Here is a 50,495-nt window from a genome sequence, read left to right on the forward strand (position 1 = left end):
CCGGCTGTTCGCGCATTGGGCGCTGCGGTACTGACCGAAGGACCGGACGGCACGAGCCGGATGAATCGAGAGGTTCACGTCCGGATCTGTGGGGGCGGGCAGGTGAGATCCCTGCCCGCTACCCGGCAACGCCGCCTCGCTGTAGGGGTTGTCGTTGCTGACCTTCGGCCGGGAGTGGGACTTGATGATGTCCAGGGTGGCCAGCAGATCGGTTACCGGCTTGGAGGTCATCGAGGTGCCGTTGTCGGAGTGGATCGTCTGGGGTGCGATCCCGCCGTTGGCGAGCAGGCTGTTCTCCATGAACTGCCGGGCCAGTTCACCCGATTCGCGCAGGTGGATCTCCCAGTGCACGACGTACCGGGAGAAGATGTCGATCATCACGTACAGGTCGTAGAACTGCCGCTCTGCCGGGCCGGGCAGCTTGGTGATGTCCCACGACCAGATCTCGTTCGGGGCGCGGGCGGCCAGATAAGGCTTCTTACGGGCCTCGTGGCGGGCCTGGGCACGGCGCTCGCGGACCTGATCGCGCTCGCGCAGCAGCCTGTACATGGTCGACACCGACGCCAGGTAGATGCCCTCGTCCAGCAGGGCAGCCCACACCTGGCGGGGAGCCTTGTCGACGAAGCGCGGGCTGTTCAAGACCGCGACCAACTCCTCACGCTCGGCCGCGGTCAGCTTGTTCGGCGGCGCCGGACGTGGCGTCGGCGCGCGCTCGGGCCGCTGACGCAGGCTGCGGTAGTAGGAGCCCCGGGGAATCCCGGTCAGCGCACAGCAGACTGCGATCGGCAGGCAGGCGGCCAGCAACAGGTCCAGCGTCTCGCGCCGGACCGTGGTCACGACGGCTCGTTCTCCGCGCTCTCGGAGATCATTTCCAAGAGCGCGAAACCTTTTCCCATGATGTCCAGGGCGGCCTCGGTCTGCGCCAGCTTCTTCTCCGCCCGCGCCTTGTCCCGCGTCAACGCCGCGTTCTCCTTACGCAGCCGCTCCAACTCCAGCTGCTCGGGCGTCTTGCGGGCCCGGGGTGCATTGACCGGGTTGGACGCGGAGGCCAGCTCGCCGTTGTCACGCTGGCGCCGCCACAGCGAGATGCTGGACTCATACAGCCCTTCTCGGCGCAGGATCGAGCCCTTGGTGCCGTCCGGCGCCGCCTCGTACTCCTCGACGATCTGCAGCTTGTAGGCGGCGGTGAAGGTCCGCCGCTTGGGCCGGTCGGCACGCGGCCCGGTGCCGCGCTGGAGGTCATGGCTGGTCATGGTCACCGCGGTGGATACCCGTTCTCGCCCTACTCATGTCAGTTAAGGAACTTTAGTCCCATCTGTCTCACTTGAGCTTGGCACAGAGGGTCCGGGCGGGGCCGGAGCGGGGGGCAAGCCGGTTACCAAACTTGGTCTCGCTCGTGGGTTAGCCAGTGGTGGTGGACGAGAGGGCATGGTCCACGTGACACATCGAGCGCATCGCCCGGCTGGGGCCGCAGGCGCGAGCCCTCGGCTCACGAAGGTCACTCGGACTCTCTGCCCGGTTCCTTCGGCGTCTTCGAGCTCAGCGAGTTCCAGCGCCTCGTGGTTCCCGCTCGCCTTGAATGGACGAGTAGCCGGAGCTATGGCCGATATTCAAGCTAGCGAGATACCATCGTCGTATGGAGCTCATTCCCATCAGTGAAGCGAAGGACCGGCTGACCGAGCTGGCCGATCGGGCTGCCCGGGAGCACGATCACTTCACTCTCACCCGCAACGGGCGACCCCACGCCGTCATTGTTTCCATGGCCGAGTGGGAGTCCCTGCAGGAGACCCTGGAGATCCTCGCCGACCCGGAGACACGCGCCGACCTGGTCGAGGCCGCCGCCGCCGAGGAGAGCGGCGACGTGACCACAGAGGAGGAGATGGCCGCCATCATGGCGGCGCGCCTTGGTAAGGCGAGCGCGTGAGTGACCGCTACACGATCCTCCTAGCCCCGCCCGCTCGGCGCGCGCTCACCTCGGGCTTGCCCGAGACTGTGGCGGCCGCGGCCTGGGAGTTGATCAGCGGCGCGATCGCGCGTGAGCCGTGGCGCGTCGGCAAACCCCTGCAAGAGCCGTACGAAGGACTACACGTCGCCCGGCGTGGGACTTATCGGGTCGTCTACCGCATCGACGAGGATAAGCACACTGTCACGATTCAGACGATCAAACATCGTCGAGACGCCTACCGCCCGTAACGAGCGGGAAGGCCGGTCGTCGACGGGAGTGGAGCCGAGAACGCGGACGTAGAAGTCTGCGAAGGCGTCGAGGTCTTCGGCGAACACTTCCGTCCGGGGCGCTGCTGGCAAGGGCCCACACCGCCCAAGGCGATCCAGATCAAACGCCGCCACATCGACCACAAGACCGGCAAGACCGCCATCGTCACGATCTACGCCGTCGCCGGCCTCTCACCCGGACGGGTCATCCGCCCAGATCGCCGCACTGATCCGCGGCCACTGGAACACAGATCCCGGCGGCCTTCAGCTACTCGGTCTTACTACGTGAGATCGCTTCGGCCCTGACCTCTGCTCTGATCGGGGAAAGACTCTCCAGGAGCCGATCGCCATCGACGCCGAACTGAGTCACCTTGGCCGTGGTCGCGCGGACTGCATATTGGAGAGCCGTAACAGCGTCTACCGCAGCCAGATGTAGCGCCAGAAACACGCCGGCCAGGATCTCACCGGCGTGAGTAGTGTCGACCGCGGTCACCCGGCATGTGGCAACAGGACAAACCTGGCCGTCCTCAACGTACGAGGCTCCCCGGGGCCCATGCTTGACAACGATCGGAACGTCGGGAATTCGTACAGGCTCTAGATCCGGTCACGCCTTCGGGTCGAGATACCAGATCTGCGTGCCGGCGTTCGAGCACGGAGTGACCCGTGCCTCGGCGCCGTCCGCCGTGGAGCCGTTGGCGACGTCCAGGCACAGTGCCTGGTTGTTGCGGGGTTTGAGCACATAAGCGGATCTGCCGACCGCGACCGGAAGCCATTGCTGCGCGCCGGTGCCGTTGCACGTCCACAGGTGCGCCTTGTCGCCGGGATCCACCGAGATGTTGCCGTTGGGCACGTCCAGGCACTTGCCCGATTTCGGGTTGACGAAGGAGAACACGCCGGCGGCCCGGCGCACCGGGCGCCACTGCTGGGCGAGCGCACCGTTGCAGGTCCACTGCTGGATGCGGGTGCCGTTCTCCGTCGCTCCCGCGTCGACGTCCAGGCAGCGGCGGCTGGCCAGGTTGACGGCGCGGTAGACGGCCGAGGTGGACACGCCGGTGGCGTCGCCGGTGCCGTGCGCCGGGCCGGTGGCGACGTACGCCTTGCAGGTGTCGTCGGTCACGTCGGTGGCGATCTCCAGGACCTGGGTGCCGTCCTGGGAGGGCAGCAGCGGTGAGCTGTAGTTTTGGCAAGGCAGGTACAGGTTGGGGTTCGGCGGGGTGAGGTCGACGTCGACCTTGACCGGGGCGTCGATCTCGTACCAGGCGCCCATGCCGCCCGCGGTGTTGACGAGGATGATCCGGCCGCTCTCCGGGAGGACGGTGGCGTCTCCGCGGTCGCCGCCGGTGCGCACCAGCTTGGCGACCACCAGGATCCGCCCATCGGGGCCGCCGCCGGGGGCCCAGGCCAGGGTGGGCGCGTGGGCGAGGTGCTTGCCATCCGCCGTGCGGATGATGGTGCCGCGGTCCTCGGGGTCGCCCCAGTTCCAGCCGTCCGGTGAGGTACGCAGGTACACCCGGCAGCCGTGCCCGTTCGTGACCGGCCGGATGTTGCAGTACTCGTACACCATGAGGTAGCTCCCGTTCGGGAGCCGCCTGACCACCGGCATGCCGGGGCTGTCCTCGGCGTTCACGTCGGCGGCGGCGTCCACGGCGACCGTGTTGACCTTGGCGCTCCACGTCCGGCCGCCGTCGGCGGAACGCACGCGCGCCAGCGTCTGGCCGTAGCGGGGCTGCTGGGTCTTGTCCGAGAAATGCATGACGAGCTGTCCCGACGCCTCGGAGAACTCGGGCTCCCAGAGACCGTGGCCCGTGGAGCCGGTCACGATGGGGCCGGGGAGTGGCGTCCAGGTGTATCCATGGTCGGTGCTCGTCCAACCGACGATCCGCGCGTTCGGATCAGGTTGATCCTCGCCGCCGCCGACGGCGTTGATCGACGTGGCCCAGATGAGGGTGCCCGCCGCGCCGGCGCCGAGCTGACGAGGGAACTCGAACAGCGCCGAGCAGCACGCGAACTCGCCGGCGGCGAGGTCGGGGCGGATCTCGCTGATGGGACGGAAGGTCAGCCCTCCGTCGGTGCTCTCGCGGATCGTCCCGCCGGCGCCGGTGTTGGTGGAGGCGAGAACGCGGCCGTTGTGGGTGGTGTCCGCGTGCTGCAGCCGGATGACCCGCGGATACCAGGCCTGCCCGGGGCTGAGCAACGGCGTACCCTGCTCCACGCTCGCCTCGGCGGGGGCGGCGACGCCTATCCCCGTCCCCAGCAGCAGTGCGAGCAGAACCCGTCTGAGGCGAGTCACTCCGGCCGAACGCATCGAACCTCCACCCGTGAACTGTTGCGTCGATGGCAGCCAGGACGTGTGATGTGTCTCTCCCCGCGGCGCACGGCCTCTGCCAGGTGGCCGATGCTAAGAGGGGCCGCAGGCGGAGGCGTCAGCCTGCCGCCGTATTCGCCGTCAACTTTCGCGGTAGCACGCGCTCCTCGCGAGCATGCCCTGGCCACTGTCCCGTCGCGGCAAGGATCACCCGGGGCAAGGATCACTCGGGGGCCGCTGGTGACGGGGACCCCGATGCCGGGTTTACCACGGCTGGTTGACATCAGACGTGCGCTACTGCGGCTGGTGGAAGCGATAGTCCACTCAGCGGTTGACGACCGCCAAGTGGCTGACGGATACCTTCGCGTCTGGGCCGAAGATCGGCCTCCCAGGGCGGAAGGGGCTGTCGAGATGGTCTCCTGGCGGAGGCGGGTCAGGGCTGCGGCTCGGTCGGTCGGGGTTGTGGTGGCAGGCGTGTTGCTGGCGTCGGCCCTGTCGGTTCCGACCGCTGTAGCGGAACCGCGGGACGGGGCGACGTCGCCGTTCACGCCGCTGCCGGGTTCGGAGGCTGCGGCGGCGGTTGAGGCCCGCAAGAGTGGTGAGCCGGTTGAGGCGAGTGCGTTGCGGACGGAGACGTCGACGACGTGGGTGAAGCCCGATGGGACGTCCCGGCTTGAGATAACGGCGTTGCCGCAGCGGGTGCGGAAGCCGGACGGTTCGTGGACGGACATCGACCTGGACCTGGTGAAGCGTGCCGACGGCAAGCTGGCGCCGAAGGCGGGTCCGGCGAACGTGGCGTTTTCCGGAGGTGGAGACACCGCTCTGGCGGCCTACGTCTCCAAGGACACGCGCAGCACGCTGCGCCTGGGTTGGCAGGACAAGCTGCCGACGCCCATGGTCAGCGGTGACACTGCCACCTATCCGTCGGTGTTCCCCGGCGTGGATTTGCAGGTCACTGCCGAGTTGTTCGGTTTCAGCGAGGTGCTGGTCGTCAAGACGGCCGAGGCCGCGAAGAATCCGGCGTTGTCGAAGATCAAATTCACCACGCGCACCGAGGGTGTGACGTTGCGCTCAGACGGCCAGAACGGTGCCGACGCGCTCGACGCGGCGGGGCGGACGGTCTTCCGGGCGAACTCGCCGAAGATGTGGGACTCCAGCGGGAGCCGAGACGAGCAGCCCGTCACTGCTTCGGGTCGCGCGCCGGCTGCGGCCCAGGAGGAGCCGCTCCGGCAGGTGGAGATGCCTATGGAGGTCGGCTCGGGCATACTGACGATCACTCCCGATCAGACGATTCTGCAGGACCCGGCGACGCGGTTTCCTGTCTTCATCGATCCGACGATCACCGATGGCCGTACGCACTGGGGCTACATCGACCAAGCCCATCCCAGCCAGGCGTGCTGGGACAACTCCTGCAAGGACGGCGACGGAGACCCTTATCCGCCGCGTGCGGGACGGTACGGCGGCGCAGGCGCGATCCGGTCGATGTTCGCCATGGACACCAGTCAACTGCCGAAGGGTTCCTACGTCGGCGCCGCCCAGTTCAGTATCACCGGCACCTGGACGCCCAATTGGTCGTGCAGCGTGAAGGTGGGCGTGGAGTTGAGGCTCACCTCCGGCATCAATGGCAATGAGACCTGGAACAACTTCAGCGGCAGTGGCCACTGGTCCACGGTTCAGGACACTCAGTCGGCGTCCCTGGGCCATGACGGCTGTGGGGCCAGGTCGCTTGAGTTCAACGTGCTCGACGGCGCGCGGAAGGCCGCTGCGGCGGGGTGGCGGTCTGCGACGTTCGGCCTGAAGGCACTGTCGGGACACGAAGGTGACTCCGACTGGTGGATGCGCTTCAAGCTCGACCCGAAGTGGACCATCGACTACAACCAGCGGCCGCGCCAGCCTTCGCAGCTGAAGGTCGGCGGTAAGACCTGTTCTACGACCACCTGGCCGTTGATCGGCAAGATGTCGGGTCGGCAGGCCCCCGTGGTGTCGGCGATGGCAACTGATCCCGATGCCAACAAGGGGCAGAAGATCACCGGTGTCGAGTTCGAGTGGGGCACCTACGATCCGGTGACCAAGACGATGACGCCCAAGGGGAACCCCAGGGACACGCACGACGATGCCTCCGGCAGGACCTGGCAGACCGAGATCCCCCAGAACACCGCCGCCTCGCTGGCCGACGGCACGTACTACGTGAAGGCCCGTGCTTATGACACGTGGAAGGTCAACGAACAAGGCGTCAGCTACTGGAGCAACCCTTGTTACTTCAAGGTCGACGCCACGGTGCCGGACGAGAAGCTCACGATCACTCCGGTGGCGGGTGAGGGGGAGTCGGCGCCGGTCTATTCACCCGACGTCTGGGGCGGTGGGCTCAACAAGGCCGGAACATTCGAGATCAAGGCCCCTACGGTCGGTGCCAGCAACGACATCGCCTTCTACCGCTGGTCGTTCGGCACCAGCGCGCCGACCAACCAGGTGACGGCGGGAACCGACCCCGATCGAACCGCACGTATCGCGGCGACGCCTTCGCAGTTCGGTCCGGCCGTGCTCTACGTCCGGGGGTTCGATGCCGCTGGTAACACCGACAGCAAACATTCCTTGTTCTCCATCACCATCCTGGTGAACCCGCCCGACTGCGGCGACGGCGCCTACCGCCCGTGTCCGGCGATGAGTGCCGGATTCTGGACCATGGGCGAAGGCAGCGGGTCGGTGAGCCAGGACCTGTCCGGCAAGAACCGCACGTTGATGTTCGGCCAGCCGGCGTATTGGGCAGATGGGCGACCCGGGCTGGGGAAGGCGATCGGCTTCGACGGCGTCAAGGCGTGCGGGAACACCAGCACCACGGTGACAGCCTGCCCGGACAACCCAGGCGCCAAGGTGCCGATCATCCGCACCGACCAGAGCTTCACGGTCTCGGCTTGGGTCAAGCTGCGGAGCTTGCCGAACCGCAACATGGCGGTCGTTACCCAGTCCGGCACCCACGTCGCCGGGTTCTCCCTCTACTACAAGACCGTCAGCGACACCGAGAAGCGGTGGACGTTCCTGATGACCCAAAACGACGTCGCCACATCGGCTCCCAACTACATTGCGCGTCGGTCGATCTCGACGAGTGACTATCCGGCCGAGTTGGACGTGTGGACGCATCTCGTCGGAGTTTACGACTCGGTGAATGGGACGCTCAGCCTCTATGTGAACGGCAACGACGTCGGCGAGACCGACGTGGTCGACACCAACGGGTTCCGTCCCGCCTTCAACTCCACCGGCAGCTTGCAGGTGGGCCGAGCCTGGTTCAACGACAAGTACCTCGATTACCTGGACGGCTCCGTCCAGGACGTGCACATCTACCCGGGCGCGATCGACAAGCAGATGATCCTCGGCGAGTCCAATCCCTATATTCGGCTGCCGGGACCGGCTGCTCCCTGATTCTTCGCAAGCCGCTGATGGTGCGGGCTGTCTGGACGCGCAGCCCACACCGTGGCCGACTGCGTCCTCATCACGTTCTTTGGCGCGAGGGTCCGGTTCGGAGGAAGCGTGCGCGGCTGGTTGAATAACGCCCGGTGGTCGGGCCGGCGGGTGCTGTGGATCGTGGTGCCCCTGGCGCTCACATTGATAGCGCAGTTGCTCGCGCCGACCCCGGCGTCGACCCTTGCCAAGCCGCGTGGCGCGGATCGTCCCACGACGCAGCGGCAGCCGTCGGTGAAGACCAGCAAGGTGGCCTTCAGGCCGGGTCACATGAAGGCTCCGGCCGGTGCGCAGCCGAAGCTGGAGGGCAGTTGGCCTGAGCCCGGTGTCGCCGTCGCGGACGTGGGCACGGCCACCGGACAGGTCGCCCGGGGCTCTGCGCCAGCGGCCCAGGCGGGGACGCTGCCGGTGTCGGTCAGAGCGGCGAGCGCAGGCACCGGCGCACCCGCGGACAAGCCGAGTGAGCAGCGGGTTCCCGGCAAGGTCAGGGTGGAACTCCTTGACCAGAAGGCTTCTGCCCAGGCGGGCGTGTACGGCGTCCTGCTCAAGGTAGGTGCGGCGGAGGTGGTTTCGACACCTGGTGCCGTTGCGCCGGCCGCCGGTGGTAAGGCATCGGTGACCTTGGACTATTCGGCGTTCCGCGGCATGGGCGGCGCGGGATGGGCTCAGCGGCTCCGGCTGGTCAGGTTACCGGACTGTGCGCTGACCCGGCCCGGCAGTCCTGACTGCCAGCCGCAGTCTCTCGCCACAAGCCGCAACGACGCGTCGGCCCACACGCTCAGCGCGGACGTCGACCTTCCTCCTGCCGGTGCTCCGCTCATGCTGGCTGCGGTGGCGGGGGCGTCCGGCCCCGCGGGCGATTTCGCGGCGACCTCGCTGTCGCCGTCGGCGACGTGGCAGGTGTCCAACCAGTCGGGCGCGTTCTCCTGGAGCTATCCCGTTCGGACGCCGCCTGCGGTTTCGGGACCGTCGCCGAAGATCGGGCTGTCGTACTCCTCGGGGAGTGTGGACGGGCGCACGTCGTCCACCAACAACCAGACTTCCTGGCTGGGCGAGGGGTTCGACTATTGGCCGGGCTACATCGAGCGCAAGTTCAAGTCGTGTTCTGACGACGGGCAGACCGGTAATCCGCCGCCCGGTGACCAGTGCTGGGGCGGCGAGAACGCGACCATGTCGCTGAACGGCTCGGCGACCGAGCTGGTACGTGATGACAAGACCGGGGTGTGGCGTCCCAAGGACGACGACGGCTCCACGATCGAGAAGTTGTCCGGTGTCGCCAACGGTGACCAGGGCGACAATGAGAACCTGGGTGAACACTGGCGGGTCACCACCGCTGACGGCACTCAGTACTACTTCGGGATGAACCGGCTGCCGAACTGGGTGTCCGGCAAGCCGGAGACCAAGTCCACGTGGACCGTCCCGGTCGCCGGCAACGACTCCGGTGAGCCGTGCCACAAGTCCACCGGTTTCGGGGACACGTTCTGCAACCAGGCGTGGCGCTGGAACCTGGACTACGTCGTCGACCCCCGCGGTAACGCGATGTCGCTGTGGTACGACACCGAGACCAACTACTACGCCAAGAACAAGGTCGCCAAGCCCGCGACGCCGTACATCCGCGGCGGCTACCTGACCCGCATCGACTACGGCCAGACCAAGAACACCATCTACTCGGCGAAGGCCCCCTACCAGGTCGTGTTCGACGTACGGGAACGGTGCTTCAAGAGCGCCGCGGACTGCGCCGACAGCAAGTTCACCGAAGCCAACCGCGCCAACTGGCCCGACATCCCGGTCGATCAGAATTGCAGCAAGGACGCGACCTGCGGCAACAAGTTCTCCCCGACGTTCTGGACGCGCAAGCGGCTTGCCGGGATCACCACCCAGGTCCTCAACGGCACTGCGTACAAGCCGGTCGATTCCTGGGTCTTCGGCCAGACCATCGTCGCGGCCGGTGACACCTCCGACCCGTCACTGCGGCTGAACGGGATCACCCACACCGGCAAGGCCACCGGCTCCAACGTGGTCGGCGGGGATGTGTCGCTGCCTAGCGTCACCTTCGGCTACTCACAGATGCCCAACCGGGTGGACGGCATCGGCGACGGCATGCCCGCGTTCATCAAGTGGCGCCTCACCGGTATCCAGAACGAACACGGCGGCGGCACCAACATCACCTACTCACCCATCGACTGCACCAAATCCTCCCTGCCGTCGCCTGAGAGCAACACCAGGTACTGCTTCCCGCAGCGGGTCGGGCGGCCCGGCGCGACCGATCCCCACGACCTGATCACGGACTGGCTGCACAAGTACGTGGTCACCGAGGTGAACGAGGCCGACTATGTCGGTGACGCCCCCGCCCAGATCACCCAGTACAAGTACCTGGACAAGCCGGCCTGGCGCTTCGCCGACGACGACGCTCTCGTGCCGGCCCGGCTCAAGACCTGGTCGCAGTGGCGCGGACACTCCAAGGTCCAGGTCCTGCACGGCGCTCCGCACGCCCAGCAGACCCGTACCGACTACCTGTACTTCCGTGGCATGGACGGCGACCGTGCCAAGGCCGACGGGTCGCAGCTCAAGCCGCCGGTGAAACTCGTCGACTCCGAAGACGACCCGTACGCCGACCACGACCACCGGCAAGGCATGTTGCTCGAGTCGATCCAGTACAAGGACAAGACCGGCAACAAGGAGCTGTCCGCCACGATCAACACGCCGTGGGAGTTCGGCCCGACCGCTACCCACGGCAGCGTCAAGGCATACAAGACCGATGTCGGCCGCACCCGTACCCGCACCGCGCTGTCGAACGGCTTCAGGCGTACTGAGGTCCTCAAGGAGTTCAACAACGACGGGACGATCAAGCAGCAGTGGGACAAAGGCGACACCGGTTCGAGTGTCGGCGACAGCGACGACCTGTGCACCCAGTACACCTACACCGGCAACGCCACGGCGGGCATCTGGGGGCTGAACAACCGGACGTGGACGGTCTCCAAACCCTGTGGCCAGAGCGCGACCTTGCCCGCCGACGCGGTCTCTGATGTGAAAACCACCTTCGACCTGACCTACGGCGAGCCGACCAAGACCGAGGAAGCCGACGGCTACACCGGCGGCAACCCGACCTATGTCACCACCTCTCGCACGGTTTATGACGGCCTGGGCCGCATCAGTGAGACCTACGACGGGTTGGGCAACAAGACCACCACCGGCTACACCGCTCCGGGCGGCGTCGTCACCGCGAGAACGACCACCAATGCGCTGAACCAAGCCTCCACGCAGACCATGGAGCCGGCGTGGGGGCTGCCGACGGTGACCACCGACACCAACGGCAACACCTCCACCTTGCACTACGACGCGCTGGGGCGGCTGATCAAGGCCTGGGGGCCGGGGCGCGCCACCGACAAGGCGCCGACGGGTGAGTTCGCCTATCTGGTCAGCAAGACCGCGGCCACCGCGATCACCAGCAAAGAACTGATGCCCAACGGGCAGCAGCGGGCCACGTACCAGCTGTTCGACGGGCTGCTGCGGCCGCGCCAGGCCCAGGGGCCGAGCAGCGGCACCGGCCGCGTGCTCACCGACGTCTACTACGACGACCGCGGCCTGGCCTGGAAGACCAACCACCGTTACCTGGACACCACCGGGCAGCCCGGTACCACCCTGCTCAAGCCGGTCCAGGACAACTCGGTACCCAGCCAGACCCTGACCACGTACGACGGTGCCGGACGGCCTATCGTCAGCACCCTCTACAGCTTCGCCACCAGGCAGTGGGAGTCCTCCACCAGCTATGGCGGTGACCGCACCACCACCACGCCCCCGCGCGGTGGGGTTCTGGCCACCACCATCACCAACGCCCGCGGCAAGCCCGTCGAACTCCGCCAGTACAAGAACGGCGCCGTCAGCGACGACCCCGCGGACTACGACGCCACCAAGTACGCCTACACATCCGCAGGAGAGCTGTCCACGGTCACCGACGCGGTCGGCAATCAGTGGAAGTACACCTACGACCTGCGCGGCAACAAGAAGACCGTCGAGCACCCCGACCGGGGCCTCACCAAGATCGACTACAACGCGGCGGGCGGTGTCGCCAAGACCACCGACGCCGAGAACCGGACCCTGAAGTTCAGCTACGACCCGCTCGGCCGCAAGACCTTCGAACACCAGGTCGCCGCCGACGGCACCGAGACCAAGCTGGCCGAGTGGACCTACGACACCGTCGCGGGCGGCAAGGGCATGCCTGCCAAGTCGATCCGCTGGTCCGGTGGCCAGGCCTACACCCAGGAGATCACCAAGTACGACGCGGCCTACCGGCCCCTGGAAAGCCAGGTCACCATCCCCACCACCGAGGGCAACCTCGGCAAGACGTACCAGACGAAGCTCACGTACAAGGCCGACGGGAGCCCCGCGACTTTAGCGATGCCGGCCGCCGGAGAACTCGGCCTCGAAACGGTCAGCTTCGGCTACAACGCTCTTGGTCAGGCCACCACGGTGGCGGGCCTGGACGCCTACGCTCAGGGCGCCTCCTACACCGACTTCGGAGAGCTGTCGCAGCTCTCGCTCGCGACCTTCACCTCCAACTATGTCTTCCTGACCAACTACTACGACGGCGCCACACGCCGCCTCACCCGCTCGCGTACTGACCGTGAAACGATCAACTCCGCTGACGACGACGTCAACTACACCTACGACCCCGCCGGCAACATCACCAAGATCGCCGACACCCCCAAGGGCGGCGTCGCCGACGTCCAATGCTTCAGCCAGGACAGGCTCCAGCGCCTGACCCAGGCCTGGACCGCTACCGACGACTGCGCCCAGGCGCCCACCAAGGACAACGCCGGTCAGGTCATCGGCGGCCCGCAGCCGTACTGGCAGTCCTTCGGCTACGACGCCACCGGCAACCGCACCAAGAGCGTCGACCACGACGTCACCGGTGTCACCACCAAAGACCGCACCAGTACCTACGCCTACGACGGCGACAGGAAGGGCCAGCCGCACACCCTGACCTCCCTCACCACTACGTGGGGCGGTGAGGGCGTCCCGGAAAGCGGCACAGCCACCAGCACCTACACCTACGACAAGACCGGCAACACCACCACCCGCAAAGTCGGCGGCGACGACCAAACCCTCGTCTGGGACGCCGAGGGCCAGCTCAGCCAAGTCACCGAACCCGACGGCAACGGCGGCACCAAGACCAGCACCTACCTGTACGACGCCAACGGCAACCTGCTCATCCGCCGTGACTCCGACGGCACCCGCACCCTCTTCCTCGACGGGCAAGAACTCAAGCTCAACGCCACCGGAACGGTGACGGGGACCAGGTACTACAGCCACAACGGCAACGTCATCGCCGTACGCACCGCCAAGGGCCTGTCCTGGCTCATCCCCAACCGCCAGGGAAGCGCCCAGCTCGCGATCGACGCCAAGACCCAGCAAGTCGTCCGGCGCCGCTACATGCCCTTCGGCCGGCTCCGCACCAACCCCGTCGACTGGCCCGGCACCAAGTCCTTCATCGGCGGCACACCCGACCCCAACACGTCGATGATCCATCTGGGCGCCCGCGAATACGACCCGGAAACCGGCCGGTTCGCCTCCGCCGACCCGATCGTCGATCACGGTAGCCCGCAACAGATGAACGGGTACGCCTACGCCAACAACAACCCCGTCACCCTCTCCGACCCCACTGGCCTGTCTCCCTGCCACCGCGACGGCAGCCAGTGCGAAGAACCCGGCAGCCCCGGAAACGGCACAGGCGCAGGCAAGGGCGTCGGCAAGGACCGTCACTCGCTCCGACAAGGCGACTACGACCACAAGTACGGAAACTCCTACGAGACCGGACGTGGCGGCTCCAGCGACGCCGAAGCCGCCGCGGCCAGGCGTCAGCGTCTAGAGGCCGCAGCCAGGGCCATGCGCGAACGCGTCGCCAAAGCCCAATCCCGCATCGCCAACGCCGCCGCAACCCTGGCCAAGATCGCAGCAGACGAACTCGGCATCACCGCCGGCCTCGACTGCCTCACCAAGGGAGACATAGGCGCCTGCGGCGAGACCATCGTCAACGTCCTCAGCTCGGCGGTCGGGGGACTGGCCGGCAAGCTCCTCAGCAAATACGCCCTCAGATGGGGCAAGGCCGCCAGCCTCATCAAGAGACTCTGGAGCGCCGTCAAAGACATCGCGGGCGGCATCAAGGACTGGTTCGCCGCCCGCCGCGGACTGAAAATCGCCGAAGCAGCCGTACGTACGGCACGTGCGGCCGAAGCAGCATCATCATGCCGCAACAGCTTCACACCAGGCACCAAGGTCCGCCTCGCCAACGGCACCACCAAACCCATCGAAAAGATCAAACCCGGCGACAAAGTCCTCGCAACCGATCCCAAGACCGGCAAGACCCAAGCCAAAGCGGTCGTGGCAGCCTTCTCCGGCACCCGCTACAACAACATCGTCGGAATCACCGTCGACATCGACGGTGAGCGTGGTCAGCGGACAGGCGTCATCCACGCCACCGAACACCATCTCTTCTGGAACGCAGGGGCCGGCTCATGGATCAGAGCTGATCAGCTACACGCCGGCACGCTGCTTCGCTCTCTGAACGGATCTACTTCGCCGGTCGTAAGCGTGGCCGGCTACGCGAGCGGACGAACTGTTCACGACTTCACCGTGGCAGACACGCACACGTACTATGTGCTGGCGGGCGAGACGCCGGTGTTGGTTCACAATTCTGGTGGATGCCCTCCGCTGAAAAATCTGCACCCGGACAGTTCGCTCGACAGAAGCTCGCTGGATTTCTGGCACAATCAAGACACCGAGGACATCGTATTGTCCTTGCGTCCCGGCCTGGATGAGTCGCTGAAGGTGACACCAGATGGAACCATCATGAATGGAAACACTCGGGTCACCGTTCTGCGCTCACGCGGATATGACGTCGATTCGCTTCCACGCGAACCGTACGGCGGCAATCCAATGACGGACGAAGACTTCTGGGATATGGATCAATGAAGATTCGAGATCGAGTCCGGTCGGCCTTGGAATCGGAGGCAAGGGAGCTGTTTCTGCGCACGCTCGGGCATCGGCTTGGGATTTCAGCCCGCGAGATCTTCGCCAGCGACACCCCGGACAGCTTGAGTCAAGCCCGCGCCTGCAACGAGATGATGATAGCCATCTGGTCGCAGCTCGACGTTGCCAAGTCGACAGGTGTTGCGGGGTATCCGGACTCAGAATTTCTCACGGTCCTCTTGAGCAAGGCCGACGGCGGAAGCGCCCGGCCGTATCTGAGGAGTGCCATTGAGAGTGCACTGACCTTCGTCGATGAAATTACCGCCGCAGAGTAGTTCTGATAGGCGAGACATTTCGTTTGCAAATGTCGAATGAGTGTGCAGGCGGAAGCCCCACCGGGATCCTCTCGGTGGGGCTTCCGGCGCGCTTGACGGCAACGGTGACGGCAACGTCAGCGGACGGCGGCTGCCTGCGACAGCGTGGTGACCGAATAACCCCATGCTTGGCCATGGCCCGCCGCCCGCTTCCTGGCGCATTTGCGTAACTCGGAGGCGAAGCGTTGAACCGGTCCCGCTGCCGGGTCGACCGGACTTTCACGACGGCCCACCACCGTTACGAGATTCCCTTCGCTAGAGGAGAGGGAGCCATTCGAATGCATTGTTTGCCTGCCTGATGAGGGGATGCCGAACAATCGGGGCACACGGACAATCGCGTCCGAAATGAGCGGGACGCGTCCGTGGAACCGTCGAAGGCGAGCATCCGTCCGTTGGACCTGAAGGCCAGGAATGTCGAGCAGCCCGCTCCCGCCGCCTTCTGATTCATCGCCGGACAGGGCACTTCCGGGAGGTCGGCGGTACGCTGCCCGGATCGCCGGTCGTGGAGCCGGAACCGAACGACACCCGGCTTCTCCAGCGGATAGGCGAGGGCGACCGTGGTCCCGTCGGGGCTGAAGGCGGCCTTGCTCGCCTCCGCGTCCCGCCATTGTGTGGTCGCCGCTCTGCCCAGGCTCAGCGTGCGGACGGTCGCCAGCAACTACGGCAACATGCTGCGCAAGGACTTCCGTGCCGTCGCCGACGCGGTTCGCGAGCTCGCCGACACTCAGCGACCACGAGGTCGGCTGAGCAGATGACGGGCGGCGTCAAGATCCACAACGACACAGCCCCGGACCCCGACCTCGACCGTATCCCCTTGATTGAGGGCGCGCGATCGGCACGGCGGCGTCGACCAGCAGCACGTGGATCGTCGCCGCCACGACTCACACCCACGGCAGGGTCACCTCGACCCTGAACCCGCCCTCTGGCAGCGGTTCCCCGTGCGCCGTGCCGCCAAGTGCCTCGGCACGCTCATGGATGCCGATCAGACCGTGTCCGCCCGCGCCGGCCCACCCGCGCTCCGCGCCCCCGATGCCGTCGTCGGTGACCTGGATGTGCAGCCCGTCCGCCGTATAGCGCAGCAACACCTCGGCCTCGGCGTCCTTCCCGGCGTGCTTGAGCGTGTTGGTCAACGCCTCTTGCACGATCCGGTACGCGGCCAGGCCCATGTCAGGCGGCGCCTGACGAGTTGGACCCTCGACGCGTAATCGTACGTCGATGGGCAGCCACTCGGTCATCTCCCGGATCGCCTCGATCCCCGGTTGCGGCAGCGTCGGGCCCTCCCGCAGCACGCCGAGCAGCAGCCGCAACTCGGCCAGCGCGGTACGGCCCACGTGCCCGATCGCCTCGACGGCAGCGCTCGCCCCGGCCTTGTCGTCGCTCAGCAGCGCGACGCCCGCGCTCGACGACTGGATCACCATGGCGCTCACGTTGTGCGCCACGATGTCGTGGAGTTCGCGGGCGATGCGGATGCGTTCCTCGGCCAGCGCGGCCTGGGCCTTGCTCTCTTCGGCGCGGGCCGCGGCACGCGCCACCGCCTCGGCCTCCGACCGCCGCAGCCTGCCCAGCCCCCATGCCGCCGCGCAGGTCACGAACGACACCGCGAACAGGTCGTCCGAAGGCTCCGGGAACACCGGCCCTGCCCACATCCGCGCCACCGTCACGACCGTCGGCAGCAGCGTGCCCGCAAGGAAGACGACCGGCCACCGCGAGGACGTCCACCGGCCTGCGGTGTAGAGCACGAGCATGAGCGCGGTCGGCGTGCTCAGCTCCGACCACGAGGCGTTCCACTCCGCCCAGATGTCCCACCGGCCACCGACGAACCACAGCGTCCACACCAGCGCCAGCACCTGCACCGGGTACCTGCGCCGCAGGGCGAGGCTCGCATAGGCCAACAGGTCGCCCCAGAACGTCACGGGCAGGCTGCCAGGACTGGCGATGGTGTGATCGCTGTAGGGCACCTCCACCAGGAGGAACGTACAGGCTGCCACAGCCAGCAGCGCATCGGCGAGCTGAGGATGCTCGCTCCACCAGTCCAGGGCCCGCCGCATCATGATCAAACGCTACGGGCGGTACGTCACGCGCGCCAGCGTCGTACGCCCATTGCATGTCAGCCGGCCGGCTTGTCCCGATCGCTCACGTGGTAGGTGCCCTGTGACTCGCACCGTACGCGCGACACCCCACCGTCAGGTGGGTGACGAGCTTTCCCGGCCAGGGGTGATGAGGCCGGATTCGTACGCCAGTGCCACGACCTGGGCACGGCTGGTGAGGTTGAGTTTCGTCATGGTGCGGTTGAGGTGGGTTTTGACGGTGGCTTCGCTGACGCAGAGCCGGGTGGCGATCTCGGCGTTGGACAGCGCCCGCCCGACCAGTTTGAGCACCTCGACCTCGCGGGCGGTGAGGAGGTGCAGCGCGGGCGAGAGCACGGCGGGGGACGGGTCCGTCTGACTGGTGTAGGCCTCGATCAGGCGCCGGGTGACGCTGGGTGCGAAGAGCATGTCACCCGATGCGACAGTGTGGATGGCGGCGATGAGTCGTTCCGGCGGGGTGTCCTTGAGGAGGAACCCCGAGGCACCGATGCGGAGGGCGTCGTAGACGTACTTGTCCAGGTCGAAGGTGGTCAGAATGAGCACCTGGGGCCGATGGTCGCTCTTCGTGGACAGGATGCGCTCAGTCGCCGCTACGCCGTTCATGCCCGGCATTCTGATGTCCATGAGGATGACGTCGGGCCGGGTGGAGGCCGCCTGGTCGATGGCCTCCTCGCCGGTCGCCGCCTCTCCGACGACGTCGAGGTCGGGGGCCGCGCGGAGCAGCGCCGCCAGGCCTGCGCGGACGAGGATCTGATCATCGACGACAAGTACCTTGATCATGTGTTCGGCTTACCGTGTGACTGAGGAGGTTGGTCGTCCTGGTGCGAGGACGACAGGGGCAGGGTGACCACGACCTCGAATCCGCCTGACGGCTTCGATCCGGCTGCGACCGTTCCCTTGTAGAGCTTGACGCGTTCGCGCATGACGATCAAGCCGTGGCCGTTCTCCTGCGGGGTGGCGGCCGCCCCACGCCCGTCATCGGTGACGCGCAGTTCCAGCTCGGCGCCGTAATGGAGCGAAACCCACGCCGTGGCCGGGCCCGCGTGTTTCAGCACATTGGTGAGGCATTCTTGAACGACGCGGTACGCGCACAGGTCGATACCGGGTGCCAGCGGGTGTACCGGGCCGGTGATCGACACCTCGACCGGCAGACCCGCCGAGCGCAGCCGTTCCACCAGTTGGTCGAGCCGTTGCAGGCCGGGTGCGGGGTCATAGCCGTCCGCGTCGTCGTCGTCCATGTCGATGCGCAGGACGGACAGCAGGCGTCTCATCTCCCCCATGGCCTCGCTACCGGTGTCGGCGATGGTGGTGAGCGCGCTGCGTGCGGTGGCGAGATCGGAGCCGAGGACGTACCGGGCGAGCCCTGCCTGGATCACGATGACCGACATGTGGTGGGCGACCAGGTCATGCAGCTCGCGGGCGATGCGCACCCGTTCCTCGGTCACGGCGCGCCGCGCCTTGTCCTCCTGCTCATGGCGCAGCCGTTCGCTGAGGTGGGCGAGCCGCCTGTTGCGCTCGACCAGCATCCGGGTGCTGTTGCCGAACGTCCATGCGACGGCGACCATGATGCTCGTCTGCGCGAGGTTCGGCCAGGTGAACTCGTCCGGGCCGAGGAACGCCGCGTGCCACAAGGAGACGGCCGGGGGCAGGACGCACGGGACGGACACGGCAGGCGATCGCTGGCCAGCCACGGTGTAGAGCGCCAGAAGCGGTGCCACCCCGTTGAGCCTGGCATCGTAACCGGCCGCGTGGAAGATGATCGAGGCGGCGCAGGAGACCATCAGCACAGTAACCGGGACACGCCGGCGCCAGGCCAGCGCGAGGTTGGCCACAAGAGTCAACGCCACGCCGGCGACCTCCAGCGAGCGCCGCGCATAGCCCGGATCGACCGAGCCGTTGGACGAGACGAGGCCGAACGTCAGGGTGACGCCGGCGACCACGACGCCGAACAGCAGATCGGTGAGGAAGGGGTTCATCATGGCGAGCCGTCTGAGGGACGACAGCACCTTTGCGCGCATCAGCGCATGGTAGCCGCGACCGGCCGCGTCACTCATCACTCATGCGGCTGACCGCCGCTACAACCTGGGCGGTATACACGCGGCACCGTACCGCAGCCGGTTGACCACTCGGGCGTAGCCGATACGCCGGACGTTTCGGTGGTCTTCAGAGTGCGGTTCGCGAGTCCATGCCCGTGATGTCGCAATGTGATCGGACGGATTTGTAGCGTTACCGCCGGTCGGCGGGATGGCCGCGTGGCCGAGCGCATCGCCGCGCTGATCCGCGGCCACAGGAAACACATACCCCGGCGGCCTTCAGCTACTCGGTATTACTACATGAGATCGCTTCGGCCCTGACCTCTGCTCTGATCTGGGAAAGGCTCTCCAGGAGCCGATCGCCGTCGACGCCGAACTGAGTCACCTTGGCCGTGGCCGCACGCACTGCATATTGGAGAGCCGTAACAGCGTCTACCGCAGCCATACGTAGCGCCAGAAACACCCCGGCCAGGATCTCACCGGCGTGAGTAGTGTCGACCGCGGTCACCCGGCATGTGGCAACAGGACAAACCTGGCCGTCCTCAACGTACGAGGCTCCCCGGGGCCCATGCTTGACAACGATCGGAACGTCGGGGAGAGGGCCTGCGCCGAAGAGGATCTGACGTTCCTCGTCGTTCATGAATGCCAGGTCGCTTTCGGCGACCACGACTCGAGATCTCTCCGGGTCGGTCTTGGCATAAAGCTCGAATGCGTCTACCGATATGGTGCGCCGGCCTGGGAGCCCCCTTAGAAACTCCAGCCATTGAAGCTGCTGGCTCGGAGGTGCCGTGCATATGTGAGCATGTCTGGCATTTCGGTATTCCATTGGAAAGCTCGAAAGAGTGACCTGCGACGCAACTCCCAGATCTGCATCGACTGATCTGCGTCCATCGGCATACTGAATGATTCGGAATCGAGCAGAAGGCCCATTCAGGAGCGCCACGCCACGAGTGTCGATTCCCAGCTTCCGCAACGGTTCAAGGTCATAGTCGAGACCTAGCGCTGAGACGAGTCCGACCTGCTCAGGGGCAAGGAGCGTGGCACCACGGGCGCTTCCGTAGCCGGCGCCACCCGGACTCAGTTTTCTGCCGTGAGGAGAGGTTTCGTCATTGGTGCCGACATGGCCTACGATCAGAAGGTCAACCACGGAGCCTCATTTCATCGGCCTGAAGCGCAAACCCAGCCTATCAGACAGATTGTTTCGGGCAAGCCATAAGGATGATTGCGGGCATACATATCAGCAAAGTTAGGGCATGATATGGCATAGTCGGTTAATCTGAGCTGGGGCCCTTGAAGGAAAGCTCGAGACAGCCATGGAGACAGCGGTTTTTCTCGTAGGAGTGATAGCTGCCCTGGTGGCCGTATTGACCTTGGTGGTCAACGTCTCTCAGTATCGACTACAAAAGCATTCACAAAAGGGTGGGCCTCCAGGATATAGGCTGGATCCGGCCGAAGCGGATAAGATCCTCAGCGGGGAAGTCACATCCGATCCGGTGCGCGCCATAGCCGCGGACCACATATTCATCGAATCGGAGAAAAAGGGCGTCGGCTACATCGACAAGTTGCAGATCTGCGTGTACTTAGACATGCACAGCGCAGCATGTGACCCGCGCAAGCGGGACACCCTGGGGATGGCGCTGGCCGATTTCGTGCGGCAGGTGTTGGGACCTCAGGCGATTCGCGGAGCATTGCTCGTGTCCCCACGTGAAGGAAATCTCCTGGTGGGCTCGACCGCGGCACAGCATCTGGGGATGAACTTCCTGATGATCAGGACCGGCCGGGCGCCGCGATTCGGCTATCCCATCGAAGGGACCTTCTCTCCGGGATCAACCGCAATCCTCGTGGACGATCTTTGCATGGAGGCGTCGTTCCTGGCTCGCTGCGTGAAGTTGCTACGTCGGTACGGGTTGAACGTGGCCCACTGCATCTGCCTCTTCGAGAGGCTCGACGGCGATGCCAGGGAAGGGCTTGCGGCAGTCTCGGTAGAGCTGCATTCGAGGTATCAGATAGACGACGATGAGCTGACCCGTCTCAAAGACCGCGGCGAGGCCGCCATCGAAGCCGAGAAACAAGCGGAGGGCACTGAGTCATGACCACGGACGACATGACATCGCTGGGCGAGAAAGGCTTCCTGGCCGACCTGCTTCCCCGTCTCTACAGTGATCCGCTGTTGGTCGGTGGCTTCGGCCATGACGCCTCGGTCATCGAGTTGACGAACGCTCCGTTCAACCTCATCCAGAAGATTGACAGAGCCTCGCACCCTGTCGCTCTCAAAGAAGGCTGGTGTGACCATCGCACGTGGGGGCAGATGGCGGTCACCGCGAACTGCAGCGACATACTCGCGTCCGGCGGTCAGCCGATTGCCTTCATGATGGCAGTGATGGTGCCCGGCACCGAGAACGCGCGCGACGTGCAGGAGATCATCTTCGGCGCCGCCAACGAGTGCCGCGCGAATGGTGTGGTCTATGCCGGCGGTGACACCAAGGAGGCCAAGGACGCGCATGTGGTGGGCACCGCGATAGGCATCGTGGCGAAGGACGGCTTCCTCCCTAGGAACACCGCGATGCCCGGCGACCAAATATTCTGCGCAGGGTTGATCGGCGGCTTCGCGGGCGCCTACTTCATGCTCAAGAGAGTGCCACAGGACCAGCGTGATCGGCCGGCGGAGGACTACATCCGGTATCCCTCTTCCCCCCGGGCCCAGTGGCGGGTAGCCACGGAAGTGAATGCTCTCAAGGCCGCTCGCTGCGGCATGGACGCGAGCGACGGGATCCTGGATGTGCTCCAGACCTTTTCGTCCGCAGGTGTACAGGTGAGCCTGAATCTCGATGCGATTCCCTATCACCCGTTCGCCTTGGAGTGCGCTCGCAAGACCGGCGTACCGCTGACTCAACTCATCTTCGGCGGCGGAGACTGGAACATCCTCTATTGCGTCTCACCAGAGCGTGCGGACGAGCTGCGCAAACTGGGAGACACGTCGTTCCCGCTGTTTCACATCGGCGAGGTCACATCCGGCAGCGGCGTCGTCGCGCGCGCCGAGGACGGAGCCAGGTTCGCTGTCAGCGGGGTCGTGAACGAACACTTCAAGAGCAGGATCGAGGATGCGACGGACTTCATGACCACTATCGAGACCGGAAATTTCCTTCAGTAAAGCCCTCCTCGGGCCAAGAACTTCGCACGATCGATCCTGACCTGTGCTATCGCGCGAGCGACGCCGACCTGCAGAATGCTCTTGCTGTACGCATAGCCGTGCCCGACCGCGTCGAAAAACCGTCCCGCTGGATCGAGCATCGCGTAGCTGCCCCTCATCGCATGGTTGTCCTCCGGGACGACGGTGATCCCGTGCATTTCGACGGAGACGCTTCGTCTAACAAATTGCTCGAACTGCTCGGGAGTGATGAGCAGTGACTCCACCTTTCCTGAGTTCTGCCCCGAAACAGGCAGGGCCTGCAGGATCTTCCAGCGTTCCGGGCGGGCGGCGATGATGAAGCTCGTCAAATCTTCGAAGCGGTTGGCGGCGGTGACCACCGTGTTGATCTTCAAATGGATGCCGGCTTCTTTTATGCGGTGGCACAGACTTAGGTAGTGGCACTCATCGGCCGGAGTCCCTGCGGTGACCCGGCCGATCGTGTTCAACGTCATTGCGTTCACACTGTCGACGCTGATCGTCGCCCAGTCCAGAGCGCCTCCGAGGTCCTCGAGCTTCTGCGTGCTCAGCAGACTCCCATTGGTCACGAGAGCCGTCGTCAGGCCGCAGCTCTTGGCGAGCCGGATCAGATCCGCGATCCAGGGGCAAAGGAGAGGTTCCCCTCCCGCAAATGTGATCTTAGTGAAACCGGCTTCCGCGAGCAGGGCCACGACCCGCCTTGCGTCCTGCTCGGGCAGGTGCCCTTCTGGGAGGACGGAATTACGGACATCGCGAAAAGTGGCGAAACAGAACCGGCATCTCATGTTGCATGGCTGCCACAAATGGAAATTCACCGTCTCGATGGGCACACCCATGTCACTCAACATTGCCATGAGGATTCCATCCGACCAGAAGGGGATGTGTCGGTGGTGCTGCTTCACTTCTAGCATTCGGCCGAGGAAGGCACAAGAAAAGATCCTCAACTAATCCCGATTCGCCACGTGAGCCACTGCGCTGCTGTGGCGCCTGCGTCTGCGGTCATCGTTTTCCGCTTCGTCGCGTTACGTCAGAGCGTGGCGCTCTTGATGAGTAGCGGGTAAGTATTTGAGCAATGGTTGCACGCGCATCCGGCGCTTTCTTGCTGTTCGCAGCGCATACCGCCTGCTGCGTCGGCTTTGGACGGCGGGCCCGGCCCGCAGGACCGAACGGTTCTCATGGTGTACGACCGAGCCCGCTGGGCGCGCCTCAGTTGACCGCCTGCTTCACCAGCGCGCTGATCCGCGCCTCCACCTCGGCCGTCACCTCGGTCAGGGCGAAACCGGCAGCCCACATCGTGCCGTCGTCCAGGTTCGCCTGGTCGCTGAACCCGAGCGACGCGTAGCGTGTCTTGAACTTCGTCGAAGGCTGGAAGTGGCAGACGAGCTTGCCGTCCAGCGCGTAGGCGGGCATCCCGTACCAGAGCTTCGGTGCGAGGACCGGGGCGCTGGCGGTGATGACGGCATGGACGCGCTCGGCCATGATCCGGTCCGATTCCTGCATCTCGGCGATCTTCGCGAGTACGTCCTGCAGGTCCTGCGCCGCCTTGTCCGCACGTGAGGCACGGCGCGCTGCCTTCTTCTGGTCTGGGCGTTCACTGGTATGTGGTGCTGCGCGCCGAGGCTGCCGTGCTCGCCACGGGCTCCGTTGCCGGCGACCGTGTGGCCGAGGCTCGGACCGTCGTGGCCGGTAACCCGGTCGCCGGTGCGCTTGTGGAGCGGGCGCAAGCGCTGCTCGACGATGACCAGGAGCGGTTGCTCGCCACGGTATCTGCGTTTGACGCCGCCGGCTGTCGCTATCAGTCGGCGCGGACCCTGGTGCTCGCCGGTGGCGAGCATGCCGCCCGCGGCGCGGCCGCGCTGGCCGATCTCGGCTTCGCCCCGATGGCCCTGCCCCGACACCAATGATGATCTCAGAGCCGTCGGCTTCGCTGAAGACCGTCAGGGTACGCGGCCGACGCCGCAGATGATGTCGGCGCCGGTCGGACCGGCAAGGGACGGGTCCAGGGCGACGTTCGGGCGCCAATCGCTCGTCGAGACCAGACCCGGCTCCAGCATCTCCAGGCCCTCGAAGAAGCCGGCGATCTGTTCGCGCGTGCGCGGGGTCACGTTGCCCGCGCTGGTCTTGCGGTACACGTCGCGGCCCTCGCCCACCACGTCGCTGTCGAGCTCGCCCACGACCACATGGGAGATGATCAGATGGCTTCCGGAGGGCAGGGACTCGCGAACGGTGCGGACGATGGTCTGGGCCAGGTCGTCGTCGGCGATGAAGTGCAGCACCGCGACCATGATCGCGGCCAGGGGCTGCCCGAAGTCGAGGTGGCGGGCGACGTCTGGGTGGCCGAGGATGGCCTGGGGGTCGCGCATGTCGCCCTCGACCACGATGGTGTCCGCGGTCTCCGCCAGCAGGGCGCGGGCGTGCACCAGGACGATCGGGTCGTTGTCGACGTAGACCACCCGGGACCCGGGGGAGACCCGCCCAGCCACCTGATGCACGTTCTCCTGGGTCGGCAGGCCGGTGCCGATGTCGAGGAACTGGCGGATCCCGTTTTCGGCGACCGCGGCCACGGCTCGCCCCAGGAACGCCCTGTTGGCCCGCGCGACCTCTCTCGCATTGGGGGAGAGCCGGATGATATGAGCGGCGGCCTCACGATCGGCAGGGAAGTTGTCCTTGCCGCCGAGCAGGTAGTCGTACATGCGAGCCACGCTCGGCACCGTGACGTCCACCCCGGCCGGCGCCTGCTCGTGCTCCGTCATGCCGTCTCCTCACTTCGGGTTCAGCCAAAAAGATCTTAGTTCATCCGTTTAGCTCCCGGGATGTCTTTCAGGCACCGGCGCCGCCGTCCACCGGCACGATCGCGCCGGTCACCATCGAGGCCCGGTCGCTGAGCAGCCACGCGGCCACCTCGGCGACCTCGCGAGGCTCGGCCATCCGACCGAGCGGGATCGCTGCCTTGATGTGCTCGACGACGCCGGGGGTCGCCGCCTCCCACATGTCGATCATCTCCGTGGCGGTGCCGCCGGGGGTGATGCCGTTCACCCGGATGCCGTCATGGGCCCAGCTCACGGCGGCGGTCTCGGTGATGCTGTTGAGTGCGCGCTTCATGGCGCCGTACGCGGGGAGGGCGGGGTTCGCGCGGCGGCTGCCGATGCTCGAGGTGTTGACGATCGCCCCGCCACCGTTGCGTCGCATGAGCGCGGCCTCGGCGGTCATGGCGGTCCAGTGCGAGCGGAAGTTCACGGCGAACTGCACGTCGATGTCCTCGTCGCTCGTGGTGTGGAGCGGGCCGGGCTGCTGGATCGCCGCGCCGTTGTTGAAGGCGCCGTCGAGCCGTCCGTGCAGCTCCTCGACGCGGTCGACCGCGGCGCGGATGCTCGTACGGTCGGCGAGGTCCAGGGTGACGGCGTCGGCGACGCCGCCGTCGGCGCGGATCTCGGTGACGATCCGCTGGAGGGCGTCGGTGCCGCGGGCGGCGAGCACGACGGCGGCGCCCTCGGAGGCGAAGAGCCGGGCCGCTGCCTCCCCGATGCCGCGGCTGGCGCCGGTGATGAACACCACCTTGCCGGTGAGCAGGCCGATGGGTGCGATGCCAATGTTGTTCGTCATGACGCCAGTGTCCGGCCGGCCTCCAGACCGGATGCAGGCACAAGCTGTACCAGGATCCGTCGCCGCGCAGCGTGCAGACTCGGGGTATGAACAAGCAGGAACTTGGGGCGTTCCTCCGTAGCCGCCGCGAGCGGCTCCGGCCGGAGGACGTCGGCCTTCCCTCGGGTCCGCGACGCCGGACACCGGGTCTGCGCCGCGAGGAGGTGGCGGTTCTTGCGCACATCTCCACCGAGTACTACGTCCGGCTCGAGCAGGGCAGGGCGCCGCGGCCGTCGGGCGAAGTCCTCGCCGGGATCGCAGGCGCGCTGCGGCTCACCGACGCCGAGTCCGATCACCTCCACGTCCTGGCGGGCACGGCGCCGAGCCGTACCCGGCTGCATCGGCGCGACGTACGCCCGAGCATCCTCGCGCTCCTCGAGCGGCTGCCGCAGACGGCCGCTTTCGTGACGTCCGCCGCGTTCGAGGTGCTCGCGTGGAACGACCTTGCGGCCGCGCTGATGGAGGACTTCGCCGAGCTCACCCCGGAGGACCGCAATCTCGCGCGCCGGGCATTCCTCGGGTCGGCGCGCGCCGATGCGGCCATGTACGGGATCTCCGACGCCGCCGAGTTCCGGCTGAACGTCGTCATGGAGCTGCGCTCGACCCTCGCCCGATACCCGTCCGACCCTGCGGTGACCGGCCTTGTCGACGAGCTCCGCGACGGCAGCCCCGACTTCGCCCGGCTCTGGGAGCGGCACGACGTGCAGGCCGCGCCGATGCTCACGAAGACGTTCCGTCACCCGGTCGTCGGGGAGGTCACCGTCGACTGCGACGCGCTCACGCTCACGGACCGCGACCAGCACCTCGTGCTCTACAGCGCGCCGCCAGGATCCTCTGGAGCCGAGGCTCTGGCTCTGCTGAACGTCCTTGGACCCGAGGGCGTCAAGGCGAGCAGGTCGCTCTGAGTCGATCTTGCCCCGAGGAGAAAAATCATGACCGGGGGATTCTTTCCCCCCCAGTCATATGTGCGCCCCGGCGCCGGTGGACTACCTGGCTGTCCTGAAAGCGCCGCCGTGGACAAGGTGGCGGGGCCCCGCTGCTGTCGACCTCGGCTATTCAGCCGACGACTCTGCGCTCAGCGCACGCCTTGCGAGCGGCGACTCCGCACGCTGCCGCTCCCAGCCCCCATCAAAAGGCGGGGAGTATGTCAGAGCTGCCGATTGGAGGATGGGCGTTGCGATCTTTTCAAGGTCGCCGGGTTCTGCCGGCGGTAAGCGCCGGGAGCGATGCCGAAGTGCCGTTTGAAGGCGGTGGCGAACGCGTACTCCGAGCCATAGCCGATCTTCCGTGCCACCGTTTCCAGCGGCTCATCGGACTCGCGGAGCGTCTGAGCCGCCGCGTTCATCCGCACCCAGGTGAGATAGCTGAGCGGCGGCCGGCCGACGAGCGTGGTGAAGCGGCGGGCGAATGCGGATCGCGACAGCCCCGCCTCCGTGCCGAGGTCGTGGACCGTCCACGGTCGGCCAGGGTCGTTGTTGATGCGGCACAGCACGTGACTGATCGCCCGATCGTTCAATGCAGGCCCCCAGCCGACCAGAGCGCCATGTTCGCCGTACCAGGCGCGTAGCGCGAACAGCAGCAGTGCGTCGAGCAGCGAGCCGATCGCCGATTCCGTACCGATGCCCGGCTTGTCCAGCTCCGCCCCCAGCAGGTCGATCACATGGCGCAACGGCGGCTCGTGGCCCAACTGGGCCGGCATGCGGATGAGGTCCGGCAGGTCGTTGACGATCGGATGGCAGCGGTTGTCGTCAACGGGGAACATTCCGCTCAGCACCACCGCGGAGACCGGCCGGCCGGAGAATCCCAGCGGCACGGTCTGCGGTTCGAGCCGGAAATCCTCGCCCCTCGTGAGTGGAACGTCTTCCGGCTCCGTACCAGGGCTGTCGGCCAACTCGTGACCGTGCCCGTTGGGGAGCAGCATGACGTCGCCCATGCTCAGCGCGACGGGATCGCCCGCATGGGGAATCAGCGTGCAGGCCCCCCGCAGCAGCACGTGGAACGCCACGCCCCCGACGGGCCGGAACCGGCCTGCCCACGGAGCATGCCCCGCAATGCGGGCGAACCGCGGCCGGCCTGAGCGCATGGAATCGATCACTTGACTCAGCACGTCCACCGACGCAGGGTACCTGAGTCCTTCGTCAGGCGGCAGCTGAGGACGATGACGTATCTATGAGGGATTCTGACACATGGATCATCTCGGTCACTCTACGTACGCTGGCACCGCCGGCGTCAGATGGCCGGCCCTGAACATGAAGCGAAGGGCAATCTCATGATCAAGGTTGGCATCATCGTGGCGAGCACTCGCCCCGGACGCGTCGGCGATTCGGTGGGCCGCTGGGTCCTCGACGAGGCGAAGGGGCAGGGCGGTGCGCAGTTCGAGCTGGTGGATCTCATGGACTACGACCTGCCGCAGCTGGACGAGCCGGTGCCCGCGCTGATGAGCGCGGACTACAGCCGACCGCATACTCGCCGCTGGGCCGAGAAGGTCGGCTCGCTGGACGCCTTCGTCTTCGTCACCCCGGAGTACAACCACAGCTTTCCTGGCATTCTGAAGAACGCGCTCGACTTCCTCTATCACGAGTGGGGGAACAAGTCGGCGGGCTTCGTCGGATACGGCATGGAGGGCGCGGGCCGGGCCATTCAGCACCTGCGCAGCACGATGGCCGCACTCGGAATCGCCGACGTCCGCCACCACGTGGCGCTGCAGATGCACCACGACTTCATCGACTTCAAGGAGCTCAAGCCACGGGTCCATCAGAACGACGCGGTAAGCACCATGCTGGAAGACGTCATCGCCTGGGGCCGCGCGCTGAGGCCCCTGCGCGATAGCTGACCTCCGAAGAAGGTCTTGCTCCCAACCTTGCCGCCTGACGAATGGGTCGGCCCGCGGTCGCGCTCACCTGTGTCGGGCTCCGGAACCGTTCGAGGGCGGTCGACCCTCTTATCCCGCGCACCGCACCTTGCCGGGCGGGACCGTCACAAATGTCACGACCCGAACCGTATTGGGTGGGAACGGGGTGGTGAGTCCGGGGTGAACCCGGGCCGGGCGGCGCACGTTTGCAGGGGCATGAGGGAACTTGTCGTGGCGACGGGCGTCCTGTTCGCGCTGTCGGGCTGCGCCGCCGAGCAGGAGTGCACGCTGATCGGCACTTCTGTCGGGATCTCGGTGCGCGTCGACGCGCCGCTCGCGGACAGGGTCTCGGCGACCGAGCTGACGGCGTGCTGGAACGGCTCCTGCCGTACGGCGAAGGTGGAGCTGCACCCGGCCGGCGGCGTCGCGCGGCAGACCTGCGAGGGCGAGGCCTGCACGGCGGAGGTCGAGCCGACGGGCGGCAAGCAGGGGTTCGGGGACGTGGCGGGACTACCCAAGGCGCCGGTGCGGGTGGAACTGCGGCTGAAGGGGCAGGGAGGCGAGGTCGTCGTGGAGCGGGAGCTGACCGTCACGCCCGAGGGCAGTTTCCCCAACGGCCCGAACTGCGGCGAGGGTGGGCCGCAGGCCGCGATCGCCGTCTCGGGCTCGGGCGTGGTCAGCGACGGGGGATGACCACGTGGCGGCGGGTCACGAGGGCTCTCCTCGCAGCGCGCCGTACAGGAAGATCTGGACGAGGTCGGAGGTGGAGAGGCCTTCGCCCGCGCCAGGTCACGAGCATCCGCGCGTTGGTGTCCCGGCGCAGCGTCGTGCTCGGCGCGAGAGCGTGACCACGTGATGGATGAGACGATCGGCCGCGTGACGGGCGGCGACCCGCCCGAGCAGGCTCTCTGCAACGATGGCGACGACGGCGAGGATGCGCTCGGCGCGGACATCGCCCAGTTCACCACCTTGGAGAGCAAAGGCCCGTGGTTGCTGGCCTACCTGGTGGCCAGGCGGGTCGCGCCCAGCGACGGCGACGGGGTCCGGCTCGAACATCAGTCCAGGTGTTTCGGCCGAAACACCTTCCGGCGCATCAGTGCCCGGGAGTTCGCCCGCCGGACCGGCACCAGCGCCAAGCGGGTCATGGCCCTATAGGAGGCCTGGAACCGCCTGGCCGCCGATGGCGTCGTCCCGCATGCCATGGACCTGCAGCCGGGCGCGGAGGTCGAGCTTCCCGACGTCGAGCAGTATCCGTTCTTCGGCAAGAACGGCTACTACCGCAGCTGGGAGGCCAGGCCCATCTCGGCCGAGCGGCGCGAGGCGATCGAGCGGGAGGCGGCCAAGTCCGGGACCCGCCCGGCGGCCAGTTGCAGTTGAACCTGTCGGTGTTCGCGTGTTGTTTGTCGGTGCTCGTGTCGGTGTTCAGGTCGAGTTGACGGATTCCGCCCTCAGTTCTGATCTCGGCGGGAAGAATGCTCAGCGATGACGGCTTTGCGCGCGCTGGCCGGCGGGATAGGCACGGCCCATGCTGTGGCGATCATTCTCGTGACCGTCCTGCTCTAGTGCCGCCTCGCAGCAGGCGCACCGCCAGCACGGCGAGCCACGCCCACCCGATGATCACCGCGGTGCGCTGCAGGAGCCCGCCGTAGGCGACCAGCGCGGGATTCTGCGCGAACGCGGCCGAGGCCAGCACCATGGCCACCACGAACGCCATCGCGCTGGCCACCGAGTAAACAGCCCACCCGGCTCCCCATCTGCGCGCGAGCACCACGCACGCCAGGACGAGTGCGACGAACCCCGCCAGTGAGAAGAGATCGTGGAGTGCGGCCTCCAGACTGCTGTGCTCCGGCAACATCGCGGGGGTGCCCGGGGGATACCCGCTCACCGGATCGCTGGTGAACACTCCGGCGCCGATGAATCCGAGCGCCCAGATCCCCACCAGGATCGGACTCCAGGCCGCGCCCCGGAGCGCCCGGCGCAGCCCGAAGGCGAAGGCCAGCGACAGCACGCCGGCGACGATGAAGTTGGCCGCCTGGACCCAGCCGTACTCGCCGAGCGTAAGGGAGCTGCCCGGGTGGCGCAGCGGGTCGTAGTCGGCGCGGACTGCGCCCTGGAGGAGCAGCGCGAGGACGAACAGCGGTCCGGCGACCGCCCCGCACAGCAGTAAGCGTCTGGTGATCCTGTCATGGGGGTCCGCCTGTGGCGCGCCGTGGCCGGGCGCGGGCGGTGTGATGGTTCGCATATCTGTCAGGCTAGATTGACAGGCGCGGTGCCGTCAATCCAGCCTGACAAAATACGCTCGCCCCCGATGAGCCTCGTGCCGACGGATTCAGCTCGAGGTCTGGCCGAGTGCTGCACCAGGCGCCTGCCTGTCCCTCTAGCCGACAGGAACCCTGAACAACTCCCCTCAAAACCGTGCGCGGTGAGATCGACGTGCTCGCCGCGCAGAGTGGTGACCTTCCGCGAAGCGGCCCGCGCCGCGGTGCTCATGCCGGCCGCCGCGCCGGTGCGAGACCGGGCGCGGCAATGTACCGGATAACGTGCCGGAGTCGCGCAGCGGTCCGGCGGGCCGATGCCCTGCTTGCCGCCGTCTCGTGATCGATCATGTACGTGATAATGGGGCTGATCACGTACATGAAGGACGATTCTACGTACGGGCTCGCCGACCGGTCAGCCGCTCGTGACGTGGGGCGGCATGGGTTCTCTACTCGGTGTGCTCGGCTGCGGCTTTCGGGAGTGCCAGCAGCACGAGCGCCGTGATCAGGTAGAGCGCGGAGGAGGCGATCAGGACGATGCTGAGCGCGTGACTGTAGTCGGGCAGCATCGGTGCTCCGGTGGCTGAACCGGTGACGGCGGTGAAGAAGACCGTGCCGAGAACAGCGATGCCGGCGGCGCCGCCGATCTGGTTGACGGTGGAGAGCACCCCGCCCGCGGCGCCTGCGTTGCGTGCGGGGACGCCTGCGAGGACGACGTTGACGAGGATGGGTGCGGCGAGACCGAGCCCGAGGCCACCGATGAAGAGTGCGAGGGCAAGGAGCCAGTATCCGGGATCGTTGCCGTCCTTGACGATGACCCACAGGACGAGCTGAGAGGCCGCGATGGTGAGCGAGCCGGTGATCAGGAGCGTTCTGCCCGCCTTGGCGGCCAGAGCGACGCCGAGGCCGGAGGTGATGATCGAGCCGAGCGCGTACGGGAGGACCACCAGGCCGGTCTCCCACGCGGTTCGGCCGGTTCCGTTCTGGAGGTAGACCGAGAGGGTGAGAAAGTACGACCCGATGCCGCCGAAGAAGAGCACCGAAGCGCCCAGGCCGACCGCGAAGGCGCGGATTCTCAGCAGGGCCGGGTCGAAGACAGGTTCGTCGCCGCGTCCGGTGAGGCGGCGCTCGTGGGCGAGGAAGATCGCGAGCACGATGATGCCGGCCGCGAGGAGGGCGTAGCCGGCCCAGCTCCATCCCCATGTCTCGGTCTGGATGATCGGCAGCAGCAGGAGAAGGATGCCCGTTGCCGCGAGGAGCGCGCCGGGCAGGTCCAGTCGCGCGGTCGAGGCGGAGCGGGACTCCGGCAGGACCTTCGCGCCGAGGACGAGCGCCAGGATCGAGACGGGCACGTTGATCCAGAAGATCGTGCGCCAGCCCAGGCCGAACAGGCCGGCGTCGACGAGCAGCCCGCCCAGCAGCGGGCCGGCGACCGAGGCGACGCCCTGAACCGCTCCGTAGGCGCCGAACGCCTTGGCGCGCTCACCCGGGGCGAATGACGCCCGGATGATCCCGAACACCTGCGGGACCATGATCCCGGCGGTCAGTCCCTGCCCGGCCCGCATGCCGATGAGCATCCCCGGACCGGCGGCCAGCGCGCACAGCGCCGAAGTGACCATGAACCCGGCCAGCCCGATCATGAACAGCCGCTTGCGGCCGTACTGGTCACCGAGCCGTCCGCCGGTGATCAGGCCCGCTCCCAGGGCGAGGACGTAGGCGGCGATCGTCCACTGGATCTGAGCGTGGCCGGCACCCAGGTCCCGGGCTATCGCCGGGGCCGCGACGGTGACGATCGTCGCGTCGAGAAGATCCATGAAGGAACCGAAGAGCACCACCAACATCGCCGTGGTCGCGCCGGCGCCGGCGATGGGTGCGGGGGAAGCCCCAGCTGTGCGGATGCCCTCTCGGGGGCTCGGTGAAGCGGTCATGCCGGCCACCATCACCGACATAGTTGCCATCGAGTGACCGCTATCGGCGAGAGAATCGGAGAATCATGGCTGCTACTTCCGCACGGACGCTCAAACTGCTGTCGATCTTCGGGATCGGTGCGACCCTGACCGCCGAGGAATTCGCCACCCGCCTCGGAGCGTCGGTGAGAACCGTACGTCGCGATATCGACACGCTCCGGGACCTCGGGTACGAGATCGAGGCCATCCGCGGAGCGGGCGGAGGATATCGGCTCGGTCGCGCCAGCCGCCTGCCGCCGGTCGTCTTCGACGAGGACCAGGCGGTCGCCACGGCCGTCGCGCTCCAGACCGTGCCGACGGTCCTGTCCGGCATCCGCGAGAACGCGGCCCGTGCTCTCGCCACGCTGCACCAGGCGATGCCCGCCCGCAGTCGCCTGCAGGCCGAAGCGTTCACCATCTCTCCCGCCCGCAACTACTGGGAGTTCCCCGCGCCACCGATCGACGCCGAGAGCGTCCGCGCCGTCGGCACCGCGATCAACCGCCGGCACCTCGTTCGCGTGGACTACACCGGCGACGCCGAAACCATCACGCTCACGCTGGAACCACACGACCTCGTGGTCTGGGCCGCACGCTGGTACCTGGTCGCCTTCGACCCCGACGCCGGCCGATGGCGCGCGATGCGGGTGGACCGCATCGAACCACACCCGCCCACGCACATCCCCTTCGACCGCCGTGACATCCCGCACGGCGATCCCGTCACCTTCGTCATGACCGCACACGACCGCGGAGATGCCGCCGCCGAATGGCCATGCCGCGGCTCAGCCATCATCGCCCTTCCCGCCTCCACCGTCGCCCGGTTCGCCCCCGGCGGATCAACAGTCCGGTACGACACCGAAACCACGTGCCGGCTCACACTCGGCGCATGGTCATGGCCAGGACTGGCAGGACTGCTGCTCACGTTCGACGCCGACATCACAGACATCGAACCGGGCGAACTCAGGCAAGCCCTGCACTCCTTGCGCACCCGGATCAGCAAGGGACTCGGACCCGGCCGGCCTCACCGGTGACCTATACATCTGGTGTCCGCGTTCCCCATCAGCCACTCACCTGACTGGCCAGCCAGCCTATCTTCTCGGCATCTCCCACCGTTCTGAACGGACGCATACTACCGAGGTAGATCGCGCGCACCTCTCTCTTGCGAGACGACTCGTGAGGGAGACAGGCGTAAAGAGCGGAGGGAACTGGTGTTCCGTAAGGGATCCTCAACCGGAACACCAGCCCCGGGCACCCTGGCTCGGGCCACGCCGAGTTCAACGCGGTGGCGACCGTGCGATACCCGGCGCCGTGCTTGCGTTGTAGCGCACGGTTCGACAGACCCGACCGGGCATCGTGCCGGATCGCGGCGAACAATTCCACCCCTGCTGGTCTTGTCCATTGGCGTCTTGGACAGCCCATTGGTTGCGTCAGCGGCGGTTCTCGGCTGCCCTAAGTGAGGCCTTCACCGTGTCGATTCTCCCCTCGGCGAGGGTGATGGTGGTGGCGAGCAATGCCAGGACGGCAGCGGGAACACCGAGCACGGTGACCGACAGCCAGTCTTGAGCCAGACCGCCAAGTCCACCACCCATCGCAACTCCGAGGTAGATCGCGGAGGAGTTGAGGCCAAGGAGAACTGGTGCCGAGGCGGGTGCAAGGATCACCAGCCGGTGTTGCTGTACGACGGAGACCATCCCGTCGGTGGCCCCCCATATCGCGGCCCAGACGCACGCAACAACCAGGTGGCTGACGGTGAGTGGGCTGATCGCGAGCAGCACAGTGCCGCCGGCGAGTGCCACGACCGCGATCCCGCGTCCCGGAAGGTTGTCGGCGAGATGGCCGGCGAGGAAGTTGCCGACCAGGACCCCGACGCCCCAGACGAACAGAATCATGGTGATGGCCTGGGGTAAGGACCCGGTCGTGGCGCCCGCGGTCACGGCTCCGATGTAGGTGTAGACGGTATAGTGCCCGGCCATCACCAGCAGCGTCACGACCAGAATGGTGAGCACCTTGGGCTGGCGCAACGGTGCCAAGCGGGCCGTCAGGCTTGTCGCCGGGAGCGTAACCTTGGGCAACGCTACCGAGATGCCGATCGCGGCAACGACGCCCAGGATCGCGACGGCCCAGAGTGTGAGGCGCCAGTCGACGCCGCCGATCAAGTTGCCCAGAGGCATGCCCAGCGCGGTTGACAAGGTCAGCCCACCGATGACCAGCGCCATGGCACGTCCCCGCCGTTCGGCAGGCATGATCGCGACAGCCGCGCTCGACGCGGTGGCCGTGATGGTGGCCGCCCCGACTGCGGTGAGAATCCGGGCCAGCCACGCCAGCAGGTAGGTCGGGCTGAGTGCGGTCACGACGTTGCCGACGACGAACACGATCAGCACCAGCTGCAAAGCCTTGCGACGATCCAGTGGGCTCAACAGCCAACTCAGAACCGGCGCAGCGACAGCCAGCGTCAACGCGAACACGGTCACCAACTGGCCAGCGGCCGGCAGACCTATCTTAAGGTCGGCGGCAATGGCCGGCAGGAGACCGGCTATCACGAACGCGTCGGTGCCGACCGCGAAGGTGGCCAGCGCCAGCGGAAGTAGCGGTCCGAGGAGGCGACCGGACCCCTTCGGTCCTGACCCGGTGGTCTCGGTGCGATTCAATCGTGGTTACCTGCCTGTTGGGACAGGCTGAACTCCACGCCCTGGTCATCGGTGCAGTGGGCGTAGGCACCAGACGGGATATTGACCGGATCTTCTGCTGTGCCTCCGAGTTCGCGTACCCGAGCGACAGCGGCGGTGATGTCGTCGACGGCGAAGAAGATGCGCGGGTGTCGTGACGAATCATCGTGCGGCGATCCGCCCATGGGCTCGGGTCCCTGGATCATCGAGTAACCCGGGAAGTTGCCCTCATAGAACGTCCAGCCGAACAGCGAGCCCCAGAACCGCTGGGTTGCTTCGATGTTCCTGCTTGGCAGCTCAAAGTAGGTGACCTGCCCACTCATGGCCTATCCCTTCTGCATGTCAGTCCTTCTGACATACACGCTATGTCATACTACTGACATGATGCAAGAAGAGGCCGTTGGCGACCTTGACCAGTCGGTGGGCTACGTCCTCAAGCAGGTGCAAGCATCACTGCACACCGCGATGGATGAGGTGCTGCGTCCACTGGGTCTCACCGTTGCCCAATACGCATGCCTCGAACTGCTCGGCCAGCATCCGGGACTGTCCAACTCCGAACTCGCCCGCCGAGCCTTCGTCACGCGCCAGTCGATGAACGTCGTCCTTCGCCGGCTACAAGAGCGGGGCCTGCTCACCCGGCCTGCTCACGCCGCTCATGGGCGTGCACTGCCAACCGAGCTCACCGGAGCCGGACAATCGACGCTGCACGAGGCCAGTGTCGCCGTGCGCGCCGTCGAACGGCAGATCTTCGCGCCGTTGTCGCAGGAGCGGCAGCGCCGGCTACGCGAGGACCTTGCCTCCTGCGCAGCCTCTGCGGTCGCAAACCAGCCCGTCACACAGCCCTGAGAACCAGAACGTCACGCACCCGCTGTCGAAACTCGCCGACACGCCCCCGCCCTGGATCTCGGGCGGTGTCGAAGTGATCGGCATTCGGTGTCGTACGGCACCGACACAGCCAACCAGGTCCCTCGCCGCCGCGTGGGACGGCAGCGTCTTCACCGTGACCAAGTTCGACCGGGTCCCCCGCAACATGGCCGAGGCCAACGAGATCCTCACCAGCCTGCCCGGCGCTTCGTCCGCCGGTCATATGCCGAGGGCGAGGCGTCCCTGGCCGACCTGGCCACCGTGTACAGCGTCGGACGCTCCACCGTCCACCGCATCATCCACGGGCCAGTGACCTCCAGGTAGAGCGGTCACTCGATGAGCAGGCGGCTGTTGCCGCCGCCGCTGGGCGCCGACGCCGTCGAACGTACGGCCGGCCGAGCCGCCGTTGATCGTGATCGCCGCGTCCGCCCGCGCGGGAGCGATGCCCACCAGGGATAGCCCGGCGGCCAGCAGGGCGAGCACGAGCGCCGGGGCCGGGCGCGGCGTGTTGTGCCGGACTGGCATGTCAATCTCTTGGATATGGGTGGGGATGCCGGGACCTGCCATCCGCACCTCAGGCGCCGTTAGCGGTGGAGACACCGAGAGCGGGTGACGGCCGCGCCGAAGGATCCGTCCCTGAACGGCGCGGCCCCTGCCATCCACCACCGGACTCCGGCAGGAGGAGGCCGCCCGGGAGTCATTCTGAAAACCGCGCCTACCCCTGTCAAGGCCCGGGAAGCGAATCGGTTCGATACGATCGAAAATCGTCCGTCGATGTTCAAGGAGTTTCGGGGCCATTGGAAGCAGCGCGGCCAGGGACTGGGGAAAGGTTGGATCGCAACCTCATGGCTTTCTGGGAGCCTCGGCGTCGTCCAGGTGTAGCACGCTTGTTGCCCTGAAACTTTCAGGATGTTTCCGGGGGAACGATTCGATACGTGCCAGCAAGCGGGGCATGGGTCGCCGCTCGTCCGGACAGAGGAGCGGGCCACGCCTTGACGGGACCTGCACGCCTCGTATTTGCTCCGTCGCACCACCACCCATCGGCGGAGGGTAGGCGCGGCGAAGCGATGTTAACGATCACACGATTCTTCCCGTCACGCCCTTCAACCGCCACCAGGTCTGCACGGATGAGAGGACTGATCAAACCTCATGTTAACGCTAACCGAGGCCCTTGCACCGCCCCTCTCGGCGGTGCCACAGGCAGGTGAGTGATGTTGCGGCGTAAATCCCTCTTCGCCGCTGTCATGGTCGCGGCGCTTCTCGTGGTGGCCACCGGTGGTACGGCGCTGAGCAGCAGCGAAACCACGTCACGCGCGGCGAGCGCCGCCGCGGCGACGGCAGGATGCGGCAAGACTCCAACGCTCAGAAGTGGCACGCAGACGATTCAGAGCGGCGGCGGGACTCGCTCCTTCATCTTGAGAATTCCCGACAACTACAACAACAACAACCCCTACCGGTTGATCTTCGGGTTCCACTGGAACGGCGGCACCGCCAACGACGTCGACTCGGGCGGGAGCAGCGGATTCACCTGGTCTTACTACGGGCTCAGGCAACTGGCGAACAACACCGCGATCTTCGTCGCCCCCCAGGGCCTGAACAACGGCTGGGCCAATTCCGGCGGCCAAGACCTGACCTTCGTCGACGACATGATCAGGCTGATCGAAGCAGACCTGTGTGTCGACACCACGCAGCTGTTCGCCGGAGGTTTCAGCTACGGCGGCGGCATGAGTTACGCCCTGGCCTGCGCCCGGGCGACGGTCTTCCGCGCGGTCGCGGTCTACGCCGGCGCACAGCTCAGCGGATGCAGCGGCGGCACCCAGCCCATCGCCTACATCGGGCTACACGGCCTCAGGGACAACGTACTTAACATCTCGCAGGGCCGGTCGCTGCGCGACAGGTTCGTCAGGAACAACGGTTGCACTTCCCAAAACCCCCCCGAGCCGGCACAGGGCAGCCTGACGCACATTGTCACCGCCTACTCGGGATGCCGATCCGGATACCCGGTCGTATGGGCGGCGTTCGACGGGGGTCACACCCCCGGTCCAGTGGATGGGTCCACCGCCGACGACGGCGCACGGACCTGGACCAAGGGAGTGGTGTGGAACTTCTTCAACCAGTTCCAGAGCACGAACGACACCACTCCGCCGACCACGCCGGGCACTCCCGCCGTCTCCAACGTGACCGCTACCAGCGCCACCCTGACCTGGACGGCATCCACCGACCAGGGCGGCTCCGGCCTGGCGGGTTACAACGTCTACCGCGTAACGGGCGCCCCCACCGACCCGCTACTCGGCCAGTCCACCACCAACTCGATCACCCTGACCGGGCTGACCGCCAACACCCAATACCAGGTCTACGTACGAGCACGGGACGGCGCGGGCAACCTGTCGGCCAACTCCGCGTTCGTCACGTTCACCACGGCCTCCACCGGCGGCGACACCACACCACCGACCGCCCCGGCCGGGCTGGCGGCCTCCGGCACCACCGCCGGCAGCACCAACCTGTCCTGGACCGCTTCCACTGACGACGTCGGGGTGACCGGCTATGACATCCTGCGCGCACCCGGAGCCACCGGCGGCACCTTCGCCCAGGTCGGCACCTCGGCCACGACCTCGTTCAGCGACACGGGCCTGACCCCGAGCACCACCTACCGCTACCAGGTCCGTGCGCGGGATGCCGCCGGCAACCTCTCGCCGGTGTCCGACACGGTCCAGGTCACCACCAGCGGCGGCACCACCGGAACCTGCACGGCCACGCCGACCGTGCAGACCCAGTGGGGCACCGGCTATGTGATTCAGCCGCTGACCATCACCAATACCAGTACCTCGACGATCACCAGTTGGACGGTCACCTTCACGCTCCCGGCCGGGCACGCGCTGACCGGCTCGTGGAACGCCACCGTCACCACCAGCGGGCAGACCGTCACGGCCAAGAACGTGAGCTTCAACGGCACGGTGGCCCCCGGAGCCAGCACCACCACCTTCGGCTTCCAGGCCAGCCGTCCCGACGGCAACACGGCCCTGCCATCCGGATACACCTGCACCAGCGCGTAACCGACATTCGAGGCCGCCCACACCGGCACCCGCCGGTGTGGGCGGCCCCATCGCGAGCAGCGCGGCGTTGCCGCTGAAGCGCGAATGCTCGGTACTCTGTGTACTGGCCCAGTCACGCCCGATGTCCTGCTCGGCAGGGCGATAGTGCAGGTCGGCGCACATGTCGGCGATCAGCCTGAGAGCACCGAGCGAACGGCCCGGTCATCGACGACGCCGTTGCCACAGGCAATGAACAGTAGAAGCCGCCTATCGGCTAGGAAGCGATCGCGGCAGTCCGAACGATGGGAGCACGCTGTTGTCGAAGCGGGTCATGGCGCAGATCCGGTCGCCGGTGAGGGTGAGGACGAACAGGCCGGTCCCGTGGCGGATGCCGGTCGGGGCGCGCAGATAGGCCCCGAACGCCGGCTGACCATTGGCTCGCGTCGGCACGAGGTCAACCCTCCGGCCCGAGCCGAAGATGCTGGCGAAGAGACGAGCCACGACGTCGCGGCCTTGGTATTCGAGCGGCATCGGCGGCATCGAGATGAAGACATCGTCGGTGAGCAAGGCGACCAGCGCGTCCGGGTCCCCGGACTCGTAGGCGCGGACGAACTTCGCCACGAGCGCCTGCTCGGAGGGTGAGTCGAGAGCGGGAGCCGGTTCGCGGTCGGCGGCCGCCGACTGGCTGCGTCGCAGGCCGGCGCGGGCCCGCTTGAGGGCACTGTTGACCGACTCGACGGTCGAGTCGAGCATATCGGCCACCTCGCTCGCGCGGAATCCGAGGACGTCGCGCAAGATCAAGACGGCGACCTGGCGAGGCGGCAGGACCTGAAGAGCGGTCACGAAGGCCAGCGAGATGGATTCGGCCTGCTCATACCGAGCCTCGGGGCCAAGCAGCACATCGATCGCCCCCTCGAGGAGGGCGTCGGGAAATGGCTCGAGCCACACGACTCCGCCGAGCCGGGTCGGCTCGGGCGGTTCAACATTGGGCACGTCCCACTCTTTGGCGGGGCGTCGGCTGGCCGACCGACGCGCGTCGAGGCACCGGGTGGTGGCGATCCGGTAGAGCCAGGTGCGGATGGAGGCGCGCCCCTCGAACCCGCCGAGGCCTCGCCAGGCGGCCAGCAGGGTGTCCTGGAGGGCGTCCTCGGCGTCCTGGAAGGATCCGAGCATCCGGTAGCAGTGCACCTGCAGCTCGCCGCGGTGCGGCTCGGTCAGCGCCCGGAACGCCTCGCCGTCCCCAGCCCGCGCCCTTGACATCAGGTCGGCTGTCACCAACTCCACTCTGGCCACCTCTCTCCCGCACATTGTTCGTACTTCCCTTCTGTATGGACGCCGGCCGAGGGGCGAACTGGGCGGTTGGCCGGCGCCCACTTTCCCGACATCGCGGCGTCTACATCATCGACGGCTCTGACGATCCGCACGTCGGCGGATGACGATCAGGCAGCCACGCCCAGATGAGTTTCAGCCGTCGGTCTCAACTCACGATGTGGGGCAGGTACGCCCCCCAGGCACAGAGAGGAACCAGAGATGATGCTGAAGGACAAGGTTGCGGTGATTTATGGCGCCGGAGGCGGGATCGGCGGCGCTGTTGCACGCGCCTTTGCTTCCGAGGGCGCCAGGGTCTTTCTCACCGGGCATCAGCTGGCATCGGTCGAGGTTGTCGCCAAGGACATCGTTGCCGCCGGCGGATCCGCCGAGGCGGCCCAGGTCGACGCTCTCGACGAGCAGGCTGTGGACAGGCATCTGCAGTCGATGATCGCCAAGGCAGGCCGCGTCGACATTTCGTTCAACGCGGTAGGCATTCCGAGTCCTTACAATGCGGGGATTCTGGGGGTCCCGCTGACCGACCTGGATGCCGGGCAGTTTTCCCTGCCGGTCACAACCTTGGTCAACTCGTACTTCCTGACCGCACGCCTGGCCGCGCGGCACATGGTTGCGAACAAATCGGGGGTGATCATGACTGTCACCGCAGTCCACTCCCGGGCGGGCATCCCCTTGGTGGGGGGCTACGGTCCTGCGCAGGCCGCCAAGGAGGCGCTCACGCGAGACCTGTCGGCCGAACTCGCACCTCAGGGCATTCGCGTGGTCGGCCTGCGACCATACGCCATGCCGGAGACACGCACGATCAAGGAAGCCTTCGAGCCTCGCGCCGAGGCATCAGGAATGACCTGGGAACAGTGGCAAGAGTTCCTCGCAAGCACGACCCACACACGACGGCTCATGACGCTCGAGGAGACGACGAACATGGCGGTCTTCATGGCTTCCGACAAGGCGGGCGGGATGACCGGAACCACCGTCAACTTGACCATGGGAAGGGTCGACGACTAAGGACTGTCTCATAAGTTGATCACAGCCACTCGTTGATGGCGGCGATGGTCCCGGTGGTCTCGTAGCGGACGGCGAGCTTGTCGTACCTGGTCGCGACGGCCCGGTGGCGCTTGAGCCGATTGATGCCACATTCCACGGCGTAGCGCTCACGGTAGTCGATCTTGCAGAAACTGGGCGGCCGGCCGCCTCGGTTGCCCCGGTTCTTGCGGTGGCGGATCTGATCGGACTTCTCCGGGATTGTGCACGCGATGCCGCGCCTACGCAGGTAGGCACGGTTGGCGCGCGAGCCGTACGCCTTATCGGCACGGACCCTGTCAGGGCGCTTGCGTGGGCGTCCCGGCCCCAGTCGGGGCACACTGATCCGCTCCAGCACGGGCTGGAACTGGGGAGAATCCCCGCGTTGAGCAGCAGCGATGATCAGCGATAACAGCGTCTGGCCCTGCTCCACGGCCAGATGAAGCTTGGTGGTCAACCCGCCCCGAGAGCGGCCCAGCCCGCGTCGCCCTACAGGGAGAGCACCGCCTCGTGCTCAGCGACTACGACTACCTTCGAGACCAGAGGTCAGCCAGCGCATTTGACGCGCAAGCGGCATTTAAGGCACGCGAGATCAGCGCAGTCCGCTGGGTGCTGGCAGTTCCACAAGTATGGATTTTCAAGCCACCGAGCACGATCGCGCTGCGAGCTGTGTCGAATCATCCCCTCCGTGAGGGAGAGCAGGAGGTGATCACCTGGATGAGCCTCGATCAAACGGACGGTGTCGACTACGGTCGCGTGGCCTATGCACGTCGACCCGACGGGGGGAACCCGTCTTCGAAGACCCAGAGCTGTTCGACGTTGGCATCCGTCCACGCGACGTAATGCCGGGTTACACGCTTCTACAGGCGTTTCTGAACGACGACCACCCCTAGCCGGGGAGGGCCGCCCTCGAGAGGACGGCCTCTGACCATCTTCAACTCTCTGACCAAAGACAGGTTGAGATCGGTCACCGACCGCGTACGCTCTGGCTGTCGGTGATGCGGAGTGTTGCGGTGCTGATTTGCACTGTTGAAGCCAATACACACATCTCCAGACCAGGCGCGCGGTCGGAGGGAAGTCAGTTCACGCAGTCCTGGTTCTTGAGGGCGAGGCCGAGTTGCTCGACCCGGTCCCGTTGGTTGACGCCGAAGTAGTAGTACGCCTTTTGGTTGCCGGGCACGGTGACGTAGTAGCCGCTCGGCTCCTCTTTGACGCCGGGGTAGGCCTTCTTGACCTGGCGGAGGGTGGAGCCGACGCTGATGCCCTTGGGGGTGCGCACCCCGGCCGGCGCGAAGATGACGGCGACACCGCGCTTCTTGGAGATGTAGAGCCCCACCTCGTTGCGGGCGTTGCGGTGGGCCTTGTAGTCCCAGCCGGAGCAGTAGTCGCGCCACTTGAGCACGATCTTGCCGGTGGCCTTGGCCTGCTTGGCGGTCATCCCCAGCTTGATGCCGCCGTAGCCGTACGGGCCGAAGGCGCCCGACGTGGCGGCGACGGCTCCTGCCGGGCTCGCGATCACCAGCGTCGCGCTGGCGACCGCCAATGCCGCTACCAGTCGAGTCATGTTCATCCCCATCGCCCCGTTTCTCCAGCAGTTTGTTGATATGCCCCTCTCTGAGACGCCGCCCGCCGGTGGATAGTTCGCTGCCAGCCGACTCAGCGGTTGAGCAGGTCCCACATCCCCTTGGTGATCACGGCGGGGATGCGGGAGCGCGTCGCCCGTCAGCGGCCATCTCGCCGCCCTACTGCGGGTCCGCGAACGCCTACGCGGCATCGAGTACACATATGCGTGTTCATCGGCACGTGCTTGCCCGCTGGATCCCCGGCCGCTTCGACGGTGCATGACTACTCAGTCAGGCTCATCGCCGTGAAGGACAACTGCTCGTTCGGATCCCGCCTGGGCGTGTGCTACCAGCGCAACCGCATCAGGGAACGATCGCCATTCTGGGTCGACATCAAGCTGGCCGGGCAATCCAGACCTGTGAGCGGAGCACCCGGGGTCGTGGTGACCAACCCGTTCCCGGACGAGGTGCTGGACTCCAACGACTGCACCGTGGACGGCATCGGACCCGAACATCGTGGGCCCGCCGGGACCAGGAAACTGATCAGATGATGGGTGGGGCGGCGACACACCGCCCCACCCCCGCCCCCTACCGGAAGACTGAAGCAGAACGACGATGAGCCAGTATTTCGACGCCTACACGGACGCGCACTCCTACCTCCCCGAACAGGCGTGCCTCACCTGGATCAGGACCGACGACCTGGAACAGGTCATCCACGCGTTGGGTGCCGATCCGGCCGAGGCGTCGGAGGAAACCTGGACCGACCTGATCGACGAGGACTCCGGCGAGGACGTGCTCGCCGCGCGGTACGGCAGTTGGACGCTCCTCATGGAGCCGTTCACCTGTCACGGCATGAATGAGCCGGTCCTGAGCGCGGGCCAGGAGGTCTACGGCCTCCGGTGGACCGTAAACCACGACGTCGTCGTCTCTTACGCACGCGCGGGCGAGATCGTCAGCGCCTTCGATCCCCTGGACCTCGAAGGCGCGGAACGGGCCTGGGCCAACCGGGTGAGCGAGGACGAATGGCGGCGGGACTGGCTGGCCGCTGCGCTGGCCCAGGGGGAGGAGCTCTCAGGTCTCCGCCTGGACCGTGCCTGGCTGGCCCGCCCGCATCTTGCCTTCACGCCCGCACCCGTCCAGAGGCGGCCGCCGCTCCGGCTGGACGCGGACATGAGGGCTGCCGTGGCTGGGGACGCGCGGCTCGCGGCCATCGTTGCCGATCCCGCCGAGGACATCCTGCCAGAGGTCATCGCCTATGCCGCCGAGCTCGTGGTCGCCACGACCGGCCTCGACGATCCCCTCGTCGAGGAGGCCCTGCGCCTGATCGCCGAGCGCGAGTGGAACTCCGAACGCGCCCGGGCAGCGGGCCGTGAGCTGCACACGCTCAGCCGGAGTCTGCAGGAGCAGGCCCGGGCCGTCTTCGACGGGACGGGCGGCATGCATCCCGGCCACGACACCGAGCACGGCCGGCTGCTCCTGCAAGACAAGGCCGCCCAGACCCTGATGTGCCCCCTGGGAACGAGCCGCCCCCTCCCAACCGTGGCAAGGGAAACTGCCCGGCTGGCGGGACTCACCCATCTGGACGAGGACGACGACGAGCGCCAGCGAGTGCTGTACGCGGTCGCGTACTACGTGGACATGGACGACAACTGGCTATAGCCACAAGCTGGTCGTGCGCGGGCATGAGGTGGCGGCCGTTGTGCGCGATCTCGAGAGATACGCGCATCTGGCGGCGGTGGCCAAGGGCGTCTCCGTCGCTTCGGCGGGCCGGGGGCAGCCGAGACGGGGTCCGGTTCCGTATTCCTGCGGTCGTGAGGCTGCTGGAGGCCGTGGATGACCCCGAAGCAGTGTCTGACCTGGGGGAGTGCGGTCAAGATCATCCCGCATATATCCCGTGATCATGGTCCTATGGCTGCATGCGCGGCTGTCCATCAAACCCGGACGGGTTTAGAAGTGATCACGTTGAAGGCTTCTTATCACTGACAGTAGATGTCAGTAGAGATCGTTAGCGTTGGGCCGTGAACACCAACAGCTTCGACTTCTTCGTAGGCACCTGGACCTCCAAGCAGCGGCGCCTGCGTGAAGTGCTCGCCGGCAGCGCCGAGTGGTACGAGTTCACCGGGACCACTGAATGCTGGAACGTCCTCGATGGCGCGGGGAACTTCGATGAGGTTACATTCCCGGAACTGGGATCCGGCGGTGTGACGCTGCGCCTCTACGACAGGACACGCGACGAATGGTCTCTCTACTGGGCCGGCAGCAAGACCGGCCTGTTGTCCCTGCCACCCGTCGTCGGCCGTTTCGGGGACGACGGGCGCGGCGTCTTCACTGCGGACGAACTCTACGACGGCAAGCAGATCAAGGTGCGATATCTGTGGTCCCAGATCACTGCGGTCTCCTGCCGGTGGGAGCAGGCGTTCTCCACCGATCAGGGCGCGACATGGGAAACGAACTGGATCGCGGACTTCTCGCGCATTGATTAGCGTCGGGTTCACGGTGAATTCCGGGATGATCGTTTACATCAGAAAGTGCTCCTGTGTTGCTTCTTTTCAGAATGGCAGGGGATGGACATATCATCGGTAACGGTCGGCGGTGCACCATCAACTACGTGATCTCGCGTCCCTGTCAAAGCACTGCACCAGCCCTGCCGCAAAGCGGTTCTTCGAAGTTAAGCGGGGTTGAGATATCCACGGCCGCGGCGGGTGGTGGCACATCGGGTGCGTAGACGCTGATTCTCGGGATTGCGGAAGCCGTAGGCGTCTCGGGCGGTGGTCTTGATGACGCGGTTGGTGCCTTCGGAGTCGGCGTTGGTGATGCCGGTCTGGATGAAGGCCAGGATCTCGGGCCACCAGGTCTCGATGGTGGTGGCCAGGCGTTCGAGTTCGGGCAGGCCGGAGGCGGCGCAGCGGTCGTAGAAGCGATACAGCCGGTCGGCGATGACGCTCCGGTCGGGGTGAGTGCGGCCAGGGCGAGCAGGTCCAGAAGATCTTCCTTGGCGTTCCACGCGGTCAGAATCGGTCTGCCCAGCCGTGCGGGCAGGGCATGCAGGTCATCGACCATCGGATCCAGTTGAGAGCCGTGCATCCGGGCTGCGGAGCCGGTTGCGCAGTTCCCACTCGCGGTAGCCTTTGCGCCCGCGTCGGCCGCGGATCTGGACGGTGACACGGCGGCGGACCTCGGTGAGGGCCTGGTTGGCCAACTGCACGATGTGGAAGTGGTCGACCACCAGCGTGGCCTGCGGTAGCACGGCGCGTACGGCGGCTTTGAAGATGGTGCACATATCGATCGCGACGAAGGCCACCTGCTGCCGCCAAGCCGGGTCACGCTGGTTGAGCCAGCCGGTCACGGCGGCGATGGTGCGGCCCTCGACCTGGCCGAGCAGGCCCTGCTCGCCGGACAGATCCACGAACCCGGTGTGCCAGCGATCCACCGCCGCCGTCCACGTGCCGGTGGCCTCGTCCAGCATCCAGCGCGGCCGGCCGCGGCGGACTTCATCGATGCCCAGCACGGTGACGAGCTCGGGCTGGGCGGGCAGGACCCGATGAGCGTGCTCGGTGAAAGCGGCCGAGACGATCGGCCAGGACACCCCGTGATCCCGCGCCGAATGGATCACCGTTCGCCCGCCATCTCCCACGGCGGCACCGCTGGCTTGGCGTAATCGCCGAGTCAGCCGGGAGCGTGCGGGGATCTGCGGCACCTGTTCGGTGAATGTCTGGCGCGGGCAAGACGCCTGGTCACAGCGCCAGCGGCGTTTGCGCCAGCGCAACGTACACCGCCGCCCGCCGACCGGCAGGTCACGCGGGCGGGTGGTCACCCATTCCTTCATCCGGACTGCGGCGACCCCGCACTGCGGGCAGAATCTGGCCCGTTCATCGTCGGTGGCCAGGTGCACCACCGGCCCATCCTGTGGCTCCTCGCCTGCGGCGACGACCCTGGTGACGGTCACCCCGTCCAGGCCGAGCAGCAGCGTCGTATCGTTGATCATGCTCGTGGCTTCTCTGTTGTGATCTTCTTGCCTCGACAACAAGAAGGATCACTGAGAGCCACGAGCTCTCTCAAGCCTCCTGGGCCCGGCGGGACCTCAAACCCTGATCAAGTTCGAAGAGCCCGAATGGGGTGCGCCTCTCGTGTGGACGATCTCACGCAGGCGGGGGCGACGTGACTGTGAGAGCTCCACACGTTGATCGGAGGATGCTCTCCGCGCACGCGGGACTTTGCTACCCGGCTTGGGCGCAGGCTTGCACGGCGCCGTGCAGGTCCGGATGGATGAACTTGTATCCGGCCTGCGTCAGCCGTGCGGGGACGACCCGTCGGCCGCCCAGGATGATGTCGGCGCCGGCTCCGACGAACAAGCGCGCCAGCACGGCCGGCGTCGGCCTCGGCGGATCCGCCTGCACTACCCCGGCCAGTGTCTCGGAGAACTGCCGGCTCTGTACCTCCTGGGGCGCGACCAGGTTGTAGGCGCCGCGCCAGTGTTCTTCAGCCAGGGCGTGGGCGACGAAGTTCACGACATCGGCAAGATGGATCCACGGCAGCCATTGCGTCCCGGGCGCGAAGTAGGCGGCCTTGCCATTGCGCGCCTGCTGAAGCTGGTACGGAAGTCCGCCGCCGTCCGCGGACAGCACGTATCCCATCCGCAGGAGCACCACCCGGGTGGAAGGTGCGACCTGCGATGCCTCGGTTTCCCACGCCAGCGACCCCGGTGCGTGCCGGCCCTGCAGTGGTGCCGTGTCCTCCTCGACCACCTCGTCTGAGGGTGGGCCGAATCCGTAGACACCAACAGATGAGGCATTGATGAGCAGGCGGGGCGGTCGTGCGGCCGAGCGCAGGACCGCGGCCAGGTGGCGGGTTCCCTCCACCCGCTGGCGGGTCACCTTTCGGAAGTATCTGCGTCCGGTGAAGGGGCGGAACAGCGGTGCGCCGGCGAGGTTCACCACGGCGTCGACCGATGTCAGTAAGCGTGCCCAGTCGCCCTCGTGCTCCTGCTGGTAGGCCACGTAATCGGCGGCGCCGGGGATGGCGTTACGGGCACGGCCGGGGTCACGGGCCAGCACCACGACCTCATGGTGGCGCGTGATCAAGTCCGCGACAACCGCGCGCCCGACCAGCCCGGTCGCGCCGGTGACAGCAATGCGGTCACCCATGACGGCTCCCATCGTTCGCTTCCTGATCGCCGGTGGCGAGCACCTTGGGGAGGTGGCTGAGCAACTGGTCGTGCCAGTCCAACTCGGCACCCAGGCGCCGCAGACTGTGGTCGAATATCAGCCGTTCGAGGTCGGTGAGATAGGGCTCGGCCTGATCGCGCAGGCGCAGCTGTGATTGCCGCTGGTGTTCCAGCGAGTCTCGGCGTTCCTGTACCGCGGCGAGTACAGAGTCGGCGGCCATGTCCTGCGCGTGCGTCAGCGCGAGATCGACCGGGTCGGGACGAAGCCGGGCGTCGCGAAGCGCCGCGGATCGATGGATTTCCAGCTCGTGACGGCCCTCCTGGGTGATCTCGTACACGGTGCGCTCGGGGTGTCCTCCCGGACGCTCGGTACGCACTTGCTGTACCAGCCCTTCAGCCGTCATCCGCCGCAGCCCGCCGTACAGGGAGCCGGGCTTGACGTCGGTCCACACGTCGATGTGGTCGAGCTGCGCCGCCCGGCGGATCTGGTGGCCGTGCATCGGGCCTTTGCGGGCCAGTTCGCCGAGAATGAACAATCTGATCGAACTCACGAGACTAGTCAAACACGAGTAGTTGCACATGAGCAACAGCCATGCCTTGAACGTGGACGACGGATCCCGCCGGACCGCTGAGGAGTCAGCGGCTCCGCACGCGCTGCGCCACCACAACCCGCAAGAACCGCAGGTACCTTAACCCCGCCTAACTTCGAAGAGCCCGCAAAGCCACCTGACACGGAGCAACGACTTGGTTGCCGCCTACGCTTGATCATCATCGACAGTAGGCAGCCGTAGCCTCGGCCGCTGGCTCGCCCGGGCGCGGGAAAGCACGGACGACAACGTCACTCCCGTGACAGTAGCTTCACGCAGAGTGAAACTACTTCGGAGTTGCGGCGGCTGTAGAGACGCGGCCTGTTGTCGACCGGCCGCGACTCGTGCCGTACTGCTCGGCGGGCTGTTGGCCGGAGCCATCGGTGCCGGCTGCCTCCTCTGCTACGAAGCCATCGTTACCGCGACCTACGGGCCGTTCCATGCCGGAGATCCCGGAAAGTCGCACGCCAACGCCAATGCAGACGCCGTCCCGGCCGGCCTATTCCGGTTCGGCGTCGTCCTGTGCACCGCACTCGGATCCGTCCTTGCGGTAGGTGTTGTGCGTCGACCCGCCCGGCCGCGGCAGACCTTCGTCCGGGTCGCACTCGCGCTGACCACGGTCTGGTTCGCGCTCCAGCTTGCTGCGAGCCACACGACTACATCGGCCAGGCTCCTGCTCGCGGGTGATCATGTACGGGCAGCGGCGATCGTCATACCGGGCCTGACGTGGGCGATCCGGAGAGCGCCGCGACATCTCCAGCTGTCGCACGCGGCTGAGAAGCGTGCGTAGGTGCCTCCACACCACCGTGGTCGGTTCGCTAACGACACCCGCGCCGGAAGATCTCGACGAAATTCTTGTGGGCGGTGTCGGATCGGGTCGGGGGTGTTCGTAGTGGGGGTGAGAGGCCGCCCAGGAGGGGCGCCCCGACGGAGCCGAGAAGGACGTTCCTCATGACTACCTTGACGGAGCCGGGCACAGTCA

General features: G+C 66.6%; 47 protein-coding genes. 22 read left to right on the top strand and 25 right to left on the bottom strand.

What is annotated here, in order from left to right; all coding sequences use genetic code 11:
- Together ACTWPT_RS54230 and ACTWPT_RS54235 are read right to left on the bottom strand one after the other, a co-directional pair.
- Nucleotides 1–837: DDE-type integrase/transposase/recombinase (locus ACTWPT_RS54230; RefSeq protein WP_443185404.1), on the bottom strand; the 837-nt coding region annotated here is incomplete at its 3' end.
- Complete coding sequence (locus ACTWPT_RS54235) at nucleotides 834–1,253, bottom strand: transposase (protein ID WP_443185405.1); 420 nt, start codon at nucleotides 1,251–1,253, stop codon at nucleotides 834–836. The genes ACTWPT_RS54230 and ACTWPT_RS54235, both read right to left, overlap by 4 nt.
- Before the next feature lie 383 nt (nucleotides 1,254–1,636).
- Here ACTWPT_RS54235 and ACTWPT_RS54240 point away from each other — a divergent pair, with 383 nt between their 5' ends.
- Nucleotides 1,637–1,924: a type II toxin-antitoxin system Phd/YefM family antitoxin gene (locus ACTWPT_RS54240; RefSeq protein WP_305924257.1), complete on the top strand. Its 288-nt coding sequence runs from the start codon at nucleotides 1,637–1,639 to the stop codon at nucleotides 1,922–1,924.
- Nucleotides 1,921–2,193: a type II toxin-antitoxin system RelE family toxin gene (locus tag ACTWPT_RS54245; protein WP_443185406.1), complete on the top strand. Its 273-nt coding sequence runs from the start codon at nucleotides 1,921–1,923 to the stop codon at nucleotides 2,191–2,193. Before ACTWPT_RS54240 ends, ACTWPT_RS54245 begins: the two co-directional genes overlap by 4 nt.
- Before the next feature lie 286 nt (nucleotides 2,194–2,479).
- Here ACTWPT_RS54245 and ACTWPT_RS54250 read toward each other — a convergent pair whose 3' ends face one another.
- Both ACTWPT_RS54250 and ACTWPT_RS54255 read right to left on the bottom strand, forming a co-directional pair.
- A complete protein-coding gene (locus ACTWPT_RS54250) occupies nucleotides 2,480–2,794 on the bottom strand; it encodes a PfkB family carbohydrate kinase (protein WP_443185448.1) in 315 nt (104 codons plus the stop codon).
- Nucleotides 2,795–2,815: 21 nt separating this feature from the next.
- A complete protein-coding gene (locus tag ACTWPT_RS54255; RefSeq protein WP_443185407.1) occupies nucleotides 2,816–4,405 on the bottom strand; it encodes an RICIN domain-containing protein in 1,590 nt (529 codons plus the stop codon).
- Between ACTWPT_RS54255 and ACTWPT_RS54260 the strand changes: the two genes are divergently transcribed.
- The 4 genes from ACTWPT_RS54260 to ACTWPT_RS54275 all read left to right on the top strand — a co-directional run bounded on the left by ACTWPT_RS54260 (nucleotide 4,355) and on the right by ACTWPT_RS54275 (nucleotide 16,070).
- On the top strand, nucleotides 4,355–7,933 hold the full coding sequence (locus ACTWPT_RS54260) for a LamG domain-containing protein (RefSeq protein ID WP_443185408.1): 3,579 nt from the start codon (nucleotides 4,355–4,357) through the stop codon (nucleotides 7,931–7,933). The genes ACTWPT_RS54255 and ACTWPT_RS54260 overlap by 51 nt on opposite strands.
- A 108-nt stretch (nucleotides 7,934–8,041) precedes the next feature.
- On the top strand, nucleotides 8,042–14,944 hold the full coding sequence (locus ACTWPT_RS54265) for an RHS repeat-associated core domain-containing protein (RefSeq protein ID WP_443185409.1): 6,903 nt from the start codon (nucleotides 8,042–8,044) through the stop codon (nucleotides 14,942–14,944).
- On the top strand, nucleotides 14,941–15,276 hold the full coding sequence (locus ACTWPT_RS54270; protein ID WP_443185410.1) for a hypothetical protein: 336 nt from the start codon (nucleotides 14,941–14,943) through the stop codon (nucleotides 15,274–15,276). The genes ACTWPT_RS54265 and ACTWPT_RS54270 overlap by 4 nt, the downstream gene beginning before the upstream one ends.
- 596 nt (nucleotides 15,277–15,872) lie before the next feature.
- A complete protein-coding gene (locus ACTWPT_RS54275) occupies nucleotides 15,873–16,070 on the top strand; it encodes a hypothetical protein (RefSeq protein ID WP_443185411.1) in 198 nt (65 codons plus the stop codon).
- A 126-nt stretch (nucleotides 16,071–16,196) separates the two neighbouring features.
- Here ACTWPT_RS54275 and ACTWPT_RS54280 read toward each other — a convergent pair whose 3' ends face one another.
- The 4 genes from ACTWPT_RS54280 to ACTWPT_RS54295 all read right to left on the bottom strand — a co-directional run bounded on the left by ACTWPT_RS54280 (nucleotide 16,197) and on the right by ACTWPT_RS54295 (nucleotide 20,582).
- Nucleotides 16,197–17,366 (bottom strand): sensor histidine kinase, encoded by a 1,170-nt coding sequence (locus tag ACTWPT_RS54280; protein WP_443185412.1) that lies wholly within the window; start codon nucleotides 17,364–17,366, stop codon nucleotides 16,197–16,199.
- 132 nt (nucleotides 17,367–17,498) lie between these two features.
- The gene (locus ACTWPT_RS54285; protein WP_443185413.1) at nucleotides 17,499–18,182 is read right to left on the bottom strand and encodes a response regulator; all 684 of its coding nucleotides are present in this window, start codon (nucleotides 18,180–18,182) and stop codon (nucleotides 17,499–17,501) included.
- Nucleotides 18,179–19,420 carry a sensor histidine kinase gene (locus tag ACTWPT_RS54290; RefSeq protein WP_443185414.1) on the bottom strand — a complete coding sequence of 414 codons (1,242 nt, stop codon included), beginning with the start codon at nucleotides 19,418–19,420 and terminating at the stop codon, nucleotides 18,179–18,181. Before ACTWPT_RS54290 ends, ACTWPT_RS54285 begins: the two co-directional genes overlap by 4 nt.
- Before the next feature lie 298 nt (nucleotides 19,421–19,718).
- Nucleotides 19,719–20,582 carry a carbohydrate kinase family protein gene (locus ACTWPT_RS54295; protein WP_443185415.1) on the bottom strand — a complete coding sequence of 288 codons (864 nt, stop codon included), beginning with the start codon at nucleotides 20,580–20,582 and terminating at the stop codon, nucleotides 19,719–19,721.
- A gap of 166 nt (nucleotides 20,583–20,748) precedes the next feature.
- Between ACTWPT_RS54295 and ACTWPT_RS54300 the strand changes: the two genes are divergently transcribed.
- Together ACTWPT_RS54300 and ACTWPT_RS54305 are read left to right on the top strand one after the other, a co-directional pair.
- Nucleotides 20,749–21,528, top strand: a complete 780-nt coding sequence (locus ACTWPT_RS54300; protein WP_443185416.1) for a hypothetical protein — start codon at nucleotides 20,749–20,751, stop codon at nucleotides 21,526–21,528.
- Entirely contained in the window at nucleotides 21,525–22,586 is a 1,062-nt protein-coding gene (locus tag ACTWPT_RS54305; protein ID WP_443185417.1) for a thiamine-phosphate kinase, read from the top strand. The genes ACTWPT_RS54300 and ACTWPT_RS54305 overlap by 4 nt, the downstream gene beginning before the upstream one ends.
- Here ACTWPT_RS54305 and ACTWPT_RS54310 read toward each other — a convergent pair.
- The gene (locus tag ACTWPT_RS54310) at nucleotides 22,580–23,437 is read right to left on the bottom strand and encodes a viperin family antiviral radical SAM protein (RefSeq protein WP_443185418.1); all 858 of its coding nucleotides are present in this window, start codon (nucleotides 23,435–23,437) and stop codon (nucleotides 22,580–22,582) included. The two genes, ACTWPT_RS54305 and ACTWPT_RS54310, sit on opposite strands and share 7 nt — an antisense overlap.
- Before the next feature lie 370 nt (nucleotides 23,438–23,807).
- Nucleotides 23,808–24,101, bottom strand: coding sequence for an iron chaperone (locus ACTWPT_RS54315; RefSeq protein ID WP_443185419.1), 294 nt, complete (start codon nucleotides 24,099–24,101; stop codon nucleotides 23,808–23,810).
- A 53-nt stretch (nucleotides 24,102–24,154) separates the two neighbouring features.
- On the opposite strand from ACTWPT_RS54315, the gene ACTWPT_RS54320 reads away from it, so the two are divergent.
- Nucleotides 24,155–24,505: a hypothetical protein gene (locus ACTWPT_RS54320; protein WP_443185420.1), complete on the top strand. Its 351-nt coding sequence runs from the start codon at nucleotides 24,155–24,157 to the stop codon at nucleotides 24,503–24,505.
- Between the two features lie 33 nt (nucleotides 24,506–24,538).
- On the opposite strand, the gene ACTWPT_RS54325 is transcribed toward ACTWPT_RS54320, so the two are convergent.
- Both ACTWPT_RS54325 and ACTWPT_RS54330 read right to left on the bottom strand, forming a co-directional pair.
- Nucleotides 24,539–25,354 carry an SAM-dependent methyltransferase gene (locus ACTWPT_RS54325; protein WP_443185421.1) on the bottom strand — a complete coding sequence of 272 codons (816 nt, stop codon included), beginning with the start codon at nucleotides 25,352–25,354 and terminating at the stop codon, nucleotides 24,539–24,541.
- Between the two features lie 67 nt (nucleotides 25,355–25,421).
- A complete protein-coding gene (locus ACTWPT_RS54330; RefSeq protein ID WP_443185422.1) occupies nucleotides 25,422–26,204 on the bottom strand; it encodes an SDR family NAD(P)-dependent oxidoreductase in 783 nt (260 codons plus the stop codon).
- 86 nt (nucleotides 26,205–26,290) lie between these two features.
- Here ACTWPT_RS54330 and ACTWPT_RS54335 point away from each other — a divergent pair, with 86 nt between their 5' ends.
- A complete protein-coding gene (locus ACTWPT_RS54335; RefSeq protein WP_443185423.1) occupies nucleotides 26,291–27,148 on the top strand; it encodes a helix-turn-helix transcriptional regulator in 858 nt (285 codons plus the stop codon).
- 242 nt (nucleotides 27,149–27,390) lie between these two features.
- On the opposite strand, the gene ACTWPT_RS54340 is transcribed toward ACTWPT_RS54335, so the two are convergent.
- A complete protein-coding gene (locus tag ACTWPT_RS54340; RefSeq protein WP_443185424.1) occupies nucleotides 27,391–28,356 on the bottom strand; it encodes an AraC family transcriptional regulator in 966 nt (321 codons plus the stop codon).
- Between the two features lie 120 nt (nucleotides 28,357–28,476).
- On the opposite strand from ACTWPT_RS54340, the gene ACTWPT_RS54345 reads away from it, so the two are divergent.
- The 4 genes from ACTWPT_RS54345 (at nucleotide 28,477) to ACTWPT_RS54360 (ending at nucleotide 30,471) form a co-directional block, all read left to right on the top strand.
- Complete coding sequence (locus ACTWPT_RS54345) at nucleotides 28,477–29,076, top strand: NADPH-dependent FMN reductase (RefSeq protein ID WP_443185425.1); 600 nt, start codon at nucleotides 28,477–28,479, stop codon at nucleotides 29,074–29,076.
- Nucleotides 29,077–29,325: 249 nt separating this feature from the next.
- Complete coding sequence (locus ACTWPT_RS54350) at nucleotides 29,326–29,787, top strand: hypothetical protein (RefSeq protein WP_443185426.1); 462 nt, start codon at nucleotides 29,326–29,328, stop codon at nucleotides 29,785–29,787.
- Nucleotides 29,788–29,946: 159 nt separating this feature from the next.
- Nucleotides 29,947–30,249, top strand: a complete 303-nt coding sequence (locus ACTWPT_RS54355) for a hypothetical protein (RefSeq protein WP_443185427.1) — start codon at nucleotides 29,947–29,949, stop codon at nucleotides 30,247–30,249.
- Between the two features lie 45 nt (nucleotides 30,250–30,294).
- Complete coding sequence (locus ACTWPT_RS54360) at nucleotides 30,295–30,471, top strand: hypothetical protein (protein WP_443185428.1); 177 nt, start codon at nucleotides 30,295–30,297, stop codon at nucleotides 30,469–30,471.
- A 160-nt stretch (nucleotides 30,472–30,631) separates the two neighbouring features.
- On the opposite strand, the gene ACTWPT_RS54365 is transcribed toward ACTWPT_RS54360, so the two are convergent.
- Together ACTWPT_RS54365 and ACTWPT_RS54370 are read right to left on the bottom strand one after the other, a co-directional pair.
- Nucleotides 30,632–31,336: a DUF998 domain-containing protein gene (locus ACTWPT_RS54365; protein ID WP_443185429.1), complete on the bottom strand. Its 705-nt coding sequence runs from the start codon at nucleotides 31,334–31,336 to the stop codon at nucleotides 30,632–30,634.
- Between the two features lie 462 nt (nucleotides 31,337–31,798).
- Nucleotides 31,799–33,277, bottom strand: a complete 1,479-nt coding sequence (locus ACTWPT_RS54370; protein ID WP_443185430.1) for an MFS transporter — start codon at nucleotides 33,275–33,277, stop codon at nucleotides 31,799–31,801.
- Nucleotides 33,278–33,342: 65 nt separating this feature from the next.
- Here ACTWPT_RS54370 and ACTWPT_RS54375 point away from each other — a divergent pair, with 65 nt between their 5' ends.
- Nucleotides 33,343–34,323, top strand: coding sequence for a helix-turn-helix transcriptional regulator (locus tag ACTWPT_RS54375; RefSeq protein WP_443185431.1), 981 nt, complete (start codon nucleotides 33,343–33,345; stop codon nucleotides 34,321–34,323).
- Between the two features lie 396 nt (nucleotides 34,324–34,719).
- Here ACTWPT_RS54375 and ACTWPT_RS54380 read toward each other — a convergent pair whose 3' ends face one another.
- Together ACTWPT_RS54380 and ACTWPT_RS54385 are read right to left on the bottom strand one after the other, a co-directional pair.
- A complete protein-coding gene (locus tag ACTWPT_RS54380) occupies nucleotides 34,720–35,940 on the bottom strand; it encodes an MFS transporter (RefSeq protein WP_443185432.1) in 1,221 nt (406 codons plus the stop codon).
- Entirely contained in the window at nucleotides 35,937–36,281 is a 345-nt protein-coding gene (locus tag ACTWPT_RS54385) for a VOC family protein (RefSeq protein ID WP_443185433.1), read from the bottom strand. The genes ACTWPT_RS54380 and ACTWPT_RS54385 overlap by 4 nt, the downstream gene beginning before the upstream one ends.
- A 58-nt stretch (nucleotides 36,282–36,339) precedes the next feature.
- On the opposite strand from ACTWPT_RS54385, the gene ACTWPT_RS54390 reads away from it, so the two are divergent.
- On the top strand, nucleotides 36,340–36,804 hold the full coding sequence (locus tag ACTWPT_RS54390; RefSeq protein WP_443185434.1) for a MarR family winged helix-turn-helix transcriptional regulator: 465 nt from the start codon (nucleotides 36,340–36,342) through the stop codon (nucleotides 36,802–36,804).
- 237 nt (nucleotides 36,805–37,041) lie between these two features.
- On the opposite strand, the gene ACTWPT_RS54395 is transcribed toward ACTWPT_RS54390, so the two are convergent.
- Complete coding sequence (locus tag ACTWPT_RS54395) at nucleotides 37,042–37,347, bottom strand: hypothetical protein (protein ID WP_443185435.1); 306 nt, start codon at nucleotides 37,345–37,347, stop codon at nucleotides 37,042–37,044.
- 686 nt (nucleotides 37,348–38,033) lie between these two features.
- On the opposite strand from ACTWPT_RS54395, the gene ACTWPT_RS54400 reads away from it, so the two are divergent.
- Nucleotides 38,034–39,875: a cellulose binding domain-containing protein gene (locus ACTWPT_RS54400; protein ID WP_443185436.1), complete on the top strand. Its 1,842-nt coding sequence runs from the start codon at nucleotides 38,034–38,036 to the stop codon at nucleotides 39,873–39,875.
- Nucleotides 39,876–40,121: 246 nt separating this feature from the next.
- Here the strand turns inward: ACTWPT_RS54400 and ACTWPT_RS54405 are convergent, their stop codons facing one another.
- The gene (locus ACTWPT_RS54405) at nucleotides 40,122–41,138 is read right to left on the bottom strand and encodes a sigma-70 family RNA polymerase sigma factor (protein WP_443185437.1); all 1,017 of its coding nucleotides are present in this window, start codon (nucleotides 41,136–41,138) and stop codon (nucleotides 40,122–40,124) included.
- A 246-nt stretch (nucleotides 41,139–41,384) separates the two neighbouring features.
- Between ACTWPT_RS54405 and ACTWPT_RS54410 the strand changes: the two genes are divergently transcribed.
- Nucleotides 41,385–42,185, top strand: coding sequence for an SDR family NAD(P)-dependent oxidoreductase (locus tag ACTWPT_RS54410; protein ID WP_443185438.1), 801 nt, complete (start codon nucleotides 41,385–41,387; stop codon nucleotides 42,183–42,185).
- Nucleotides 42,186–42,204: 19 nt separating this feature from the next.
- Here the strand turns inward: ACTWPT_RS54410 and ACTWPT_RS54415 are convergent, their stop codons facing one another.
- Together ACTWPT_RS54415 and ACTWPT_RS54420 are read right to left on the bottom strand one after the other, a co-directional pair.
- On the bottom strand, nucleotides 42,205–42,678 hold the full coding sequence (locus ACTWPT_RS54415) for an IS5 family transposase (protein ID WP_443185449.1): 474 nt from the start codon (nucleotides 42,676–42,678) through the stop codon (nucleotides 42,205–42,207).
- A 600-nt stretch (nucleotides 42,679–43,278) separates the two neighbouring features.
- Nucleotides 43,279–43,764, bottom strand: coding sequence for a hypothetical protein (locus ACTWPT_RS54420; protein WP_443185439.1), 486 nt, complete (start codon nucleotides 43,762–43,764; stop codon nucleotides 43,279–43,281).
- A 273-nt stretch (nucleotides 43,765–44,037) separates the two neighbouring features.
- Here ACTWPT_RS54420 and ACTWPT_RS54425 point away from each other — a divergent pair, with 273 nt between their 5' ends.
- The 3 genes from ACTWPT_RS54425 (at nucleotide 44,038) to ACTWPT_RS54435 (ending at nucleotide 46,245) form a co-directional block, all read left to right on the top strand.
- Nucleotides 44,038–44,313: a hypothetical protein gene (locus ACTWPT_RS54425; protein WP_443185440.1), complete on the top strand. Its 276-nt coding sequence runs from the start codon at nucleotides 44,038–44,040 to the stop codon at nucleotides 44,311–44,313.
- Between the two features lie 64 nt (nucleotides 44,314–44,377).
- The gene (locus ACTWPT_RS54430) at nucleotides 44,378–45,421 is read left to right on the top strand and encodes a hypothetical protein (protein WP_443185441.1); all 1,044 of its coding nucleotides are present in this window, start codon (nucleotides 44,378–44,380) and stop codon (nucleotides 45,419–45,421) included.
- 359 nt (nucleotides 45,422–45,780) lie between these two features.
- Nucleotides 45,781–46,245, top strand: coding sequence for a hypothetical protein (locus tag ACTWPT_RS54435; RefSeq protein WP_443185442.1), 465 nt, complete (start codon nucleotides 45,781–45,783; stop codon nucleotides 46,243–46,245).
- A gap of 185 nt (nucleotides 46,246–46,430) precedes the next feature.
- Here ACTWPT_RS54435 and ACTWPT_RS54440 read toward each other — a convergent pair whose 3' ends face one another.
- The 4 genes from ACTWPT_RS54440 to ACTWPT_RS54455 all read right to left on the bottom strand — a co-directional run bounded on the left by ACTWPT_RS54440 (nucleotide 46,431) and on the right by ACTWPT_RS54455 (nucleotide 49,477).
- Nucleotides 46,431–46,766 carry a transposase gene (locus tag ACTWPT_RS54440; protein ID WP_443185443.1) on the bottom strand — a complete coding sequence of 112 codons (336 nt, stop codon included), beginning with the start codon at nucleotides 46,764–46,766 and terminating at the stop codon, nucleotides 46,431–46,433.
- Between the two features lie 45 nt (nucleotides 46,767–46,811).
- Nucleotides 46,812–47,747, bottom strand: a complete 936-nt coding sequence (locus ACTWPT_RS54445) for an ISL3 family transposase (RefSeq protein WP_443185444.1) — start codon at nucleotides 47,745–47,747, stop codon at nucleotides 46,812–46,814.
- A 232-nt stretch (nucleotides 47,748–47,979) separates the two neighbouring features.
- The gene (locus ACTWPT_RS54450) at nucleotides 47,980–48,906 is read right to left on the bottom strand and encodes a TIGR01777 family oxidoreductase (protein WP_443185445.1); all 927 of its coding nucleotides are present in this window, start codon (nucleotides 48,904–48,906) and stop codon (nucleotides 47,980–47,982) included.
- On the bottom strand, nucleotides 48,899–49,477 hold the full coding sequence (locus tag ACTWPT_RS54455) for a PadR family transcriptional regulator (RefSeq protein ID WP_443185446.1): 579 nt from the start codon (nucleotides 49,475–49,477) through the stop codon (nucleotides 48,899–48,901). Before ACTWPT_RS54455 ends, ACTWPT_RS54450 begins: the two co-directional genes overlap by 8 nt.
- A 316-nt stretch (nucleotides 49,478–49,793) precedes the next feature.
- On the opposite strand from ACTWPT_RS54455, the gene ACTWPT_RS54460 reads away from it, so the two are divergent.
- The gene (locus ACTWPT_RS54460) at nucleotides 49,794–50,303 is read left to right on the top strand and encodes a DUF6069 family protein (protein WP_443185447.1); all 510 of its coding nucleotides are present in this window, start codon (nucleotides 49,794–49,796) and stop codon (nucleotides 50,301–50,303) included.
- Nucleotides 50,304–50,495 lie beyond the last annotated feature (192 nt).

The organism is Nonomuraea sp. 3N208, from assembly GCF_052245935.1.
In the GTDB taxonomy this organism is placed as follows: Bacteria; Actinomycetota; Actinomycetes; order Streptosporangiales; family Streptosporangiaceae; genus Nonomuraea.

Bases quoted from the DNA above. Each gene is read 5' to 3' on its own strand.
- ACTWPT_RS54235 (WP_443185405.1), bottom strand. From the start codon at position 1,253: ATGACCAGCCATGACCTCCAGCGCGGCACCGGGCCGCGTGCCGACCGG.
- ACTWPT_RS54240 (WP_305924257.1), top strand. From the start codon at position 1,637: ATGGAGCTCATTCCCATCAGTGAAGCGAAGGACCGGCTGACCGAGCTG.
- ACTWPT_RS54270 (WP_443185410.1), top strand. From the start codon at position 14,941: ATGAAGATTCGAGATCGAGTCCGGTCGGCCTTGGAATCGGAGGCAAGG.
- ACTWPT_RS54280 (WP_443185412.1), bottom strand. From the start codon at position 17,366: ATGATGCGGCGGGCCCTGGACTGGTGGAGCGAGCATCCTCAGCTCGCC.
- ACTWPT_RS54285 (WP_443185413.1), bottom strand. From the start codon at position 18,182: ATGATCAAGGTACTTGTCGTCGATGATCAGATCCTCGTCCGCGCAGGC.
- ACTWPT_RS54290 (WP_443185414.1), bottom strand. From the start codon at position 19,420: ATGCGCGCAAAGGTGCTGTCGTCCCTCAGACGGCTCGCCATGATGAAC.
- ACTWPT_RS54300 (WP_443185416.1), top strand. From the start codon at position 20,749: ATGGAGACAGCGGTTTTTCTCGTAGGAGTGATAGCTGCCCTGGTGGCC.
- ACTWPT_RS54305 (WP_443185417.1), top strand. From the start codon at position 21,525: ATGACCACGGACGACATGACATCGCTGGGCGAGAAAGGCTTCCTGGCC.
- ACTWPT_RS54310 (WP_443185418.1), bottom strand. From the start codon at position 23,437: ATGGGTGTGCCCATCGAGACGGTGAATTTCCATTTGTGGCAGCCATGC.
- ACTWPT_RS54315 (WP_443185419.1), bottom strand. From the start codon at position 24,101: ATGCAGGAATCGGACCGGATCATGGCCGAGCGCGTCCATGCCGTCATC.
- ACTWPT_RS54325 (WP_443185421.1), bottom strand. From the start codon at position 25,354: ATGACGGAGCACGAGCAGGCGCCGGCCGGGGTGGACGTCACGGTGCCG.
- ACTWPT_RS54330 (WP_443185422.1), bottom strand. From the start codon at position 26,204: ATGACGAACAACATTGGCATCGCACCCATCGGCCTGCTCACCGGCAAG.
- ACTWPT_RS54335 (WP_443185423.1), top strand. From the start codon at position 26,291: ATGAACAAGCAGGAACTTGGGGCGTTCCTCCGTAGCCGCCGCGAGCGG.
- ACTWPT_RS54345 (WP_443185425.1), top strand. From the start codon at position 28,477: ATGGCCGGCCCTGAACATGAAGCGAAGGGCAATCTCATGATCAAGGTT.
- ACTWPT_RS54360 (WP_443185428.1), top strand. From the start codon at position 30,295: ATGGACCTGCAGCCGGGCGCGGAGGTCGAGCTTCCCGACGTCGAGCAG.
- ACTWPT_RS54365 (WP_443185429.1), bottom strand. From the start codon at position 31,336: ATGCGAACCATCACACCGCCCGCGCCCGGCCACGGCGCGCCACAGGCG.
- ACTWPT_RS54370 (WP_443185430.1), bottom strand. From the start codon at position 33,277: ATGACCGCTTCACCGAGCCCCCGAGAGGGCATCCGCACAGCTGGGGCT.
- ACTWPT_RS54375 (WP_443185431.1), top strand. From the start codon at position 33,343: ATGGCTGCTACTTCCGCACGGACGCTCAAACTGCTGTCGATCTTCGGG.
- ACTWPT_RS54385 (WP_443185433.1), bottom strand. From the start codon at position 36,281: ATGAGTGGGCAGGTCACCTACTTTGAGCTGCCAAGCAGGAACATCGAA.
- ACTWPT_RS54390 (WP_443185434.1), top strand. From the start codon at position 36,340: ATGATGCAAGAAGAGGCCGTTGGCGACCTTGACCAGTCGGTGGGCTAC.
- ACTWPT_RS54395 (WP_443185435.1), bottom strand. From the start codon at position 37,347: ATGCCAGTCCGGCACAACACGCCGCGCCCGGCCCCGGCGCTCGTGCTC.
- ACTWPT_RS54400 (WP_443185436.1), top strand. From the start codon at position 38,034: ATGTTGCGGCGTAAATCCCTCTTCGCCGCTGTCATGGTCGCGGCGCTT.
- ACTWPT_RS54410 (WP_443185438.1), top strand. From the start codon at position 41,385: ATGATGCTGAAGGACAAGGTTGCGGTGATTTATGGCGCCGGAGGCGGG.
- ACTWPT_RS54420 (WP_443185439.1), bottom strand. From the start codon at position 43,764: ATGACTCGACTGGTAGCGGCATTGGCGGTCGCCAGCGCGACGCTGGTG.
- ACTWPT_RS54430 (WP_443185441.1), top strand. From the start codon at position 44,378: ATGAGCCAGTATTTCGACGCCTACACGGACGCGCACTCCTACCTCCCC.
- ACTWPT_RS54445 (WP_443185444.1), bottom strand. From the start codon at position 47,747: ATGATCAACGATACGACGCTGCTGCTCGGCCTGGACGGGGTGACCGTC.
- ACTWPT_RS54450 (WP_443185445.1), bottom strand. From the start codon at position 48,906: ATGGGTGACCGCATTGCTGTCACCGGCGCGACCGGGCTGGTCGGGCGC.